The sequence below is a fragment of the Caballeronia sp. LZ033 genome, assembly GCF_031451265.1.
Classification (GTDB): Bacteria; Pseudomonadota; Gammaproteobacteria; order Burkholderiales; family Burkholderiaceae; genus Caballeronia.
In genome coordinates, this window is sequence record NZ_JARUXQ010000001.1 from 3,295,118 (window position 1) to 3,340,753 (window position 45,636).

Consider the following 45,636-nt stretch of genomic DNA (forward strand, 5'->3'; position numbering starts at 1 on the left):
GTCTCTGAAAGCTGGAGCCGTCATCGGCTGATGACGCTTTCGCTGCTGGCGTCGTCGGTGTTGACCGTGCTCGCGGCCGTGCTGCCGGACTGGCACGCGCTGCTCATCGTGCGCGCATTGGCCGGTTTTGCGCTCGGCGGCGTGCCCGCCGTCGCAATGGCCTATCTCGCCGAGGAAGTGCATCCGAAGGGTCTCGGCCTCGCGATGGGACTTTATGTTGGCGGAACGGCCATTGGCGGCATGGCCGGGCGCGTGATCAGCGGCGTGCTGGCGGACCTGTTCGGCTGGCGCGTGGCGATCGGCGGAATCGGGGTGCTAGGACTGCTCGCCATGCTGATCTTTCGCGCGCTGCTGCCGCCGTCGCAACGCTTTCAGCCCCGGCGCGGCGTCGGTTTCACGCAGCATCGACGCTCGCTGGCCGGACACGTGCGCCATCGCGGCCTGCCGTTCCTGTTCCTGCTGGGCTTCGTCATGATGGGCAGCTTCGTCACGCTGTATAACTACGTCGGCTATCGCCTGCTCGGCGCGCCGTTCCGCCTGAATCAGACCCAGATCGGCGCGATCTTCACCGTCTATCTGACAGGAGTCATCGCTTCGCCCAGTTCCGGCAAGCTGGCCGATGCCTTCGGGCGCGGCCGTGTGCTGATCGCCAGTCTTCTGCTGATGATGCTCGGCATCGCGCTGACCCTGTCGATGTCGCTGCCGGTGATCATCGCGGGCATCGCCTGCCTGACGTTCGGTTTCTTCGCCGGCCATTCGGTGGCGAGCGGCTGGGTCGGACGGCTCGCCGCGCAGGCGAAAGGTCAGGCGGCGGCGCTCTATCTGCTCGCGTATTACATCGGCTCGAGCGTGATCGGCTCATATGGCGGCCACTTCTGGACCGCGTTCGGCTGGCCGGGCGTGGCCGGACTCATCGGCGCGCTGCTGCTGGTTGGGCTGGCGGCTGCGGTGTATCTCGATCGCAGGGAGCGGAAGATCGGAACTGCACCCGCGATAGGCCACGCGTCAATCAGAAAGCCAGTTGAAATACGAAGAAAGTAAGGGTTTTTACGCGGGCGCTTAAAAAAGTTGACTGCAAGCCCTTGTCGCGCAAGGGTTTTACGATTGCGCTTGTCTCCCGCCGAACGAAGAAGGCCCGACGCCCTTCGAGGCGCCGCCTATACTCGAAATGTCGACGCACAGAACAGAACTTCAGCGCGCGACAACCCAGGTACAAGCTGGACGAAGGGAGACGCACCATGACGTATTTCACGATCGGCGACTTCATCTTGATCATTCCGATGGCGCTCGCCGGCGCCCTGTTCCTCGGGGCCATTCCCTGCGCAACGCATTTCAAGAACAACACCTTGCGCGTGTGCGGTGCGCTGCTCGGCGTGCTCGCCGCGTTCCTGCTGGTCGAAGGACTGCCCGCGCTGATCTAGCGCCGGCCCGGCAGTCCCGCAGGCTGTTCCACGCCTGACCGGCGCGCGCTTTCGTGCGCGCGCCGTCGAGTGCTTACAGGTGTTCGCCGAGGAAGGTCAGCGTGCGTCCGTGCGCGAGCGCCGATGCCTTCGCGTTGTACGAAGCGCGATCGCCGCAGTTGAAGCCGTGATCGGCTTGCGGATACACATACAGTTCCGAATCCTTGCGTGCGGCAAACTTCTGCCGCACGGCATCCACCGCGTCCGCCGGGATGTGAGCGTCGAGTTCACCGTAGTGGAACTGCATCGGCACCTTGACCTGGTCGGCCTGATCGAGCGCGTTCTGAATGCCGCCGCCGTAATACGCCACTGCCAGATCCAACGATCCCTGCGCCGCCGCCAGATAGGCTAGCCGGCCGCCGAAGCAGTAACCGATCGCCGCCACCTTGCCCGTCACTTCCGGCAATGCGCGCAGCGCCTTGGCCGCTGCGCCGACGTCGGCGACCGCGGCTTCCACCTTGGTCTTCTGCAGCAGTTCCATCGCCTTCTCGCGATCCGCGCCTTCGTAGCCCAGCTCGACGCGCGGCTGCGTGCGCCAGAAGACGTCCGGTGCGAGTGCGACATAGCCATCGGCCGCATATTGATCCGCAACGCTGCGGATGTGGCCATTCACCCCGAAGATCTCTTGCAGGATGATGACGGCCGGTCCGCTACCCGTCTTGGGCAGGGCGAGATAGCCTTGGAAGCTGCCGCCATCGGCGGGAATGTCGATCCAGCGGGATGTCACGGGTACGGTCACGTCGAAGCTCCTTGTGTGTGAGATGCCGAGGCGGGTGAGTGTGCCAGCTTTCCCTTTCAGCCGCCCTGTGCCGGTTCGGCGCTGCCTGGCACGATGCTTGACCACGTGAAGCATTTTTAGAGCGGCGAGCCTAATCGCCGGCTAAAAGCGAGGCTTTAAAACGGGCTAATGATCTGACGGCCGGAGATTATCGGCGTCGTGTGATGAAACTTGAATGACGCTCAAAAGACTGTAAGCCGATGTCGCGGAAACCCGCATGAACAGGGCGTCTTCGCGCAAACGCCAGCACAAACCGACGGCGCTCACAACTGGCCGTTAATCGGTAGTGACACCAGTATCCTAAAAAACTTCCCTAAATTAATTTGACAACCCTACACTTGCGCGCAGTGCGGATGGCGGCCGCCACGAACGGCCCGCCGGAAGGACTTGCCAAGTGCATGACGATGCATCCGGCGTGGTCGTCCACGGGACTGAGCGATCGAGATGAAAGACGGGGCACAGGGCGATTACGTTGTTTTTGGGACCGAAACTGGAGACTTACATGAACACCAAGCTTCACAAACTGTTGCCGATCAGCGCCGCGGCTGTTTTGTTCGCCACGCTGGCAACGACCGCAGCAGCCGACCAGGTCGTCAAGATCGGTCACGTCGCTCCGCTGACCGGCGGCATTGCTCACCTGGGCAAGGACAACGAAAACGGCGCGCGGCTGGCAGTCGAAGAGATCAACGCAAAGGGTCTCACGATCGGCGGTGAAAAGATCACGTTGCAACTGGACCCGCAAGACGACGCCGCTGACCCGCGTACCGCTACGCAGGTTGCGCAGAAGCTCGTCGATGACAAGGTCGTGGCCGTCGTCGGCCACCTGAACTCCGGCACCTCGATCCCGGCGTCGAAGATCTACAGCGATGCGGGCATCGTGCAGATTTCCCCGTCGGCAACGAACCCGGCCTACACGCAGCAAGGCTTCAAGACGACGTACCGCGTCGTCGCGACCGATGCGCAACAGGGCCCGGCGCTCGCCAACTACGCGGCGAAGAACCTGAAGGTGAAGACGGTTGCCGTCGTCGACGACTCGACCGCTTACGGCCAGGGTCTCGCGAACGAGTTCGAGAAGACGGCCAAGTCGCTTGGCCTGAAGGTGATCTCGCATGACGCGACGAACGACAAGGCTGTCGACTTCCGCGCGATTCTGACGAAGATCAAGGGCGAAAACCCCGACGCCGTGATGTACGGCGGCATGGACGCAACCGGCGGCCCGTTCGCGAAGCAAGCCAAGCAGCTCGGCCTGCGCGCGAAGGTTCTGGCCGGCGACGGCGTCTGCACCGAGAAGCTGGCTGACCTCGCCGGCGACGCGACCGACAACGTCGTGTGCTCGGAAGCCGGCATGGCGCTGGAAAAGATGGACGGCGGCGCGGCATTCGCGGCCAAGTTCCAGAAGCGTTTCGGCCAGCCGATCCAGATCTACGCGCCGTTCACGTATGACGCGGTGTACATCATCGTCGACGCGATGAAGCGCGCGAACTCGACCGATCCGGCGAAGATCCTCGCTGCGATGCCGAACACGGACTACAAGGGCGTGATCGGTCAGACGAGCTTCGATTCGAAGGGCGACCTGAAGCACGGCGTGATCTCGCTGTACGACTACAAGAAGGGCAAGAAGACCCTGCTCGACGTCGTCAAGATGTAAGTCACACGGGACTTCGGTCCTGAGAAACGCGCGGCGCCGCAAGGGCCGCGCGTTTTTTATATCTTCAGCCGTCTGAGGATCTTCGGTCCGATCAGCGTGATGATCGCGCAGCAGGCGGCGACCACGCACAGGCCGATGGGCAGACTGGTGACCTGTGCAACGCCGCCGATCAGCACCGGCCCGAGCAACAGCCCGAAATACGCGAGACCCGCGACCTGCGCGAGTCCTTCGGCGGGCGTCACGCCTTCGACGCGCGCCGCCGCCGCGAACAGCACCGGCATCATGTTCGCGAGACCGAGTCCCATCAGCGTGAAGCCGGTCATCGTGAAGACGGTGTTCGGTAGCACGAGCGCCATCACCATGCCGACGAACGCGAGCCCCGCGCTGCCGAAGATCAGTTGCGGCGCACCGAAGCGCGCGCGCACCGCGTCGCCGCCGAAGCGGCCCGCCGCCATGCCGCCCGAGAAGGCGGCGTAGGCGGCGCTCGATACCGAGGGCGTCGCCTGCACCACGTCGCGCATGTAGACGGTGGCCCAGTCGTACATCGCGCCCTCGGCGATCAGCGCGATCAGCGCCAGGCCGCCGAGCGCCCACAGCGCGCCCGAGCGCCAGCGTTTCGACGACGACGCCTTCGCGTGTTCATCGTGATGCGGCACGTGCGGCAGCGTGGCGGGGATCGAGACGAGCAGCACCAGCAGGCTCACGCCCGAGGCCAGCGCGAAATGCGCCGCCGGCGCGAGTCCGTGGGCGAGCAGCGCGCCGCCCGCCGCCGCGCCCGCCATCCCGCCGATGCTGAACATGCCGTGCAGCGACGACATGATCGGCCGGTCCAGAGCCTCTTCGACCGCGCTGGCCTCGGCGTTCATCGCGACGTCGAGCGTGGCCATGCCGAAGCCGAACAGGGCGAGCACGAGCAGCAGCAGCCAAAACCACGGCGTCACGAGCACCAGCGCGCCGCAGACCATCATCAGGACGCCGCCCGTCATGCACGCGGTCCGCGTGCCGGCGCGCGCGATCCACGAGCCGGCGGTGAGCATCGCGAAAATCGAGCCGCCTGCCACCGCGAACAGCGCGAGGGACAGCATGCCGGGACTGAGCGAGAACTTGTCGCGCACCGTCGGCACGTGGACGCCCCACGTTGCGTACATCATGCCGGCGATGAAGAAGATGGCCATCGTCGCGTAGCGGGCGCGCACGCGCGTGGCGTAGGGAAGGCTGCGATGCAGCGCGAGCGCCGGACTGGTTTCGCGGACGGCGGAAGAGGCGGTGGTCGAATCTGACACGGGAGGGCTTCTGGAGTGGGGCGCAACGCAGGGCAACCTGACAGCTTGCCTGCTTGCGCGAAGGCTTTCGATTCTATCGAACGGCCAGGAGACACGCTTGAGGGCGCTGCATTACCATCGCGTGGACATATCGCAGCCGTACGAGGATTCAATGCATATTCCGTCGCAAGCCCCGCTTCATTTGCTGCATCACGTCGCGGAAGGCACGCTCGCCACGCATTCGCGCGAACCCGAGGGCTTTCCGTATCCGACCGCCCTGCCGTTTGCACTGACCGCGAAGCACCTGCCGATGCTGCTGATCAGCCGTCTCGCCGAACACACGCGCAACCTGCAAGCCAATGCACAGGCGGGCTTTCTGGTCACTCACGCGGGACACGGCGACGTGCTGGAGGGACAGCGTCTGACGATGCTCGGCGCTTTCTCGCCCGCGGCGCCGGAAGAGAGCGACCGGCTCGCCCGACGCTATCTGCGCTATCACCCGCAAGCGGCGCGTTATCTGGAATTGGGCGACTTCTCTTTCTGGGTGATGAAACTGGCGCGGATGCGTTATATCGGCGGCTTTGGCGCGATGGGCTGGCTCGGCGAAGACCAGCTGGATCCGCTCGAGCCGCTTTCATACGATGACGAATCATCGTTGTGTGAATATTTCGACGCTTATCCCGGCCGGCCTGCCGGAACCCGATTAATGGGGATTGACCGTTACGGATGCGATTTGCAGCATGAAGACTGTCGCAATCGTTTTACATTCGATAAGCCCAAGGAAACAAGAGATGAACTGAAGCTTGCGCTTATCGATTGTTTCGAGCGAAACGTCTGAATTCCCACTGAATGGTAAAAGAGCCGGAGGCTTCTCATGGACATTACAAAATCCAGCGAGAAGCTCACCAAGCTGTCATTCCATGAAACGTTCGAGGTGTGACAGGCGGATTGTTATCATGCGATGGCAGCACGACGCGGGTATTTTGTTTGCGCTGCATCTTTTTAAGCTTAATGGACAGTGCTTCGGCGCTCGGAATTATCGGCAAATCTTACGAAGAAAGTCGCAAAAGTTTATTAAGCGGCAAACCGCACGTGCCGCGTTAATCGGAACTGTGTTAATCTGCGTGCCAGTCCGAGGCTATACCGAAAACTGCAAGCGAGCGAGTCGATTCGTAAATCAGCAAACCACTTAGGGAATTGCCATGCCTTCATACAAGGAACTGCTCGCACAGCGCGAGTCTCTTGAACGCCAGATTGAAGAAGCAAAGTCGCGCGAATACGCCGAAGTACTTAATGAGATCAAGCAGAAAATGGCGGATTACGGCATCACGCTTCAGGAACTCGCTGGCGGCCGGGGTGCAAAGGTGTCAAAGGCATCGCGCAGCCGTTCGGGCGTCGCACCGAAGTATCGCGACCCGGAAAGCGGCAGCACGTGGTCTGGCCGCGGCAAGCCGCCGAAATGGATTGCCGGACAGGACCGCGACAGCTTCCTGATCAGCAAGTAACTTTTTGCGTCAAGATTGTCGGTAAAGGCCGCGTCCGCAGGGACACGGCCTTTCTGTTTTTGTGGCGCAGGTTTTGTTGCGGCGACGAATGCCGCAGTAGACTTGTCCGAAATTCTTGCAGGCCAGCTTCAAACATACGATGCGAACCCGGCATTATTTGCGCGCGGCGCGTTAAAGTGACCGTCTGAACAAGCAGGACGCAATCACATGTCACTTTCGAGTTCGAGTGTTGCTGAAAAGCAGGCAGTTGCCCGCAGGACGACCTGGGCGAGCATTGGGCTGAATAGCGGACTCGTGATTGCGCAACTCGTCGTCGGTTTTCTTGCTCACTCCCAGGCCTTGATTGCGGACGGCATTCACTCTCTGGCCGATATTGTGTCTGATTTCATTGTTCTGGTCGCCAATCGGCATGCGGCCGCCGCGCCAGACCTCGATCATAACTACGGGCATAGCCGTTATGAGACGGTTGCGTCATTATTCCTCGGCGGATTGTTGATCGCGGTCGGAGTCGGCATGTTATGGCGCGCGGGAACCCGACTCGTGAACCTTCAGGATATTCCGCCGGTTCACGCCATCGCCTTGCCGGTGGCAATCGTTGTATTGATTTCGAAAGAAGCATTGTTTCGATTCATGCTCCGTGCTGCGGAAAGAGTTCGTTCGGCCATGTTGGTCGCAAATGCATGGCATGCGCGCTCTGATGCGGCTTCTTCGCTGGTGGTTGCGTTGGGAATTGTCGGCAGTCTGGCGGGATTTCGTATTCTCGACCCGATTGCCGCAGCGCTTGTGGGGTTTCTGATTGCGAAAATGGGATGGACGTTCGCGTGGGACGCGTTGCAGGATTTGTCCGATCGCGCGCTCGATCAAACCACCACGAATGATTTGCGTGTGATTTTGCTGAACACGCCCGGCGTGCGGGAAGTGCATGAACTACGCACGAGAAAAATGGGCGATCTCGCCATGGTCGATGCTCATATTCTCGTGGATCCGCTGATATCGGTTTCGGAAGGTCATTTCATCGCGGAATCGGCGCGCGCCCATGTCCGCGCCGACCCGCGCGTGCTCGATGCGCTCATTCACGTCGATCCGGAAAGCGATGAGCTCAATCCGTTGCCGGGCAACTTCCCCTTGCGGTCGGTGGTCAGCGAAGCCGTGCGCAGTGCGTTTGCTCAGCATGGCTTAACGGTTCAGTCGCTGGGCCTGCATTATTTGAGCGGCGGCTTTGCCGTCGAGATCGTCTTGCCGGCGCCGGCCGCGCATGACACCGAAGCAAGGCTCGGTGCGATTAACTTCGAGGCACTCGCCCGACGGATCGGCGCGCGTGAAATTCGCCTGACACAGGCGCTCGACGTTTCCCGCGCTCCGCATCCCGACCGCGCAACCTGAAGCGTCAGGCCAGAGCGCCGGTGTTTCGACTCAAAGCGGCAACTGCGTATCGAACTTGATCTCGCGCAGCACGACGCTGGTGCGAACCTGCGCGACAGCCGGAATCTTGAAAATGCGGTCGTGCAGGAATGCGTCGTAGGCCTTGATGTCCGGCGCGACGATCTTGAGGATGTAGTCCGATTCGCCGGTGGTGCTGTAGCACTCGGTCACTTCGGGGCAGGTGGCGATCTCGCGCTCGAATTGCTCGACGCCGCCTTCCGTGTGCCGTGTGAGATGGATATGGGCAAGTGCGCAGACGTGCAGGCCGAGCTTTTCGCGGTCGAGCAGCGCGGTGTAGCGCTGGATCACACCAGATTGCTCCATGTCCTTGATGCGACGCCAGCATGGCGTACTCGACAGCCCGACCTGATCCGAAATTTCCTGAACGGAGCGTCGTGCATCCAGTTGCAGAAGACGCAGGATTTTTTGTGAGAATGTATCGAGAGTCAACTGCGCCTCCGTTCGGTCGCGATCTGACTCTTATGGTAGAGGCCTCGGAAAAGAAACGCAATGCAATGCGGCTGCACTGAGGGAGTTTCCCTAACTCGCTGGCCTCACTGCGCGGTTTTACCTTCCGTGTCGCCGGGTGCCCCGGCCGTGACGCCAGCCGCCTTTTGCGTGGCGCGCAACTCCGCCAGCATGTTGCAGAAGAGGGCGCCTTGCTCGATGGCGTCGTCGAGCGCGACGTGGGTATGCGGCAATTCGTCGAACCAGTGTTTGGGCAGACGCGGCTTGATGGCCTTGCGGTACGGCAGGCCCGTCATCGCGAAGGCGAGCGTCTTGATGTCGAGCGCCGACCACGAGAACGGGCAGCGCTCGGCGAAGCGCATCATGTACCAGAACATATAGGTAAAGTCGAAGCCCGCCGGATAAGCGACGAACACCGGCTTGCCCGGCAGGGCTTCCACCCATTCGACATAGGCCCGCAGTGCCGGCTCGGGTTTCTGCAGGTCCTTGCGGCAGGCGGCCCACGCGTCGGGCTGCGTCTTCCACCAGGCGGCCTGCACCGGATGCGGCGCTGCGCCTTCGAGCGTTTCGAGATTCGCGGAGAACGTGGCGATGAGTTGCTTATCGGCAGTGAAGGCGGCCGACGCGAAACTTAGCATCGAATGCGGACCGGGAATGGGGCCGTCGGCTTCGACGTCGGTGCTGACGTAGATTTCGGGAATGGCATTCACGCGGGGACTCCATCGCCGACGTAGGGATTGCTGCGGCGTTCTTCGCCGAACGTCGAGGCTGGGCCGTGGCCTGGCACGAAGGTGACGTCGTCGCCGAGCGGCCAGAGCTTTTCGCGGATCGAGCGCACGAGATCGGCGTGATTGCCGCGCGGGAAGTCGGTGCGGCCAATGGACCCCGCGAACAGCACGTCGCCGACGAACGCCACCTCGTGAGCCCGGCTGAAGAAGATCACATGACCCGGCGTATGGCCGGGACAGAAATAGACCTCCATGGTTTCGTCGCCGAACTGCACGGTGTCGCCGTTGTCGAGCCAGCGGGCGGGGGTGAAGGCTTCGGCATTCGAAAACCCGAAGCGCTGCGTCTGCTCTGGCAACTGGTCGATCCAGAACGCGTCTTCCCGATGCGGGCCCTCTATCTGTACACCGTAGTGGTCCGCGAGCGCTTTCGCTCCGCCGCAATGGTCGAGATGGCCGTGCGTCAGCAGGATCTTCTCGACCGTTACGCCTTGCTGCTCGACTGCCGCGATGATGCGTTCGATGTCGCCGCCTGGATCGACGACCGCCGCGCGCCGCGTCGTCTCACAGATGACGATGGAGCAGTTCTGCTGGAACGGCGTCACGGGAACGAGAATGACTTTCATATGACTGTCGTGGGTACCAGTGAGGCTGTAAAAACGTCCATTGTACCGAGCCGCATTGGGGAGCGATGGGCCTCGGTTAATGACGGAAAACGAGGCGGGAACCGGCAATTCTTACGGTCATAGTGAAAATCAATGACGGTTTGCACAGTCCGGTGAGCTCAACCCCGGTTTTTTTGTATAATGGCACTACTTGTGCATGGGAGTCACCATGCTGTCATCAGGTGAATGTTCAGACGCTAGCGCGTTTTTACAATTGCCTTCAGTACGCTGTTGGGGGCCAAAAGCCTCGCAATCGCAATTCAAGCACCTTCCGTAGGTGCACACGTCTTGTCCGGCCAGACGCCGCGCGTCTGTCAGATGGCCTTGCTGCCGTCACGCCGGATGGGGCCTACGCCGCCGTTCCTGCGCCTTACTGGTTTGTCCAGCGCACGAGCGTGATGCCATGTTCGATGGCGGCATGTGGGGTCTGGTCAGGCTGCCGGGGACAGGTTGCGCCAGACGTGAACAATAACCGGGCTTTGCGGCACGAGTACGCCGCATCCGTGCAGGGCCAGCCGTTCGCTTGACCGAGCGGCTTTGTGCTTTGGCGCGGCCATGCCTCGTGCAGCCTTGCGCGCGCCGACCAGCGCAGCGCGGCTGCGCTTTTATCGTTGGTACACGTCTATGAATGCTCGATTTATTCGACATGTCGGGAGCCTGCTAGCCGTTGGTGTGCTGGCTGGTTGCGCCGCGCCGGGTTCGGGCGATGTCGCATCCAATCCTCAGACTACAAAGTCTCTCAGCACGAGCAGTGCCCGCCCGGTCGGGCCGCTCGCCTTCGATTCGCACCTGTCCGCGCTTCCGGCGGACAAGCCGGCGCAACCGACGCAGTCGCTGTCTGACGCCGAGCCGATCACCACTGGTCCGGACGTCGGCAGCTTCGAACAGAAGGGCAAGGCGTCGTGGTACGGCCGCATGTTCCATGGCCGCAAGACTGCCAGTGGCGAGAAGTTCAACATGAACGCCATGACCGCCGCGCACCGTACGTTGCCGCTGGCTTCGTGGGTTCGCGTGACGAACGAGGCGAATCACAAGACGGTCGTCGTGAAGATCAACGACCGTGGCCCGTACGTGCGCGGACGCGTGATCGACCTGTCCTATGCCGCCGCGGCCGTGCTCGGCATGCGCGGCACGGGTACGCAGAAGGTGAAGATCGAAGGGCTCACGCAGCAGGAAGCGCGCGAGGCTCGTGAAGAACAGGCGCAGTCGCTGGCTGACGACAGCGTGAACTGATCGCGCGGGTTTCAGTGATTGCCTGAACGCGTTGCTTCGTTCCGGAACCATGACGGGCCGTCTTGCGACGGCCCGTTTTTTTATTTGTCGTTGGCTTCATGGCTCTCGTGCCCTGCGCGCTTCGCGAGCATGAGCGCGCGCTCGTAGAGCACATTGCGCGACGCGCCGGTCAAGGTCGCGGCGATGCGCGCCGCGCTCTTCACCGATAACTCCTCCAGCAAGGTTCCAAGCAGGCCGTCGTGGGCGTCATCGGCGTCCTCGGTATCGGGCGCGCCTTCCACCACCAGCACGAACTCGCCGCGTTGACGGTTTGCATCGGCTTCGAGCCATGCTGGCCCTTCGGCCAGGGTGCAGCGATGCAGACTCTCATGTAACTTCGTCAACTCACGGGCAATCAACAACTGCCGGTCGCCGCCGAAGGCCTCGGCGAGCGCGCGCACGGTCTCGACAATGCGGTGCGGCGCTTCGTAGAAGACCAGTGCCATCGGATGATGAGTGAGCGTCCGCAGATGCGTGGCGCGCTGCTTTGCCTTGGTCGGCAGGAAGCCGATGAACGTGAAGCTCTTCACCCAGGCGCCGGCCGCGCTCAAGGCTGTCGTGAGCGCGCTGGCGCCCGGCATTGGGATCACCGGAAGTCCGGCTTCACGCACGGCATCGACGAGACGCGCGCCAGGATCGGAGATGCCCGGCGTGCCGGCGTCGGAGACACAGGCGATGCGCTCGCCGTTGCGCAAATGCGCGATCACGCGTTCGGCGGCGCTGTTCTCGTTGTGCTCGTGTACGGCGATCGACGGTTTCGAGATGCCGTAGCGCGCGAGCAATTGCGAGGTGTTGCGCGTGTCTTCGGCGGCGATGCGATCCGCCAGTCCAAGCACATGCAGCGCGCGCAGCGTGATGTCCGCGACATTGCCGATCGGGGTGGCGACCACGTAGAGCGCGCCCGTCGGATAGGTCTGTCCATCGGCGAGGCCGGAGAGTGACGCGGGAAGTGACGACATGTGACGGGCATCGGGGGAAAGGACGTCATTTTGCCACGCCCGATGTAGCCGTCCCGTCGACAACTTTCGTGGAGAAGCCATGTCCAAGACGCTCGGCGATGCGTTCGAAGCTCACGCGCTCGACTATCTGCAGCGGCGGCGCATGCGGCTGGTCGCGCGCAACGTGACGTGCCGCGGCGGCGAACTGGATCTCGTGATGCTCGATGCGCACGGCGCGCTGGTGTTCGTCGAAGTGCGGGCGAGGCGGAGCAGACGCTTCGCGCAGGCGGCGGCGAGTATCGATGCCAGGAAACGTGCGCGGCTCGTGCGTGCCGCGGAGCATTTCCTGGCGACATGGCGCGGCGCGTTGCCGGCCTGCCGTTTTGATGTCGTCACCTTCGATGCCGGCCGCATCCACTGGCTGCCCGACGCCTTTCGCGCGGACGAAGCCTGAAGCAGCGTCGTGCTGCGTGATGCATGCGGTAAACTGCGCAACAACCTTCGTCCGGGCAGCGCTTCGGGCGCTACCCTCACATGCCGCACGGCGCCGCAGGTTGCGGCCGATGATCGAGAGCGATGTCAGTCGAACGTATCCAGCAGCATTTTCGCGACAGCGCGTCGCTCACACTCGAAGCACTCGATGCGCTGGCGGTCCCGATCGCGGCGGCCGTCGACACGCTCTTTGGCGCACTCGCCAATGGCAACAAGATTCTCGTGTGCGGCAATGGCGGCTCGGCTGCCGATGCGCAGCGTTTCGCGGCGCATCTCATTGGCCGCTTCGAGCGGGAGCGTCCGGGCTTGCCGGCGATTGCACTGACCACCGATACCTCGATCCTGACGGCCATCGGCAACGACTTCGCCTTCGAGCAGATCTTCTCGAACCAGGTGCGCGCGCTGGGGCAGGCGGAAGACGTGTTGCTGGCGCTCGGTACGTCGGGGAATGATGTGAACGTGCTCGCGGCCATCCAGGAGGCGCATGGGCGCGAGATGCTCGTGATCGCGCTGTCCGGCGACGGCGGCGGCGCAATGAACGACGTGCTGGCCGAAACCGACATCCATATCTGCGTGCCGTCGGAGCGGACGGCGCGGATCCAGGAAGTCCAGCTGCTGACCATTCACTGTCTGTGCGACGGCATCGATGCGATGCTGCTCGGCGACGATTGAAACTCAAAGGGGGAACGGAGTTGATGAACAAGACACGCGTCAAGGCGACTTTGGCCAATGCCACGCTGGTGCTGAGCATGTTGTCGGGGGTTGCGTTGACGTTGCAGGGCTGCGCGCTTGCGGTGGTCGGCGCGGCGGCCGGGGGAACCTTGATCGCGACCGACCGGCGCACGCTCGGTGCCCAGACGGAGGATCGCGAGATTCAGGTGAAGGCGCTTTCGCGCATCAACGAGAACCTGCCGGATACCGCGCATGTGAACGTGACGGTGTTCAATCGGCGTGTGCTGCTGACCGGCGAAGTTCCGGATGATGCCGCGAAGCAGAAGGCCGAGGCCGTGGTGCGCGATATCAACAATGTGGGCAGCATTGTCAATGAGCTGTCGGTGCAGGGGGCGAGCTCGCTTTCGTCGCGGGCCAATGACTCATATCTCGAGACGCGCGTGAAGACGGCGATGGTCGGCGAGAAGGATCTGCGCGCGAACTACTACAAGGTGGTGTGCGAGCGCAGCATCGTTTATCTGATGGGGCTTGTGACGCAGGATGAAGGTGCGCATGGCGCGGATGTCGCGGCGCGGGTGCCGGGCGTGGAGCAGGTGGTGAAGGTGTATCAGTACATCAAGCCGGAAGAGGCACAGGCGCTGGAGGCGGCGGCGGCATCGGATGCGAGCGCGGTGTCGGCGGCGAGCGCGCCGGCTCCAGCGGAGGCTACGGTGGGGACGGTGCCTGATTCCGGGGTGACGTCGCGTCCGCTCGATCAGCAAGCGCCTGCGCCAGTGAAGAACTCGGATGTGCATCCGGGGGCTTCTTCTTCAGGCTCTGCTCCGGCGGTGAAATGAGAATGCGCGGATTGGTGGTTGTTGTTGCGATGGTTGTGGTGGCGATCGATGCTAAGGCGGCGGAGCAGGCTGTTTCTGCCGCTGATGCGATGGCCATCGCTCGCAGCAATGCGTGCATGGGGTGTCATGCGGTTGATCGGAAGCTGGTTGGGCCTTCGTTTCAGCAAGTTGCGGAGAAGTACAAGGGGCAACCGCAGGCTAGCGTGCAGCTTGAGAAGAAGGTGAAGAACGGTGGGGCGGGAGTCTGGGGATCGATTCCGATGCCTTCCCACCCGCGGATGAATGATGCGGATATCAAGACGGTCGTGGCTTGGGTGCTGGCTGGGGCGCCTGGCAAGTAAGCCGGTGAGCCGCTATCGTCCGATGGCTTGCACCTCAGCCAATCCGCTGTGATATTATTTTGCTTCGTTGGGGGGGTAGCTCAGCTGGGAGAGCGTCGCGTTCGCAATGCGAAGGTCGGGAGTTCGATCCTCCTCCTCTCCACCAGGAAAATCAATGGGTTACAGGCAGATCGCCTGTAACCCATTTGTGTTTCTGCGGTCCGTGTAACCCTTGTGTAACCGGATTCGGTCCACCCGGATCCATGTCATTCCTAGTGCGAGCAGTGACGGTCGGTACACTGGCCGAGCGCGACGATATTGTCTCGACGTTGCTTACAGCGCCTTGACTTGTAGGCCACGATCCCGGCTTCCAGACGCTGTACTAGGCTAAATCAACGTCATCCGAGAATGCGGGTCAGATCATAGCAGCGAGCGAAAAGAGTGAGCAACTTTCGCAGGATCAACCTTCCATGGCTGTCGGGCTATCAGAAGCGATCGACGGGATTGCAAAACGTATCGATCTACCCTCGCATTGGGAGAGAAGCATTGAGCGCTGCGCATTTTCCACTTTGCCCTATTGTGGATTTGATCCGGAGCATAACCGCATCCACCGTAGCCAAGCCGCGTTATTGGCCGCTAGCCTTGCCCGCTCCTACAGGCGCTGGAACGCCGCCGCCGACTTGCATTTCTGTCTGAGCGAGGCAGGCGACGAAAGACCCGTGTGGCGCAACTGGGTGAGTACGGGAAGGCCTGTTCGGCTTGATCCAGAGGAATCGAAGCGCGCCATGTCTTTTCTTGAGCTTATGTCTCGGGATTCTGAGGAGCGCCTGATGGCTTATCTGAATGGCAAATTCGATGCAGGTCTGAAACAGCCTCGTGGTCTACCACCATTGTTTCATCGCGTCGATCGCCATTGGGTCGAGTGTTTAGGTTTTGAGCGCGGTGCACTGATCGATTTTCTGGATTGCCAAAACGTTTCGCATGAGCTAGTTCGATCTCGCATTCGCCGCTGCGCCGGTGCCGAGAATCTAGCTACCGGGAGTGGCGCGGCAACGTCAATCGATGAATCGACCTCTCACCTGAGATTCATATATCCGGAACTTTGCGATCGCGAACGCAGCCTTGCGGCACGTCACAGCAAAACCGACGCCCAAAAAAAACTCCCAGTACTACGCGGAGAGATGGCGGACATCATCATGCAGGCCTGGGAGCGTAGCGGCAGAAGCGACAACGCCCAAACGATTTTTCGCCAACTTTTAGCCATAGCTCGCATGGACCCACATCCTCATCCCGTCGTCAAGGTGTCGGAGGACGGACATGTCCTTACCTATAAGGACAAAACTGCGACAGAACGGGACTTCACCGTGAACGACGTGACCTCTCGGCTAAGAACCCTGAAAAGGGTAACTAACCAATAACCCGTGCTGCTCTCTGAATCCGCTCAGAGAGGGCCCAACGTAATTCGGTCGCGTACTCGTCGGCAGTCGTGTCGAGTACCGTTATGGCTCAACCCCTGGGCTGTAGGTCTCGACGAGCGAACACGGATTGGTGCTAGCCGAAGGACCGGCAACCATATCGACAAACAGCCGTATTGAGCTCCCGCTCCGGCGTTGTTCGAGATTGGCCAGTGTCGCTCTGGTTAGACCGGGGAAAGCAGCTGGGGCCACGGCCCGCGTATGTATCTCAGCGCACTCCCAGGCGCGCTCAACCGTGCGACGATGCGCTCGATGATGAAGAGTATGGGCGGTGAATCGAACTGCCAGCGGACTCTCCGATTCCACTGTGCTCGACGCGGATCGGCAACAAACAGCGATCCGATCAACGCGATGACGTATGGCGCAACCGACCTGGCGAGCGGCCCGCTTTGGGCACAGAATCTTCACGTTTGATAACGCCACCAAGTGGCTGTGCCCAGTATCCGAGATACACGAGCTAGTGATTGTGGGAGAAGCCGTCGAGGAGCCAGTTGGTTGACGATACCCCTGCGAACAATACCCACGCATAAATCCGCGTATATCGCATAAGTCTACGGAACGATCAAATACGTCATAACTACGCTTAACCTTGCTTCTCCGCGATCTGTCGTGATCCGGGATCTTTGAAATGGACACGTCCGTCAGGCTCCAGGCGCTCCGCGGCGCGGTCCCCGATTATTTTCACCCAGAAAGGAGAGCAAGCGATGAGCAAAAATTCGGTAACTTCCTCGATCGACCCCCATCGCGAAAACGCTTCGGCGATGTTGGCTCAAGTGACGGCGAGCCACCCGGTTGCATTGTCCGGGAGATCGATGCCCGTCGATTCCAACCATGGCGATTTGCATCTGGCTTGTGCGAAGGCCTGCTATCTGATTCATCGACACACACACATTGACACCGAGGCCGCGGCGTCGAGGCTGCTTGTTTTGCCCGAAACGCTGCTGAAGTCCCATAGTGTAAACGGCCACTATATCGGTATTCGCCCCGTGCGCTTACCGAATCGCAAGCTTGCATGGCCTTTGGCTGAAATCACGAAGCTGTTCGACTCGTCAAACCTTGCGAATATCGCGGAGGCGGAATGAATTGTTATCGCTACTGCTCGCATCTGCCGCGCGATTAACCGTTTCTGCAGGTAAGCCGGATCGAGTCGCGTTAGACCGAGTATCCATCTCGTTATATGGCTGGGTCAGCAGCCAATCAACGCCCTCGATGACCTCAAACCATCCGCATGCTAACGCGGGGACGTTTCTGTATATCCCATAGCGGCGGAAAGGCTGCGATCACGCCGGTAATGGAATGCCATTTTTGTCGCTGGAGTGGGCGCATCACACATAGGGAATTCTGGTTATTACTGAGATATATAGTAAATGAACATATAGGGAATGAAAATATAGTAGATGAAAAAAAAGTAACAGAAATGATGGCGAACATCGACAACGATACCGGCTACATCGACGTGAACAAGGACCTGGCGTCTTGAACGTGTTAGGCAAGGATGAACCACTGACCATTTCACGATCGTCAGTGGAAGAGATATGAAAGAAAAAAAAACATGGAAGCAGCTCGTAGGCGAGCGTCTAGGAAATCTGGCAGCAGAATCAATCGATCTAGGTTCTCGAATCGATGGCGCTCGAGATAAGAAAGGGAGTCGTGTCTTGCTAGGTGAGAGTACCAAGAGCCTGCATACACTTGTGAACTTAATGTACAGAGTGATAGAGAAGAAGCAAGTCGCCTTCAAGTTCGATAAACGGATGGGTAAGTCGGCTGCTGTCGAAGCCTCTGCGTTGGCTAACTACTACCGTCAGATGCCGAATATGACCGATCTCTATCGGCATCATGAGAATTTTGCACCGCTGTTGAGGCATTTCTTCGAGTGCTTTATGAATCACGACATCGTGGAATGCCGCTTTACGAATCCGAACGATAAGACGGCTGACGGTAGCAGCGAAGCCGAGGTATTCAATAATTTCCTGGCGTTCATGTATGAACAGGGCGTGCGCGTCAACATAAAGAAACAGATTGAGGATTGGCAGAATGGCATTGATGATAATGCTGCGCGTCTGAAAGTTTACATAGATGCGTTGTTCGAGCGATACGCACGCCTGGTAGTGGTCCGTATCGATCTTGAGTACAAGGTGGCATGCCCGAATGCGAAGCAGGTTGATGCCGCGAAGCGTGCGCTAGCAAAGGAGTCGATGCTCCGTATAGAACGCTTGTATGGCCGCCAGCCGGAAACCGGTGAAGTGCTGGAAACGCAAGCGCGTTTCGACGTTTCCGAGGTGATGGCGGACCGTGATCACCTGTTCGAAAACATGCGCTCCAAGCCGTCAATCTTTCGGCACTGCGTCGGTAAGGTCTGGCGCATCGAGTGGTCTCGCGCGAGTGGTTACCACCTGCACGCCGCGTTCATCTTCGATGGCTCGAAGGTGAAGAAGCATGAATGGCTCGGTGAGCAGATTGGTCAGTACTGGGTGAACACCATTACCCAGGGCCGTGGGCTGTACCACAACTGCAACCGCGACAAGCACAAGCACGGCGAGCGGTGGGGTATCGGTGAGATTGGTCACAGCGACACGATCAAGCGCGGAAAGCTGATGTGCGCGCTGAGCTATCTGGCGAAGCGTAGCCAGTACGTGTACGTGAAGCCCTCGGTGAAATGCAAATGCTTCGGTACTGGTCGTATGCCGAGTGCGAGATCGGCCGCCGGTCGTCCGCGCAAGGCGGGTGGCGGAGGCCTAATAGGCGCGTCTGAAGGATGCCGACATGGGGACAACGGGGATATGCAAAGTAGCTCTTGGCATATCGCAAATAGCTCTTCGCTGCGCCAGACGGGCCAACGCATGGATCTTGGCTGACAGGCTTCATACCCCGCTCATGCGGTGCCTCGGCTAGCCGCGACGGGAATCTGAAGGCTTGGGGGCCCGTTGAATCGGCCTGCCTCCACGAGTTATCACCGCTGGGTAGCGCAGCCTGCTCGCGGCAGCTACACCGCGTGTAAAAATTTTCACGGGAAGGATGAATATGGGACAGGAGAATACGTCGATGGGGGCTGCATTTGCTTCGGCTCGGGTTAACTGTCAGGAAACTCGTATAGATGATGCGAAAAGATCGAGTAAGAATGTGCTGGAGATGTTGCGCGCAAAGATGCAGGAATATCAACCAAAGCGGGCAATGTCGAATCTGGACATCATCCGTGAGATTTTCGATCTGCTCGATGAGAAACTGAAGGCTGGTGGCAAGTACGAAGAACTCGTCGAGCTAATGAAGAGTCCCGACTTTGACATCAAAGCAGGGACCCTCAAGACTATGATGTCGAAGATCCGTGCCGAACGGAGAATTGAGCGTGCCCAGTGCCCGTGCTGTCATACGGACGTACCAAGTTCGCAGATTACCGTGCAATATCGAGATGGTGTGACGCGGCAGTCCGATAGACTGACCGAAGCGTAAATTTCGGGTGAACGTTGACGGGCAACTCGCGGTTCTCGTGCGTTGCCCGTATCTACGATCGAATTGATCAAGGCGCAACTATCGCTCAGTGCGGACACTATGCGTTGAAAGCGCTCACCTCATGTTGCAGAGCGCGTCGCTCAACTCTCAACCGTCTATACGCACTGAGCCCGAGGGCAGCGTTGCGGCATACACGCGGCTCAAGGATCCGATGGATCAGTTCGTGAGGCACATCGATTCCCGCTTTCACACGCATGTCGACCTCCCTGATGGAGGTCTAATGCGCGCTGCGACTCAGTGAAAAGATTGAAGACATCAAATCCCGGAGCCCAGTCAGTCGACGGCCGGCGAGCCGTTTCGTACGAGGACGGCAGCTACTCCTGCAGCGGCGTCAATTAAAGTAAAGGATAGCAAGAGCACGTGGTGTGATGGACGTCGCGCCCGAAATGTCATGCGGCTCGAATTCCGTTCCGAGACGGTTGCCGAGGCAGTGCAGGACGCTTATCAACGAACGCTCGAATCGTTCGTGGCGGAACAAAAAACTTAACCCTTTGATTCCATTGATAATTGCATTGCAAACCACAAGGCCACAAGCTGACGCGGAAAGAGAAACGCCCAGCGGGAAACTGAGGGCCTTCGCAGAAATGGGCGTGGCCGGAGATCCTCGCTACGCAACTCTCGGGCTGGAAACTGGAAGGCACGTATGGCGGGCGGTTCGCCGGTCATCTCGTGCTGGATGAACCGAGTCGCCCGATCTGCACAACCACTAATACATTCTGCTTTCCAAGCACGGACGGCCTAACGATCTGATTGCCTAGTTCGTGCCCACCCCGAAAGGCCTTCTGTGAAAATTCCATGACATTGCCGGCACGCGTCTGACAGCGATGTTGCACCTTGAATAGTGCAAAGGGGTCGGTGGAATGACTTCGAGCTCGACGAACTCTCAGCTGACCAAGACATCCTCGCCAGCAAACGGGCAGTACCATAGGAACTGCGCCTTGAGCAGTGCAGGGGCCGCACCTCCCTTGAGCAGTGGGCCATTTCGCGTGTGGCTTTTACGCGACTTTCGCGGGGGAGAACAAGGGAGCTTGAGGCAATGGTGGCCGATGCTTCGATCCGACTGTTCATGTCGCGAGCAGCGGCCGAGTTGACTTCTGCGATGTAGGGAACGATTCAGCGCAAATTAGCGGGCTCGGGCGCGACCAACGAACTTTACGCGTCATCCCTTGGTTGCCTTCTGCCTCCCCTCAGCTTCCTGGATGATCCGGTCCGTCTCGTCCATCACCGCTTCGTGCGGAATGTCCGGGCCTTGATCATCGAGTTCTTCCGGCACCTTCTTTCTGAACCACACGTCGTAGGCTTCCGCGTCTTCCTTCGTGTCGTATTCGAAAATGAGCGGGTCAAGCTTCGTCGTCGTTCTGGTTCTCCGTTTTAACGGGGTACTCTCTTCCTGCCAATTCGCGTCGCTTACGCCAGCGCGCAATGCTGGATTTCGTGTCAGCCAGCAATTCGAGACGGGAGCGCTCCGCCGGACTAAGGTCCTTGTTTTCCTCGAGCAATCTACGCGCCTCCTTAATCTCCGCAACCTGATCCTCCATATCGCGGATCAGTTGCTTAGACCATGCCTTGTGCTCCTCTTCAGAGTGGAGGGGCGCATCGCGCATACTCTCGAGCGCCTTAATGACCTCGTCCACGGTAAATGCACTTGGTCGCGGATCTCGCATCTCGCGGTACTTGATCGAAATTATCTCATCATCGATCCACTCAGATGGCACCACGTAATCGGGATCGTCCATCCGTATGAGGATGTCGTTCCGGATCGCGTTGAGTTCGTCCTCTGTCATTTTCCAGTTAAGAAACAAAGGATTGAAATTTCAACATTACGCGAAGGAGGAGGAATGGTCAACGCCCTATCCCCGTTTACAGCCGGCCACGGGCAGATTAACGAGACCTGTTAGAAGCTCTGGTACTGGGTCAAGTAACAGGTTCGGAAGAGGCAACTATGGAAGCGATTCTTGCGGGTCAGTGGTCGGGATTTCAGAGCTCCAAGCGAACCCGAACTGGTTATCGAGCACGCCGAGGATGGTGTCGTGGCGGTGCTCAACCGCAACAGGCCAGTCGCTTACTGCTGATGGCTGTGATACCGGTCACGACGCCGAGTCCTTTTGTTACAGGACCGGGACGCGGAAGATGCACAAAGTTCGTTTCATGAATGAGTTGCTCCGCAGGTACGCGACCACGGGCCTCCGGAAGAACCGGACGACGTGATCGCGTGAAATAACAAACGGACCGGGCGCAGGACGCGCCCGGCTTATGCCGTAAGGTCGGCGAACTGGCGGCGCAAAGCGGAAGTTCTAGCCTGAGAACAGCCGAGGTGCTGACGGACGCCGGCGACGGTCGGTTTGACGGCCCCAGAGCGCTCGAAGTTTCACGCGGGTTGGATGCGAGTTATCCTGTTGTCTGGCCGAAAATCGGCGGTTCTTTATGGGAGTGGGTGGCGTCAGGCGCCCGGACCGCTGTGTCGATATCGAGAGCGCAAGGACATGAATTTGACAACGACTCGGGAAATTCATCCGACTCATCCTGAGACTCATATCGGAAAGGTCGTTTCACGGGATATATATTTCCACGTGTCGCTTCTAGAATTCCTTCCGGATACGATGCGGCACACTGTGGACGAAGGCATATCGCTGACGACGCTCACTGCCGGCAGGGATTTCAACGTCATTCGGCTGCGGCACTCTATGTCGGATATGTCGTTGCTCGACTATCCGAAGTTTTTTGACGAAGCATTCCCAGCGCTGTTCCGCAGCTGGTCTATTGATCTCGATCAGAAGAAGTATCGATATCGGAGCTATGAATCGTCAATCAACCCCCCGATCCTGCATCGTAAAGAGCTTCTCCTAGCGAGCGATCATCCACGCCGGGAAGCTTTCACAAAGTTGACGCAGGCGGCAGAGCAGGTTGGTTTATTCGATGACCCGGCGCGTATCGGCTTTCGGCTGACTTTCGATGCTCTTATAAAGCAGCATGGCTATCTCTTGGTGGAACACAATCTTGTCCCGATTGCCAACAACGAGCCAGAGGACTCGCAGGACAAGAGCAGTTTCGGCGTAATAGAACGTCATCGCACTGCGTTGTGCCGCTACAGCTTTTCGGCACCGATACAAATGCTTTCACGCTTTGGATTTCTCGACGGAACGCGTTCGATATTCGATTACGGTTGCGGCCGGGGAGACGACATAAGAGGACTCAAGGGGCTTGGAATTGACGCCGCAGGCTGGGATCCTCACTACGCGAATGAGCAGCCGATTGTATCTGCTTCCATCGTTAATCTTGGATTTGTCGTAAATGTGATCGAGAACGTGGCCGAGCGTGAATTCGCTATTAAGACGTCGTACTCTCTATCGGACGAAATCCTTGTCGTTTCAGCCATGCTTTCAAATCAGGATTCTGTCCGCGGTGTCCCCTATGGTGACGGCGTCTTAACTTCGAGAAATACCTTCCAGAAATACTACTCGCAAGCGGAATTGAAGGCTTTCATAGAACGCGTCACGGGGAACGATGCCATAGCGGTCGGCCCGGGTGTATTTTTCGTCTTCAAGGATAAGGATCACGAGCAGCGCTTTCGTTTTGCTCGAGTTAAAAGTAAGCGCCGAATCGTCCCGCCCACGTCCTCGGCGCGTCCGGCGCCTCGAAGCACAGCAGAAAATCCTGTTGCTAAGCGCCGGACAAATCGCCTCGAGCTGTTGTATGACCGTCATCGGGAGTCTCTCGATGAACTCTGGCGACTTTGCCTGACGCTCGGTCGCGATCCGGTCAGAAACGAATTGCAGGGGCTGCAGCAAGAGGTTGGCGCGTTCGGATCGCTAGCTGCCGCTATCAGGTTTCTCAAAGAGACAAAGGACGATGCCACGCTGCTCCTTGAGCGAGCGGCGTCCTCGCGCACGGATGATCTCCGTGTCTACTTCGCGTTACTGGAATTCGACAAGCGTTCCCCATACAGCAGGCTCGAGCGCCAACTCCAGACTGACGTGAAAGCATTCTTCGGCAGCTATCCTAATGCACTCTTCGCCGGCAAACAGCTACTGTTCAGCTTGGCGGATGTGGCGCAGATATCTAGTGCGTGCATTCAGGCGGCGGAGCAAGGTCTAGGATGGCTGGAGGACGGTGTATCTCTTCAGCTCCATACGGGCCTCGTCGAGCGACTGCCTCCAATTCTTCGTGCCTATATTGGTTGCGGTACGGTTCTTTATGGCGATGTCACGAGCGCCGATCTCTTGAAGATTCATATTTCGTCTGGGAAGCTGACGATGATGAAATTTGACGATTTTTTTGGATCGCCATTGCCTCGAATGATTCAGCGGGTAAAGATTAATTTGCGTAAGCAGGAGTTGACAATTTTCGACTACGGGGATGCTTATCCTGAACCGTATCTATATAGAAAATCTCGCTTCCTTAACGAGGAGTCGCCTTTTTTTGCTGAGCAAGTGTTGTTTGAGTCCGCGCTGGATGAGTTAGGGGTGTTCGATTTTGATGGTTACGGACCGAATGCTGAGGCGTTTAACAAGAAAATCGATGAAATGCGATTGGTTGTAGATGGCTATAGGTTGATTCGATCTAAATCGATTCCGTCATTGGATCAGAATTGTGGGCGTTATTTAACGTTTCGCGATTTAATTGAATGCGGTGAAACGCAGGCAGCATTAGGTGTCGAAAATATTCCACTTGAGCCGGAAAGCTTTAACGCGATCTTTGATCTGGCTTCCCTTGTGATTGATCCAGTCATCGAGTACTTTGGCATGATCAAACTGACGTTCGGCTTTTGTTCGCCAGTATTGGCATCAAAGATAAATGGGCGGATTGCGCCAAAGCTAGATCAACACGCTGCGCACGAGCGAGCGCGTCGTGGCGGACATATCTGCGACCGTCTCGGCGCGGCATGTGATTTCCTTATCGAGGACGAGGATATGGCTGACGTTGTCGAGTGGATCATAGGTAACGTGAAGTTCGACCGTCTGTATTTTTACGGTAGCAAGCGGCCCATCCACATTAGTTATAGTCCGACGCCAGTTCGACAGGTGATCGATATGATCGAGACGTCGGAGGGCAGGTTGGTCCCGAGGCGCCGCCGCGTCGGCATTTGATGGGGCCCGTCGAGGACGAGTAGGACTGAATCGGAACGATGACGGTGTCGTGCCGTTGCGTCTCCCTAGATCATCATGCCTCGTCGCCAAAAAAAAGGCCTCTGAGCCAGTAGCATTTGCGCGTCGGATGCTGTGCAAGGCTGGCAACCTATGAAAGAATTGCCATTTTCTGCCGATAATAAGATACGACTTCGGGGGGCAAAATGTATAAGAAGATCTTGTTTGCACCGCCGTCTTTTCGGCGCCGGCAGGATGCTTCGGGGGCTCCTGAGGTCCTTTTAGTGGATGTCCATTGGCAGCCCTTTTCACATCTACCGGTCGAAATTTACAACGTATACCCCGTCGCGCTCATGGGTCCGCGGCCGCACAGGCGCGTCTGTATCCGGCGTTGCGTCGGGTAACCCGAGGGAGACCAACATGACTGATTCTGAACAGCAGGGGGATGGTAGCTCGTACGCACTGCCTTCAGCAGCCTGGGTTCGATTTCTTCGAAGCTATGGCCCGACACCGAACAACTTAACGATGTTCGATGAGTATGTGACAGGTGCGCTTGCAAGGGCCAAAGTACAACCCATCGGTTTGTCGACACCGTTGCTGGAAGCGATGGTGGAGCATGTGGCTTCCAGGACTCCGGGCTCTATCTTGATCGCTGGTACTGCAGGCGACGGCAAAACCTATCACTGTCGCGCGTTGTGGACGCGATTGGGAGGCGATCCGAAAGAGTGGTCGAGCAAGGGCAACATCAAGGAGCTCAGAATTGCGGACGGTCGCTTAGCTGTTTTTATAAAGGACCTCTCCGAATTTAACGGCGAGGAGAGCGATCTGCCGCTGCAGCGGCTTGAAAAGTCTGTATTGGGAAGCGACGACTCCGAGGTGGTTATCCTGGCTGCAAACCACGGCCAATTGCTCGACCGCTTGCGTGATTTGGGAAAGCGGCAAGACCGGATACACCCGCTTCGCAAGCCCCTGCAAGAGCGATTCTTGCAAGCGGGTCCGTCACCCCTTCGGCTCGCTGTATTCGACCTTAGCCGCACAACGAGTCGAAAGACGCTCGAAGAAGTCGCCAAGGCGGTAGCGGGTCACACCGAGTGGGAAAACTGCAAGCGTTGCTCGCTCAAGGCAGCAGGTAAGGTCTGCCCCATCGATGAAAACCGCCGCAGGCTTCTCGGTGAGGCCGATGATGGGCAGCTCGCTCGCCGTTTAGGTGATTTGATCGAGATCGCGCGGCTCAACGGACTTCATCTTCCCGTTCGCGACCTCCTTGCTCTGTGCTCGAATATGGTCTTGGGCTACTCCGATGCTAAAGATGCCAAGGAGAACCTGATGACTTGCGCGGATGTGGCCAAAATTGTGGATTGCGGCGACATCGGCAAAGCGAGCATCTATGCCAATGCATTCGGGGCAAACCTGCCGAAGCGGAGAGCTTTTGATCGTCCCGTCTTCAAGGCAATGGCCAGCTTCGGCGTAGGCGAGGAAACCACCAACGCCGCTGACGGCCTCTTAGTCTACGGAAAGGACGATTCTCGGCTTCAAGCCGACTTTGATCGGTTAGTTGGTGGCGACCAGGTCTACGGAGCAACTCCAAGCTTTCGTGCTGCCCAGAACGCGTATTTGGAGGGGTACGAGGGTGCTCGTCTTGAAGGCGGCTCATCCGAGTTCTTGGAAATGCTCGAGGCCCAGCGCCGCCGGCTCTATTTCACCGTGCCGGACACGGAGGCCGGCTATCCCCGCTGGTCCATGACCGCTTTCCACTTCGCTGGCGACTACTTGGACATGATCGAATCGTTGAAGTCTAAGAAACCAGTCAGCGAAACGGTCCGTGGGCGCATCGCCAAAGGGCTTAATCGCGTCATGACCGGCTTGTTGTTGGAAAATGTCGACCGTATCTTCATTGCCAGCTCCGGAGGCTTCACGCAAAGCCGCGTTAGCGTGCTCTGCGACCATGAGACGCCGTCCCGCCGGCAGGGCGGGGTTGGCATGGCAATCAAGCTCGACGAAGTGACTGGCCGCCCGCAGCTCGATGTTTCGCTCTCGCCCGGTCCCGGCAATTCCGTTGCGTTTGACCTCACTCCTATCCGTCACGAGTTCCTGTCGCTTGTAGCGGCCGGCGCGTTGCCAGCGAGCTTCTCCAATGAGTGCCTCGAAGATCTGTTGGCCTTTAAGGCCAAATTGCTGCGAAAGGCGGAGATTGTTCGCATCGCAAGGCTCGCCGGCGACGACGACGAAGTCGGTGGGGAAGCGTCCGCGCTTACGCTGAATTTCATTGACATCGAACCGGGAGGCCGTGGCTTCGCTCGTCCCGTAACTGTGAGAGCCCCAGCATGAGCGAGATCATCAAGCGCCCAGAGATCAAAAGCGTCGATTTTTGCGTCGACGAGAACATCTGGGGCCACCGCCTGTACGACGAGCAGCTTCCGCACTTGACTGTGCTTGAGTTTTTGGGCGTGCTCGGTTCGAACCTGGGCAAGCCTCTACGCCCTCAAGAAGATTTGGGTGGCGCGGTCAAGTTTCAACCGCAACGTCAAATCCGGCTGCGCGGCCTGCTCTTCAACAACCCTTACGTCGAATCCATTGCCGAAAGCGCCCTGCCAGACGCGGAGAAATGGAAGCAGTGGTTTGAGAAGTTTGATCAGGGCAAGACGGGTAACGGCGACGACGACATGGTCTACCTGCGTCACTCGTTCTCAAACTTCGACGATTTTGCCAAGGCCATCGAGCTGTTGCGCTCCTCCTCCTTCGAGTCCCGTAGCAACAAGCGTTGGAGTTCGAAGTTCGTCTTCCCCTTCGGTCCCGATGCCCTCTACGAGGACTTGGAAATTGACTCGCGCGGCAAGATGAGTAACGACCGCCGCTTTTTCGCGCGCACTGGCGAGTTGCTCTATCTAATGCTCACGCGAGCGAAACGGGGCGCAGAGCTCGGCGACACCTTGGCGAGGCGCCTATTCGACCGCGAAGCTCCAATGAATCGACTCGCGCGTGCACTGCAAGGTGCACCTCAGCTAGCCGACGACCCGCGGTCTTCCGGCTATTTGCCCGAGGTTGCTAACGCACGGTTTGACCGAATTTGTGAAGACTGGCTATCCATTCTCGGCAGGGACATGCCGATCTACGATGCCTTGGAGCACCTAATTGCCATCTCTGGCCTCAATATGCTTCTTTACTTCCTGGAGCGGGCCAAGCGGATCGCGCGCGACGATGATCCCGTTGAGATCGTCTGCGAGATCGTTTCCAAGGAGCGCACGAAGGTTAGAGCACTCTCGGGCGATAGCTACCAATTCAACCAGGGGTTGCCCGCTAAGGCAGTGCGCGCATATGTCGAGTCTATTCGGCAGGACACACTCTGGAACGACGCTGGCTCGAATGAGTTCCCGGACGCTGAGCGAGTGAAGCTTATGCGCGAACGCTTCCAGTGGCCGTCATTAGATGGGGGCGACGACGAGGACTACACCGGAAAGAGTCCAGACGCCCTCGTCGGGGATCTCGTTGAACTCTCACTTGCACGCCACGAGCAGCACGTCGGAAAGATTCACGCGTCTTGGTCGCGCGCGATCGGACTCAGTTCGCGACGGCTATCTCGCCGAACACGGTACGCGCCCAATGACAGGTTGCTGAAGTCGATTGTGGTTGCCATTGTCGAAGATCGCATGCAATTTGATGAGTTTCTCGCCGAAGCCAAGCGGCGCTATGGTCTAGTATTGGGTGACGCAGAAGGTGCGCGCTTGGTCGATGCCAAGTTGGTTGACCAAGAGGAGCTCAGCGAGAACCGAGACAACCTCGAAGCCAGACTGGTTGGATTGGGTTTGGTCCGCAGGCTTTCTGATTCCTGCTCGTTTGTTGAAAATCCGTTCGCGTTCAAGGGAGAGGCGGAATGCTGACCGATCGCATCATTGGGCGCGTCGGCGCATACATTCTCGCCAAGCGCATTTCGAATCCGGACCAGCCGGGAGATTCGGCAGCGCTCTTTCGGCTTGACAAGCTCTCTGCTGGCCAAATCGCCGCAGTGGCGCGGGCAGTGTTGGCCAATCCCGATCTGGTCGCGCGCGTGGAGCTTATGATCCCGGAGGCATTGGTCGAAAGCCAAGGCCTCCCAGCAGAGATCCTGATCTCTCACAACGCAGGGTATGTGCGCAACAACGCTGTAACTTCCAAGGCGGCGATTCTTACCGCCAATGGGAATGAACACAACCTCGCAGACACATTGGGCCATGTAATGGCCATTGGCGCCAAAGAGATGCGCGCCGATCCCGAGCCGTGGGTGGAGGCTGCGTTGTATGCGGGCGGCCTTTCGCCGGTCCCGGACGACCGCGCAGTATTTCACGCTGCGATTGGCGGACTGCTTTCCTCCTCCGAACTTTCGCTTATTCAGCTTGGCGAGTTTTGTTCTGACATTGTCGAAGCTTTGTCTAGTCGCGGCTTGGCCATTCGCGACGCAGTCGGTTTCGCCCTGCCTCGAGCGGGGCTTCCTAGGGATAGCTCTTTTTTTTCGAACGCCAAGACGTTTGGGATGACACGCAAGCCGTGGCAGAAGGCCTTCATCAAACTTTTCGCGCAGCGTGCGCCACTGCTCAAGAAGCTTCGGCAGAACGGCCAGTTGCTCGATGCTGAAGAGCTTTTAGAGCGTATCAAAGCTAACGAGTCGGATATTACCGATGGCGCGCGGCAAGCCTTGGAGGAATTCGCTGCCGCTCCCGCTGGCGATCAAGAGGCGGCCACGACACTGGCGCAATTCGAATGGGAAAGTGACGGCGTTTACTTGGCCTTCGACAAGCCTAAGGAAAAGCAGCTTGGTTTGGCAGATTCTACGATCCGGTTTTTCGATCACGACTGCGATCAGGAACATTCCCTCGATGCCGAGAGTCGCACACTCTTGGATGATCTGAAATCGCGCGAACGCCGTTCTGACTTTAATGAGGAAGACGAGGAGTTCTTCGTCAAGCATCGCCGATTGCTCGAGCAAGACGCGAAGCTCTGTGCTCGTTGGGAAAAGGCCTTGTATGGCAAACCCATCGAGTGCAATGACTTCTTTGACGGCTTTGCACGTGTGGTCAATAGCCTACATGCGGGCCTTCGTGATCCAGAGGGTGAGCGCATCTTGCGCTTTACTGTCACCAAGGGACGTAAGGAGTGGCGCGAGCGTTTCAACTACGACGCTGGAACGTACTTCTCAGCGATGTACCGCGGTTTGAAGGAGCTGATGGGTTCCAGGGCGGATTGGAAGGTCGAGCGGCTTGGCAACGCGAATTTGCCCGACCCGCTCTTTGACTACGAAGCCTTTTTCTCCAAGGAAAAGGAACTGCGCGGCGACAAGAAGAACAAGATTCGACCGAACGCCTCGCTTTCACGGGCAGCGTTGCAGATCAAGTTCGATGTCGCGTTGGTGCAGACCGCGAGCGGCAAAGAAACGATGTTGGCCAAGACCCAACTCTTGTGGAGCTACAAACCAACTTCGATAGGCTTATCGATGGTTGCCGACATGCGCCGCCTCCTTGAGAAGGGGGGCGTCGGATGCACTGAGGTTTCTCGCAGGCTCGTGAGCAAGAAAGGCGGCGTCCAGAACGTCTCGCTGCTCGACACAGGGACCCTGGAGGCTACTTATTCAACGGATGCCGGTTCGCTAGTCCCCGCGGCCAACAAGTTGCGCAGCCTTCGTTTGGATATAAAGGGGCGAATCAAGGAGCTTTCGGAGGATGGCCGGATCACGCCACAGCAACGAGACGAGATTCGAGGCGCGTGGGACGAGTTCGAAGGCCAGTACATCAAGGCGATGGAGGACTTCGTGTCCACTGGCGTCCATGGTGAGGCCGTTATGCGTCAGGCGGAGTCCTTTGGCGCACTGCTGACGTCCTTGATGGCTCATGCTCGCGGTGACGTTTGCCGTTCGCGCTTGGTCTCCGAGGTCCTCTCGGTTGGTACAGTCCGCGTGGCTGGTGACAATCCGGCGTTGATCATCCCTCCGTGGCATCCTGAGCGCATGAAGGCGCTAGCGGTGAAGTCCCGGCGCGTGGCGGGCTTTGCCACTCACTTGCTGTCAAGCAACAGCATCCTCTATGGCGACCGCGAAATCTTCATGCGGGAGCTCTCCGACGAGATTGCACACCCGTTTTATCCCGAGATCGCTATCCTCAAGCGCACGAGTACCTCAGCGCTCGTCTCGGAAAGCAGCACGGTCAACGGCTATAGTCTTTTGGAGTCGCCCACACGCGGTACTGAAGACGCGATGACCGATGTCGAACCAGCCGCCGCCGCAAAGCAAGCACGTGAGCTTTTGGAGCGCTACGTCGGATTGCAGCCGCATGAGGCTTCCAATCTGAGCGTAGTGCTCTACAACGCCGATGCCGCGGAGTTGCCCCTTGCGACTGTACGGGAGCTGTCGTCGATTCAAGCCGATGGAAAGCTCCGATGCAGCGTGTCGGTGCGCCACTCGGATCCGGCAAAGCTTCGAACGGTTTATGGCGAACTGGTGAACAAGGCTGGCGATGATCCTGATCTGCCAGTGGTTAGCGAGACGAGCGATAATTTCCTCTCGAAGTTGCGCATTTCCGTAACTCCGATCTCGGCTACACCCGGCGAAAGTGAGCAGGGATTTAAAGCCTTCGACGTGGCTTTCTTGCATGACGTGGTCGCCCGTGCGGCACAATCGGAATGGCTTCCGGTTCCTTGGACCAATGACCGACCCAATTTGGATCATGCCCCATCGCGATGGTCCTATCGTAGTGTCTCGGGCGAGAACGAACTCAAATCGACGACATATTTGACATGCCCTTGGCAGACCGCGTCGGGCTGGGCTTATGTCTCCGCCGTTGCGGCTGTCGACCGCGAAACTGATGCTTCGCCCGACGAGAGATACCTGCCCGCGCGTCGTATCTCGCTTCAAAGCGCCGCCTTGGCTGGCATGATCAAGGACGCGCACGACCTAGCAGAATGGGTGGCGACCTACGATGAGCTGCTCGATAAGCGTCAGCTCCAACACAACGACATTACGGTGGTGCGCTACCGTCGTGGCTCGACTAACGGCCGCAACATGATCGTCAGCTCGACCTCCGAGCTACGGCTACTCGGCGTGCTTGTGCGCCGTCGCTTGGAAGAGCTGAATCTGCAGCTCGATCCCGAACAACTTGAGGCTACCGTCGCCAAGGCGCGGCGCGATGCGCTTTCTGTCTCCGGTGACATTGTGCTTCGCGCGGCTAAGCGCGGTGTCTCTGCAGGCGAAATGATCGGCTTGGTCCTCAGCCGCTACTTGCTTGCGGAGGAGTTCAAGGCTTCCGCTGCTGGTAGTCAGGTGCTGACTGCGTATTTTCTGCTCGACGACTATGCGAGTTGGCTGTCGCAACCTGAAAGTCGCATCGCCGACATCCTCGCGCTTAATGTCGAGGAGCGAGACGATGGAATCCGTGTCGTTATTTCGATCGTCGAATCGAAGTATGTTGGGGCAGACGGATTGGCTAAGGCCCGCCGTGACTCTAAGGACCAGCTCTTGGCAACGCTGGGCATGTTCCGCGAGGCTCTGTTCGGCGACCCGGGTCGCCTGGATCGCGACGTGTGGCTCGCTCGCCTGGCGGATATGCTTATCGACGCCGATATCCCACCAAACATGACGGATCTGATGGAGCGGGCGAGGGCGAAGCTGCGTGAAGGCGACGTGGAGATTTCTCTCCGTGGCTACTCGCAGGTCTATGTTCATACCTCGGATGCAGGCTCCGCATCTGCCTCCGACCAAGAGCTGCTCGACGACACTGAAGGCGTTCAAGCTTGGCAGGAGGTTTTTGACAGACATGATCTTCGAAAGCTTGGCGAGGCCTATGCGAAGGGGGACGGCGGATTCGAGGCTCGTGCTGGACTTGGGCCCCATCAACCATGGGCTGGGCACGATTTCAAGAAGCCTGCTGCTCGGGTACCGTGGCTCGCGGCGATAGGACAGCTGGCCAGCGGCCCCGTGGAGTCTTCCGAAGATGAGGTTTCAATCGTTGTTTCGGATGCCGGCGGCCTGAGCCAATCGAGTGACCCGACGACCGAGCACGAGACGTTCGCGCAAGATCAGGCCGAAGTGTCAAAAATCGTTGAGGCATCGGCGCCAGCCTCAGTCCCTGCGGCGCCAATCGATCTTGGCGCTTCGCTTTCTGCTCTGGTGGCTACCAAATTCGCGGGCGGAGGGCAAGGGGACGCCGAGCGTGAGGCTTGGGCAGAAGAGGTGAAAAAGAAGCTGAAGGCAGCGCTGAATAGCTATGGTCTGCAGGCTGCGATTCTGGGTGTACGCTTGACGCCCAATGGTTGCTTAGTTCGATTGGCGGGTTCAGACAGGATGCGTGTTGAGGACATAGAGAACAAGCGCACGCAGTTACTGACTACTCACGCAATCAACTTGGTGACGGTTCAGCCGAAACCAGGCGAGATAGTGGTGACAGTCGCAGGAGCGAAGAGGCAGGCGGTGTCGTTGTGGGAATTGTGGTCCCGCCGCGAGCTCAATCGCAACGTCGCTGGCATAAACACTTCTTTCCTGCTCGGACTACAGGAGATCAACGGTGCGCTGCTGTATTTGAACCTTGGTTCTGAATTCGGCGGCCTCTCATCGCATGAGCCGCATTCACTGGTGGCCGGCGCGACGGGCAGCGGCAAGTCAGTGCTCATCCAGGCGCTGCTGTTGGACATTGCAGCGACAAACCCAAAAGAGCTGGCTCAGATCATCTTGATCGACCCCAAGATGGGCGTGGACTATGCCCCGTTGGCTGACTTGCCACACATGCGCGAAGAGATCGTCACGACCAAAGAGAGAGCATCCGAAGTTCTCGGGGCCTTGGTTGAAGAGATGGAGGACCGCTATCGGGCCTTCGCCAAGGCTAGGGCTCGCGATTTGCCGACCTATAACTCGAAGGTTTCGGCTGAGGAGCGGCTTCCAATGGTCTTCCTGGTTCACGACGAGTTCGCCGACTGGATGCTGGACGACGCCTATAAGTCCGCGGTGGGGGCCGCAGTTCAGCGCTTAGGAGTGAAGGCCCGCGCGGCCGGAATCCATTTGATTTTCGCGGCGCAGCGCCCTGATAAGGACGTGATGCCCATGCAACTGCGTGAGAACCTCGGCAACCGTTTGATTTTGAAGGTGTCCAGCGAAGCAACGTCCAAGATCGCGCTCGACAGGCCTGGAGCCGAATTGCTGTTGGGTCGCGGACACCTAGCCGCCAAGCTTAACGGCGAGCAAGGTCTGGTCTTCGCTCAAGCTCCGTTCCTATCGGATCAAGACATCGAAGCGGCGGTCGCCGCTATCCGGGCTGATAACACTAACTAAAAAAAGAGGAAGAGAAAAATATGGATGCACATGCGATCCCGGTGCTCAAGCTTTACGAGACCGTAAACAAGGCATACGTCATTCCGATTTATCAGCGGCCGTTCGCGTGGGATTCGAGAAAGGCCGAAGAGCTGATGGAAGCTGTTCTTCAAGACGCTACCGATAATGCCAAGATCACCTCGCTCGGCACGCTGCTGTTTTGCGACATTCGCGACGCGAATCCCTTCGGCAATAACTCCCCGACCACGATTGCTCCATCGACTATGTGGGAGATCGTTGATGGGCAACAGCGCCTAACCGTCTTCGCGATCATCGGGTATGCGTTGAATGAGCGTCACAAGACGTTGGTCAAAGAAGGCCTGGTCTATTCGCCGCCGCTTGAGTTCGATATGCTTTTTTCGACGTCACGTACGCGGACTGGAAAGACGGTCCCGGTCCTGATTCGTGACGGCGACAATTACGATACGGGGTTTCAATCGGACTTGGCCGGGATGCTTAATGCATTCGCCGGCCATGGTAAGTGGCTAGAGGGTGCCGGGCACCGGCTCGTTGATACTCGCAACGCCATCGTCAAATGGGTGAACGAGGAGCTGGAAGCAGAGAATTTCGCGAGGTTTAGCGATCACTTCCTGTCGAAGTGTACTGTTGTTCAAGTCGTCGCCGACGATCAGGACACAGCTTTCACGATGTTCGAACCCTTGAACTCCACCAGTGAGCCTCTGACTGCCTTCGAGGTGTATCGTTCGAAGGCGGTGCGGCAGTTCAGCGCTCAGTTCCCTAAGACGGAGCTGCTGCTGGATTATGATGCGAGTAAGCGCGACGAGGTGATCTCGCGTTCCAACACGCTGATCTTCTCGATGGCTCAAGTTTACTCGGGAGATCGTCCGCGTATCCATTTCGTGCCGCTCAAGCACTACCTCGACGGCAATGTCACTCCGCAGTTCATCGCCCATTTCGAGGACGCTGCCGATTTCTTCCGAACGGTTTGGCTTGATCAGACCGCGACGGATGCTTGGTTCGACGATGAAGCCAAGAATTGTGTGCGCTTCTTGAAGGCGATGTCTCATGACATCGCCATTCCGCTGCTGCTACGCTATTACCTCACCCAGCGTGCTGATGTTGGAAAGGTGCTCAAGATCGTGGTCGCGTTTTACAGCTTGTGGCGAGCTGCATACCCGACCAACGCTCTTCCGAAGACCTATCGGGCTCTACTGAATAAAGGTTCGGTGGATGACCTATCCATCGCTGGAGGGCAGCCGTTGAAATCGCCGCCCGATCTGGCCGCGTATTTTAAGGGAAAACTATCGGAGAAGGTTGGCGCCCTCGCCGCCAAGCAGACGATCGAGCAGAAATGGCTCATCGAAACGAATCTGACTTACGACGAGCTTAAGACGCTCTGCCGCCTGTTCATCTTCATCGACATCGGCGCAACCATCAAATCGAACCTCGTGCCAAATGACCCATGGACATCGGTGGACGACGTGGAGCACATTCACGCGGTCGCATTGGCTCCCGTGCCCGCAAGCGTTCACCGTATCGGCAACCTGACCTTTTTGCCGAGCAAAGTGAACAAGTCGTTGCAAGACGCACCTTGGGAAGAGAAGATGGAGGTCTACGGATGGCTAGCGGATCCGCACAAGGCTCCAGCGGCGTCTACTCACTACGCGAGTACTGGACGTGCCGTGCACAAGGCAGCGAAGGATTTCATCAATGATGCAACGTCGTCGGCGTTGCCTCATCTTGTCGATATTGCTGCGCACGCGTCGTGGGGTCAGGCAGAGATTGAGGCGCGGTCTTCAGCTATGCTTGGCCGAGTATGGAACGTGCTTTATGGCTCTTGGTTAAATCCCTGAGGAATCGCCGCCGACTGGCGGCGATTTACTGTCATTTGTGGCAGACGTTGCAGGCACCGTTGCCCTCATCCTCCCCGTAGACATCGTCGATGTCCTCCGGCGAGGTTCTCACCGGCCGCAGGGGGTTAATGGGAATACTCTTGCGGGCACGGGCGCGGCGGATTTCATATTCCGCCGCGATCTCGGCGACGCGCTCCGGCTGCTCCATGTCCACTAGCGACTCTCCTTTCGACCAGGTGAAGGGCGCTCCGTGCTCCAAGGCGTCTTTCTCAAGCGCCTTCGCTGCCTCATAAGCGTCAGGATGCCTTTCTCTCAGGCGGACCCACTCGATCTTCTGCTGAAAAAAGCAGAACGTACAGCCGCTTCTAGAGCGCCACTCGTAGTACTTGGGGTACCCGACGCCGGAGTTTTCCAAAATGTCGATTACTTTCGCCTTGTCAATGCCGGCTTCGCGAAACGGCAGCTTCACAAACAGATTGTCGGCTTTAGCTGCGTATCCCTCGCGATAGTCTTCATCCGCGCGGATAGCCACGTATGAAGTGACCTCGTCGCCGGCTGCCAGCCAAGGCCTAACCCAGTCTTCAAATGGCGCAAGCTTTAACTTACGCGTACACCAACGGCTCTGTGGGTTGGGTAGGAAATGGTTGTACTGGCGCAACCAGAATCGGAAGTCTCGACCAGGGTTGAGTCGTGCGATGGGCTTTCCCAAGTACCCCTCGAGCTTGCCGAGAAATTCATGAACTTCGGGCAGTTCCTCGCCGGTATCGGTGAAGAAATAGTCAATATCGAGCTCGGGATGACGGTCGCGCATGTAGACCGCCAGTGCCGCACTATCCTTGCCACCGGAAATCCCCAGAACATGACGCTCAGCCATTGGCGGCCTCCTTATCGACAGACGCTAGCTTCATTCCAGCCTTGGCCAGAATTGCCAGCAATACATCGGTTCCTAAACCTTGGCGCTCAAGCATTGAGGCGACTTCGTCAGCCTTGGACTCCACGATCTGACGATGGCGGTCGGAGATCGCGAACGAGCGCGAAATTGTCTCAGTATTTGACCCTGCGCCGATGACGACAGCGATCGCTTCGCTGTGTGCCTCGCGACCTTGCACTGCCACGAAAGCCTCCGCTTCACGGAAACGTCTGGCGAACTTTGTCAGCTCCAAGATGGCCGCGTCGATGTGCCGATCCACCCAATCACGGGGGGGCTTCTCGGCAGCAAGGCTGAGGATACCCTCAAGCGAGGCTCTGCCTCCATCGAAGTTGGCTAGGCGCGTCGCAAACGCATCCAGCCTCAAGTCGCCAGAAATGCCAGAGACGGACCGAGCGCGTTGGCGCAACGCTTCGAGATCGCCCATCCGCGCGTCGAGTGCGTCGAGCATCTTGCCCTCGACTTCAGCGAGCATTTTTCCATAGGCGTTCGCTAGCTCTTGCAAAGGTGTGCGAAGAGCGTTTACATAGGACTTGCCGTCGACGGCGTTCAGCAACGACGCCAGATCGACAAACAGAACCTTGTGTGGGTCGCTGGCCTTCAAGAGCATGTCGCGCATGGCCTTAGCTGTTTCGCCCAAGCGTTGCGTCCGTCGAGCCCATTCTGGCAGGTTGAACACCATGGCTACCAAGCCGCGAGCGGCTTCGAGCGGATCGGCCGCCTCCGCATTCTCACCGATCTCTGCTAGTAGCTTCGCGATGCCATTGAGGATTCGATTCTTGTCCTCGTCGATTGCCACCCAACGCAACGAGAAGCGATCGGGGTCTTGCAAGCATTCGTCGATATCGAAATCTGTGAGTCGGGGCACAAACATCCCGTCCTTGTAGACGGCGATATTTGCCTTATGAGCAAGCATGAACGCTGTGAGGATCACCGGTTGGATGCCCTGCTTCATTCCGAAAGGGGGCGCATTCCAGAGTGCGTAGATCTCGTGGGCACCCACTCGAGTGTCGCCGTCCGAGAAGAGCGCACGGGCTTCCCACCAAAGGCGCTCGAAGCTGCTTCCCGATCCATCGCACGGAGCAATGAAACGCCACGCGCCGGAGGCATCTTGGCGATGCAACTCGGTGCTCTTAAGCAGTGTCTCGTAGAGGCCGCGTTCGGCAGCGAAGCCCTCGAAGCCGAGTGCCTCTCGGTCTTCGGAGTCGATCATCGCATGCAGCAGATCGCGGCGTGCTTTCACGCTGTTACTAGAAACGCTATCGCGGTTGATTAGCTCGCTCCATACCTGCGGCGATGCGCGGAAAAGCTCGTCGGCAAGCTCAGACGCCACAGGCGATAATTTCGACCCGGGTTCGACGATGCGGTCTGTGCCGTCGTGCCATTTCGCCAACGACACCGCGGCTTGGAGCTGGTCTTCCAGATTCGCACGAGTTGCGGCCAACCGCGCATAGACCTCGCGGCGAGCTACAGCGTCTCCGGACAGTTCATGGCGATCTTTCACCTGTTCTAATGCCACCAGTTCGGCAGAGAGCTCGCCGATACGGGCATGGTTGTCCGGAATACCGACCAGCACTGGCCAAGGGCGAAGCTTCGAGCACGCTTGCGCACGAAGGCGCGCGGCCCTCGGACTCATGCCCTTGTCGGGCAGAGCTAGGATAAAGGTTCCGAACTCGCCCTTGCGTGGGCGGAAGTCAGCGGAGATCTTTTCTGCCTGCTCGATACTGCACAAAGACAGCTCCATCCAACGCATGGAACCCGTCTCGTGGTAATGACGCTTGGCGACCACCGGATGTAATCCCATGAGCTGCGCGAGGCGCGCGTAGTCAACGCCAGGCGAGGCTGCGAGAGTTTGTGCGATGGCTAAGTCAATGTCGAAATCGCTGCCTTCGAACACCGACCAAGCGCCCGTGTAGCTCTTGTAAAGGGCGATTTTGAGAGCAGAAAGCTTTTGCAGCGCGGCGTCGAGTTCCTCTTGTGTCTTGTCGTAAAAGAGGACCTTGATGACGGCGGCGTCGGCCGCCAAGCCAGAACCGTTACGGAAGAGATCGATGATCGCGATGTTCTTGATCAGACACACTAGCAGTGGATCACCGGTCTTAGCCTCGGCTCGCTCGACCGCTTCGACTGCTTGCGACCAACGATGCCCGTCAGGGGAGGCGAGGATGGCTGGCTCAAGATTTGAGCGAAGGTAGTCCCAATAGTCGCTGGGGCGATACCAAGTTGCCTCACTGACGGCGGTCGAGTTCAGATAGGAGCGAAAGCCATTCGGCTCAACTGATGACAGGAAACCAAATGTACTGCGCTCGTTCTGCCCGAATTGACGTTTGGAGATTGGTCCAAGAAGTGCAGCCATGGCCGGATGGAGCGGCCAACAGCCGGCCAACGCGCTTGCGAGGCGCTGCCCTGCAGCGGGGCGGCGCGAGCGGATAGCGTCGGCGATCGCTTTTGACGCGTCGGGAATCCAGTCCGGCTGTCGATCAGTTTCGATCGCGCGGCCGATAAGTTCTACAATTTCGTCGCTGGCTGCCACGAAAGGTAAGTCGACATACCGGCCCTGTACCTTAACCCAATCTTCACGAGTGTCGATGCCAAGCCGAGCGGAATACTGCGCGAAGGATTGATGCAGTACGCCGACTACCACCAAGCGACCGTCTGAGCGTGCGGCGGCTTCGGCGAGTTCTTGGAAAAAATAGACATCATCCCCGGAACCTAGCGCTGAGGCTTCCAGGAACTTTCCCATCTCGTCGATGATGACCAGCACACCGTCATGTGGACGGGCCTGCGCTTCCTCGAGCAATTCCGCGATAACGGTTTGGCCGTTAGGCTTGCTGCGGCCGTCAACCGTCTTGCCCTGCGCTTGCCGAAGGGCTGCATTAAGCGCTGCGACGACGCTCCCGCGCCGTCCCACGGCCGGCACGATCAACCATCCTTTTCGGACCGGGAAGGCCTTGTCGAAGGCGGGCTTGGAATTCAAGTGCAAGGCTTCGCGCGCTTTCACCCGTAGGTTCTTGTCGGGATGTAGCGCACTCGCCAGCGCGACGGCCAGTGAGCTCTTGCCTCCGCCAAAGGGACCGGTCCAAGTAAAGCTGCGTTGGTTGGTCCCCGAGAGTTGCACGCACATGCTATCGACCACGGCGCCGGCAGTGGTGTGGCAGATGTAGCCGGAGAGGGCGTCTACGCGTCCAATATCGGCGTCGACGCGGATAGAGCGTTGATATTGGCGCGAAATTTGGACGATGTCCGACAGAGCCACTTGCTTGTTGTCAGTCATAGGCGCGTCTGATCATGTTTTTGTGGTCGTCCTTCGTCAGGTCCTTTCGGTGGACTTGTCGAAGGCCGGCAGAGTCGGTCCACTCGAGTTTGCGATCGGTGAAGTCCGAGAGCGCGATCAGCCGTTGGGCGATCGACTCCTCGTCAAGTTTGAAAACGCGACCGGGGGAGCCATCAGCGTAAGCAATGGTCTCAAAAGCTAGCGAACTTTGCCCACCCGCTTCGCGGTTCCAGAAATCGACTAAGGCGTAGGCAAAGATGCCGTCATGCAAAGAAGCTTTAGGGCCGCGTCGAAATGCATATTGGCCTTTGTGAACCTCTTGCAGCAGACCTAGCTCGCCTAGCAACGGTTCGGCGAAATCCTCGGGCGATCCCCCAGCCGCACGCGGCGCATAACTACGTAGACATGTCTCCAAGTCTCTAGAGAGCGTCGACGCGGAAAGACGATGTTTGGGATCGAGTTGACGCGCATAGCGCGCCAACGGCTCTTCAAGCTCCTGACGCGTAAACGACGGAGCCGTTACGTGATTGAACAACCAATACCAAGTCGTCGAGCGATAGCATCGACCAGCAAGTTGCCAATGTGCAAGCCATGCCGATGACGGGTTCTCGGCGTATGGATCAAGCCCACCGTCCTTAAGAATTTCGTAGGCAAGACTGCTCATTTTGAAATGATCGCCTGCTTCGGAAGTGACACCGCAAGCTAACGCCCAATGCCGAATCGAGGCCACCATGTTTTTGCCAACCCCAAAGGTCGCAATAGCGTCGACATCGGTGAAGACAGTTTTGCTAATTTGGCCGTTGACCGCTTCATGGCAAACCTTCTTGAGCCACATCTGACGCAAAGGAAACGTCTCGTGGCCGGAGAAGTGGGCGGGCGTGGTTTTGGGAGCGCTGTGGTCGGGCATCATGCTCGTCATTTTAGCCGAACTGGTGGAATCCACCAGTTCGGTAAGGTTGCAGAGGGGATAGGTCTTTTAAATTGTCGCTGAAATTCAGTAGTTAATCTCTTCGGGATACGCGTCGATTCGTTCAAACGGCAATGCTGACAAAAAAATTGGGGTGCGTGAAGTGCCGCAACTGGAGACTTTTGTCAGTTGTCAGGCGCTCCGTGCGCGCGTTCCGTGTTCCGCTGGCAGTGCTATGCGCAACTAACGGATGTGAGCGTGGCGCAGGTGAGATCGAGAGCGGGCGTCATGTAGTTCGGTTGCGGGCGCGAGCTGATGTAAAAAACGGCGAGGCGATCTCGTGGAAATCTTGGCGGTTTGCGTTCGGGCCACAGACTGCGTTAACGCGCCGTGGCTTTATGGTTGAGTCTATCGGCATAGTGCGCGATGGCAAATGCGTGCGCGAAATAGCGGAGAAGCTTCGCGACAGCCAAGTAGGAGAGTGGATGGGCGCTATTATCGGAACCATCGCTACCGAGATCAGCGCCGGATAGAAACGCCTTAAGCAAATTTGGGCTGTGGACACCTTCGGTTACATGGAGCGTCGGGGCCTCCATGTCTCCGACTTCCTCACTCTTCCTTTCATGTCCCGTTTTCAGTAGATCGAGATAGTTAGCCCAAGCCTGCATCATTTTGACTCGGTCATCAAGGAACCTCGTTCGGTTGTAAGCAGTGCCGAGAATACCCGGAACTCGATGCGCAAGTTGATGCTCTATGACTTCCGCCGGAAAGCGAAGTCGCTCGTGAAGAATCGTTCTCGCCATAGCGCGAAAGCCATGCCCAGTGATCTCGGTTTTTGTGTCAAATCCTAGTCGCTGCAATGCGGCGTTTCTTGCTGCTGCGCTCATTGGCTTCCTGCGATCTCGGCCAGGAAATACGAATCGCCCGTTTCCAGTGAGGCCATGCAGCTTTCTCAGGATGTCCACAGCCTGAGTCGCAAGTGGGACAAGATGTTCAGTTTTCGTTTTCGATACGATGTAGCGCCACTCGCGACGATCCAGATCAAACTGTGACCATTCCGCCTGACGCAGCTCCCCGGGGCGGACGAACAACAGAGGCGCTAGTCGCAATGCAGCGCCAACAACGAAGGTGCCGGCGAATCCGTCTAGCGCCCGTAACATTTCACCCACTTTGTTCGGGTCGGTAAGAGCCGCGAAGTGTGTGTGCTTATTGGGCCGCAAAGCGCCACGGAGATCAACGCTCACGTCGCGCATCGCCCGTCCAGTTGCAACCGCGTAACGGAAGATCTGCCCGCAAGTCTGGTGGAGCCGATGTGCGGTGTCGTTTGCGCCACGCAATTCGGCGCGGCGCAACACTTCGAGAACTTCAGGCGCAGTTATCTCTGCCATCGGGCGCGGCCCCAACAAGGGAAACGCATCCTTCATGAGGCGCCCCATAATTTTTTCCGAGTGGCTGTCGGTCCATCCTGGCGCCTGTCTCTCAAACCATTCCAGCGCAACGACCTTGAATGTATTTGCTGGGCCCAATTTGGCGAGACGCTTTTTTTCCTTCTTGGCTTGGCTTGGGTCGATTCCATCGGCCAGCATGGCCCGTGCTTCGTCCCGCTTCCTGCGTGCGTGAGCTAGCGTTACGTCAGGATAAACACCCAACGCAAGTCGCTTTTCGCGGCCATTAATTCGGTACTTTAGCCGCCAGTATTTTCCACCCGTGGCCGCAACTTCAAGATACAGACCGCGACCATCATAGATCCGGTATGTCCTTTCGCGTGGCGCTGCACGTCTAACTTCCAGATCGGTAAGAGGCATGATGGACCTCGATTTATGGCTGAGGCTGAACACCAACCCTTTGATTGGTGTTCAGTCGATGCACTCGTGCGTAGACCATCACTTTGACGGTCCGAACTCAATCTGTGCCTGCTCGAGCATCCAGGCTTCAATCTTGTCGTGCCATACACGTAGCAGGTCGAGAGGGCGGCGGCGATAGTGCTTCTCAGCAAGCGCGGACGGCTTATGCCCTTGGATTTGCGCGACGACGCCGACCGGAACCTCGACCCACTCTGAAAGCGTGCCAAAGGAGCGGCGGAGGCCATGGAGGGAAAGGTGAGGCAAACCCGTCGGAGTCAGCGCTCGATTGTGCGCATGACGCGGCTCGGCAATCCTCCCGTCCGCCGCCGTTTTACTGGCGAACACCCACTCGGAAGGCTCCCACCGTTCCCCCCTTTCTAAGAGACGAGCAGCTTGGCGTCTATTTGGGGGCATCTCGTTGAGACGCTGAAGGTAGCGCAGTAGGCTCGCTAAGTATGGGGTGAGCGGAATCGTCCGGCCGCCGGTACCCTCCACTTTGTCGTTCATCGTCAAGCTCCTCCATCGGAAGTCCACATCATTCCAGCGCAGGGCGGCTAGCTCCTCCCGGCGGGCTCCTGTGATCAGGAGGCCCTGCAGGTACGCACTGATGACAGGATTCGCGATGCCACGCACGGCATTAAACCAAACAGAAAGCTGCTCTCTCTGTAGACAGTCGTCCTTCGCTGAGCTGCGGGGGAGAATGCCCTTGACCTTCGGTGACGAATATGCGTCGTGGGGAATGATGCCCGCGTATGCCTCATCACTGTCACACCATCGAATGAACGCTTTGAACAGACCGAACGCGTGGCCGGCATTTGTCGGTCCTCGCGGTATCTCAGCCTCCAGCCACTCCGAAATGGACCTCGCCGTGATCGCCGTCAACCGGAGCGGCATGAGCGGGGCCAATGGCCCGCGCACCTTTTCTTTGCCGCCGCGCTTCGCAATACCGCCGCCGGGCGAGGAGAGGTTGATGTGATCGAGGATGTATCTCTCTGACCGCGGCTTTTTCGTTTTGGGGGAAATCTTCGTTCGCAGATGCTCCAAGTAATGCTGCCACGCTTCGCCAACAGTCACGTCCTGACGGTGCTTCGCTGCTTGGCGGGCTTCGTGTTCGGCCCTCTGCTCGGCCTCTCGCTCGCGCGGATCAACTCCGCCGTCGATAAGCGTCTGGAGAGCGCGAGCGCGCTCTTGAGCCTTGTCGATCGTCCAGCTCCTCGGATCTCCGATCGTCATCCGAACCGTCGAGCCATGGATCTTCCCTTGATAGATATAAGCCTTGGCGCCGCTAGGAGTTGCTCGCAAGCCGAGCCCGGGCGTCTTGCTGTCCCAAAGAAAAGACTGCGACTTACCCTCTTCGCAGCGATGCGCCTCTACACGAGCCGCAGTGAAGTTGACCTTCGCCACCGAACCCCCTTGCCCATAAGTCAGCGATTCCGTGTAACCGCCATGTAACCAGATTATGCGTTAGCGAGGGAATCTCGATCAACAGAAAAGAATGATGATTTCAGTAAAACCGTTTGAATTCATTGGAATATGTGGTTTGATAAGCGTGAATCCACTCCGATCAATTTGGACTTGTTCGCATTCGCAATGCGAAGGTCGGGAGTTCGATCCTCCTCCTCTCCACCAACCAACATTCCTAGTACGTCCGATGAAGTCCCGAAACCCCGCAGCCAGCAAGGCTCGCGGGGTTTTTTGTTTCCAGTGTCATCCGATTACATCGCGAGTCATCGGGGACCAATTTGGGACTTTTGCGGGGGTAGCTTGTATCCGTCGCTAATGCTTGCCGGTTCTGTAGATACGTCGAGCAAAGACCTAGTGCGTTTCCTTATGAATCCCGTAGCCACCGTGGGGCTGTCTTTCGCGTTGCTCTTTGGCGAAAGGAACCGCTCGCAGCTGCGAACCAAGGTATCGCAAGCGCGATTAAAGGGTGCTGCGCTTGAGTTTCGGAGGGCAATGAATGCTGCGCCTGGGCAGGTTGCGAACAGATGAACGGACAGCGCCCAACTTGAATGTGAGAATGTTCAGTACAGCGCCAGAAGCGAACGTCTGGCGAAGCGGCGCGCTTGGCCGATGTGCGTTTCAGCGTGGAAGAAACGGCAGTGATGCCTTGCCAGAAAGCCGGCGGTCTCTGCGAGATGCGCAGGAAACGCTTGCGCTGAATCACTTACTTTGCATCAGGAACCCCGCAGCGCTCTCGATGGCGATCGGAGGTGGCGATGACAATCGGCTCTGATGGCGCCAAAGATATCGGAGAGGGAGCAGTTAGACGCATGATGGGTCGCTTGGGTAAATGATGAGCGCTGAGAGCCTGAACGGCACGCTTCAACAACCCGCGTCGCGGTCATCTGCGCTGCAGTAGATGAGGGAACTGCAAAGCATAGCGGGAAATTGCAGTGTGTCCTTTGGGCGAGCGTCTCGATATTTGTCCCCGGCACGGTCATTGCGCCAGAACCCAGGCTTAAGGAGATTCCTCATGACACAAAGTGCTAACGACTCGCAAGAAAACCCCAAATCGCATCCGACCTCAAACGCGGAAAAGGACCCGGGAGACTGGACAACGGGCAACGAGCCTATGACCGGTGCTCAGGCGTCGTATCTGAAAACGCTTTGTGAAGAAGCAAAGGAACAGTTCGACGACACATTGAACAAAGCCGACGCCTCGCGGCGTATTGATGAACTTCAAAAGATAACCGGACGAGGCAGCCAGTAGTTCGAACCGACGCAGGATTCTTCAGCCGCTTAACCCGCCGCCGATGGCAGAGGGAGGAGTTGTTGCTGGAAAAAAGCTTGAGCCATCGTGCGAACTTCTGCACAACGCCATGGTGGCTCTCTTTTTTCCCACCAAATTGGCCTCGTTACCGGGCGATACCGATCGAACTCGGGTTCAGCTCTTTTCAGTGAAGTGACGAGAGCAATGTAAGCGGCTCGTCTCGACCGTTGTAGGGGGTGACCTCAGTACGCAGCACAATGATGTCCATCACTTTCGATTGATGGACACCACTTTGTCAGAGTTCT

At 58.2% G+C, this 45,636-nt stretch carries 33 protein-coding genes, 2 tRNA genes and 1 pseudogene (1 of these 36 running past the window's edge); 23 read left to right on the forward strand and 13 right to left on the reverse strand.

Annotation, left to right across the window (positions count from 1 at the left end; translation table 11 throughout):
* Together QCE62_RS15390 and QCE62_RS15395 are read left to right on the forward strand one after the other, a co-directional pair.
* Positions 1-1,041, forward strand: a pseudogene (locus QCE62_RS15390) (MFS transporter) (it extends 250 nt beyond the left edge of the window).
* A 197-nt stretch (positions 1,042-1,238) separates the two neighbouring features.
* A complete protein-coding gene (locus QCE62_RS15395; protein ID WP_309811135.1) occupies positions 1,239-1,421 on the forward strand; it encodes a hypothetical protein in 183 nt (60 codons plus the stop codon).
* A 73-nt stretch (positions 1,422-1,494) separates the two neighbouring features.
* Here the strand turns inward: QCE62_RS15395 and QCE62_RS15400 are convergent, their stop codons facing one another.
* Positions 1,495-2,199, reverse strand: coding sequence for a dienelactone hydrolase family protein (locus QCE62_RS15400; RefSeq protein ID WP_309919397.1), 705 nt, complete (start codon positions 2,197-2,199; stop codon positions 1,495-1,497).
* 541 nt (positions 2,200-2,740) lie between these two features.
* On the opposite strand from QCE62_RS15400, the gene QCE62_RS15405 reads away from it, so the two are divergent.
* Entirely contained in the window at positions 2,741-3,886 is a 1,146-nt protein-coding gene (locus QCE62_RS15405; protein WP_309919399.1) for a branched-chain amino acid ABC transporter substrate-binding protein, read from the forward strand.
* Positions 3,887-3,942: 56 nt separating this feature from the next.
* Here QCE62_RS15405 and QCE62_RS15410 read toward each other — a convergent pair whose 3' ends face one another.
* Entirely contained in the window at positions 3,943-5,169 is a 1,227-nt protein-coding gene (locus QCE62_RS15410) for an MFS transporter (protein ID WP_309919402.1), read from the reverse strand.
* Positions 5,170-5,320: 151 nt separating this feature from the next.
* Here QCE62_RS15410 and QCE62_RS15415 point away from each other — a divergent pair, with 151 nt between their 5' ends.
* The 3 genes from QCE62_RS15415 to QCE62_RS15425 all read left to right on the forward strand — a co-directional run bounded on the left by QCE62_RS15415 (position 5,321) and on the right by QCE62_RS15425 (position 8,036).
* Positions 5,321-5,986 (forward strand): pyridoxamine 5'-phosphate oxidase family protein, encoded by a 666-nt coding sequence (locus QCE62_RS15415; RefSeq protein WP_309919405.1) that lies wholly within the window; start codon positions 5,321-5,323, stop codon positions 5,984-5,986.
* 364 nt (positions 5,987-6,350) lie between these two features.
* Complete coding sequence (locus tag QCE62_RS15420; RefSeq protein ID WP_309811155.1) at positions 6,351-6,653, forward strand: H-NS histone family protein; 303 nt, start codon at positions 6,351-6,353, stop codon at positions 6,651-6,653.
* Positions 6,654-6,860: 207 nt separating this feature from the next.
* Positions 6,861-8,036, forward strand: coding sequence for a cation diffusion facilitator family transporter (locus QCE62_RS15425; protein WP_309919408.1), 1,176 nt, complete (start codon positions 6,861-6,863; stop codon positions 8,034-8,036).
* A gap of 30 nt (positions 8,037-8,066) precedes the next feature.
* Here QCE62_RS15425 and QCE62_RS15430 read toward each other — a convergent pair whose 3' ends face one another.
* The 3 genes from QCE62_RS15430 to QCE62_RS15440 form a co-directional block, all read right to left on the reverse strand.
* Positions 8,067-8,525, reverse strand: a complete 459-nt coding sequence (locus tag QCE62_RS15430) for an Lrp/AsnC family transcriptional regulator (RefSeq protein ID WP_008352298.1) — start codon at positions 8,523-8,525, stop codon at positions 8,067-8,069.
* 104 nt (positions 8,526-8,629) lie between these two features.
* Positions 8,630-9,253 (reverse strand): exonuclease, encoded by a 624-nt coding sequence (locus QCE62_RS15435; RefSeq protein WP_309919411.1) that lies wholly within the window; start codon positions 9,251-9,253, stop codon positions 8,630-8,632.
* Positions 9,250-9,894 (reverse strand): MBL fold metallo-hydrolase, encoded by a 645-nt coding sequence (locus QCE62_RS15440; RefSeq protein ID WP_309919414.1) that lies wholly within the window; start codon positions 9,892-9,894, stop codon positions 9,250-9,252. The genes QCE62_RS15435 and QCE62_RS15440 overlap by 4 nt, the downstream gene beginning before the upstream one ends.
* A 663-nt stretch (positions 9,895-10,557) precedes the next feature.
* Here QCE62_RS15440 and QCE62_RS15445 point away from each other — a divergent pair.
* Positions 10,558-11,166 (forward strand): septal ring lytic transglycosylase RlpA family protein, encoded by a 609-nt coding sequence (locus QCE62_RS15445; protein WP_309919417.1) that lies wholly within the window; start codon positions 10,558-10,560, stop codon positions 11,164-11,166.
* A gap of 80 nt (positions 11,167-11,246) precedes the next feature.
* Here QCE62_RS15445 and rsmI read toward each other — a convergent pair whose 3' ends face one another.
* A complete protein-coding gene (rsmI, locus tag QCE62_RS15450; protein ID WP_309919420.1) occupies positions 11,247-12,164 on the reverse strand; it encodes a 16S rRNA (cytidine(1402)-2'-O)-methyltransferase in 918 nt (305 codons plus the stop codon).
* Positions 12,165-12,243: 79 nt separating this feature from the next.
* On the opposite strand from rsmI, the gene QCE62_RS15455 reads away from it, so the two are divergent.
* The 9 genes from QCE62_RS15455 (at position 12,244) to QCE62_RS15495 (ending at position 19,385) form a co-directional block, all read left to right on the forward strand.
* On the forward strand, positions 12,244-12,597 hold the full coding sequence (locus QCE62_RS15455; protein WP_309919423.1) for a YraN family protein: 354 nt from the start codon (positions 12,244-12,246) through the stop codon (positions 12,595-12,597).
* Between the two features lie 122 nt (positions 12,598-12,719).
* Complete coding sequence (locus QCE62_RS15460) at positions 12,720-13,307, forward strand: phosphoheptose isomerase (RefSeq protein ID WP_309919426.1); 588 nt, start codon at positions 12,720-12,722, stop codon at positions 13,305-13,307.
* A gap of 23 nt (positions 13,308-13,330) precedes the next feature.
* Positions 13,331-14,143, forward strand: a complete 813-nt coding sequence (locus QCE62_RS15465) for a BON domain-containing protein (RefSeq protein ID WP_309919429.1) — start codon at positions 13,331-13,333, stop codon at positions 14,141-14,143.
* On the forward strand, positions 14,140-14,484 hold the full coding sequence (locus tag QCE62_RS15470) for a c-type cytochrome (protein ID WP_309919432.1): 345 nt from the start codon (positions 14,140-14,142) through the stop codon (positions 14,482-14,484). Before QCE62_RS15465 ends, QCE62_RS15470 begins: the two co-directional genes overlap by 4 nt.
* 69 nt (positions 14,485-14,553) lie before the next feature.
* Positions 14,554-14,629: transfer RNA gene (locus QCE62_RS15475), tRNA-Ala, on the forward strand.
* 304 nt (positions 14,630-14,933) lie between these two features.
* A complete protein-coding gene (locus QCE62_RS15480) occupies positions 14,934-15,881 on the forward strand; it encodes a hypothetical protein (protein WP_309919435.1) in 948 nt (315 codons plus the stop codon).
* A gap of 761 nt (positions 15,882-16,642) precedes the next feature.
* On the forward strand, positions 16,643-17,020 hold the full coding sequence (locus tag QCE62_RS15485; RefSeq protein ID WP_309919437.1) for a hypothetical protein: 378 nt from the start codon (positions 16,643-16,645) through the stop codon (positions 17,018-17,020).
* Between the two features lie 453 nt (positions 17,021-17,473).
* Positions 17,474-18,793 (forward strand): inovirus-type Gp2 protein, encoded by a 1,320-nt coding sequence (locus tag QCE62_RS15490; protein ID WP_309919439.1) that lies wholly within the window; start codon positions 17,474-17,476, stop codon positions 18,791-18,793.
* Positions 18,794-18,959: 166 nt separating this feature from the next.
* Positions 18,960-19,385, forward strand: a complete 426-nt coding sequence (locus QCE62_RS15495; RefSeq protein WP_309919441.1) for a hypothetical protein — start codon at positions 18,960-18,962, stop codon at positions 19,383-19,385.
* A 1,219-nt stretch (positions 19,386-20,604) separates the two neighbouring features.
* Here the strand turns inward: QCE62_RS15495 and QCE62_RS35280 are convergent.
* Together QCE62_RS35280 and QCE62_RS15505 are read right to left on the reverse strand one after the other, a co-directional pair.
* The gene (locus tag QCE62_RS35280) at positions 20,605-20,868 is read right to left on the reverse strand and encodes a stability determinant (protein WP_409017844.1); all 264 of its coding nucleotides are present in this window, start codon (positions 20,866-20,868) and stop codon (positions 20,605-20,607) included.
* On the reverse strand, positions 20,786-21,229 hold the full coding sequence (locus tag QCE62_RS15505) for a hypothetical protein (protein ID WP_309919448.1): 444 nt from the start codon (positions 21,227-21,229) through the stop codon (positions 20,786-20,788). Before QCE62_RS15505 ends, QCE62_RS35280 begins: the two co-directional genes overlap by 83 nt.
* Before the next feature lie 699 nt (positions 21,230-21,928).
* Here QCE62_RS15505 and QCE62_RS15510 point away from each other — a divergent pair.
* From QCE62_RS15510 to QCE62_RS15530, 5 genes are all read left to right on the forward strand, one after another.
* Positions 21,929-24,532 carry a DNA phosphorothioation-associated putative methyltransferase gene (locus QCE62_RS15510; RefSeq protein ID WP_309919451.1) on the forward strand — a complete coding sequence of 868 codons (2,604 nt, stop codon included), beginning with the start codon at positions 21,929-21,931 and terminating at the stop codon, positions 24,530-24,532.
* 417 nt (positions 24,533-24,949) lie between these two features.
* Positions 24,950-26,857 (forward strand): hypothetical protein, encoded by a 1,908-nt coding sequence (locus QCE62_RS15515; protein WP_309919454.1) that lies wholly within the window; start codon positions 24,950-24,952, stop codon positions 26,855-26,857.
* Positions 26,854-28,407, forward strand: a complete 1,554-nt coding sequence (locus QCE62_RS15520; protein ID WP_309919456.1) for a hypothetical protein — start codon at positions 26,854-26,856, stop codon at positions 28,405-28,407. The genes QCE62_RS15515 and QCE62_RS15520 overlap by 4 nt, the downstream gene beginning before the upstream one ends.
* Positions 28,401-33,812 (forward strand): FtsK/SpoIIIE domain-containing protein, encoded by a 5,412-nt coding sequence (locus QCE62_RS15525; RefSeq protein WP_309919460.1) that lies wholly within the window; start codon positions 28,401-28,403, stop codon positions 33,810-33,812. The genes QCE62_RS15520 and QCE62_RS15525 overlap by 7 nt, the downstream gene beginning before the upstream one ends.
* A gap of 20 nt (positions 33,813-33,832) precedes the next feature.
* Positions 33,833-35,665, forward strand: coding sequence for a DUF262 domain-containing protein (locus QCE62_RS15530; RefSeq protein WP_309919463.1), 1,833 nt, complete (start codon positions 33,833-33,835; stop codon positions 35,663-35,665).
* A gap of 31 nt (positions 35,666-35,696) precedes the next feature.
* Here QCE62_RS15530 and QCE62_RS15535 read toward each other — a convergent pair whose 3' ends face one another.
* The 5 genes from QCE62_RS15535 to QCE62_RS15555 form a co-directional block, all read right to left on the reverse strand.
* Entirely contained in the window at positions 35,697-36,539 is an 843-nt protein-coding gene (locus tag QCE62_RS15535) for a phosphoadenosine phosphosulfate reductase family protein (RefSeq protein ID WP_309919465.1), read from the reverse strand.
* Complete coding sequence (locus QCE62_RS15540) at positions 36,532-39,867, reverse strand: ATP-binding protein (protein WP_309919468.1); 3,336 nt, start codon at positions 39,865-39,867, stop codon at positions 36,532-36,534. The genes QCE62_RS15535 and QCE62_RS15540 overlap by 8 nt, the downstream gene beginning before the upstream one ends.
* Positions 39,860-40,777, reverse strand: coding sequence for a DUF4007 family protein (locus QCE62_RS15545; protein WP_309919470.1), 918 nt, complete (start codon positions 40,775-40,777; stop codon positions 39,860-39,862). Before QCE62_RS15545 ends, QCE62_RS15540 begins: the two co-directional genes overlap by 8 nt.
* A gap of 377 nt (positions 40,778-41,154) precedes the next feature.
* The gene (locus QCE62_RS15550; RefSeq protein ID WP_309919472.1) at positions 41,155-42,579 is read right to left on the reverse strand and encodes a phage integrase central domain-containing protein; all 1,425 of its coding nucleotides are present in this window, start codon (positions 42,577-42,579) and stop codon (positions 41,155-41,157) included.
* Between the two features lie 78 nt (positions 42,580-42,657).
* The gene (locus QCE62_RS15555) at positions 42,658-44,022 is read right to left on the reverse strand and encodes an integrase family protein (protein ID WP_309919475.1); all 1,365 of its coding nucleotides are present in this window, start codon (positions 44,020-44,022) and stop codon (positions 42,658-42,660) included.
* 124 nt (positions 44,023-44,146) lie between these two features.
* On the opposite strand from QCE62_RS15555, the gene QCE62_RS15560 reads away from it, so the two are divergent.
* Both QCE62_RS15560 and QCE62_RS15565 read left to right on the forward strand, forming a co-directional pair.
* A tRNA-Ser gene (locus QCE62_RS15560) sits at positions 44,147-44,247 on the forward strand.
* Positions 44,248-45,094: 847 nt separating this feature from the next.
* A complete protein-coding gene (locus tag QCE62_RS15565; protein WP_309919477.1) occupies positions 45,095-45,331 on the forward strand; it encodes a DUF3072 domain-containing protein in 237 nt (78 codons plus the stop codon).
* The last annotated feature ends 305 nt before the right edge of the window (positions 45,332-45,636 follow it).

Coding starts and splice junctions, on each gene's coding strand:
- QCE62_RS15395 (WP_309811135.1), top strand. CDS start 1,239: ATGACGTATTTCACGATCGGCGACTTCATCTTGATCATTCCGATGGCG.
- QCE62_RS15405 (WP_309919399.1), top strand. CDS start 2,741: ATGAACACCAAGCTTCACAAACTGTTGCCGATCAGCGCCGCGGCTGTT.
- QCE62_RS15415 (WP_309919405.1), top strand. CDS start 5,321: ATGCATATTCCGTCGCAAGCCCCGCTTCATTTGCTGCATCACGTCGCG.
- QCE62_RS15420 (WP_309811155.1), top strand. CDS start 6,351: ATGCCTTCATACAAGGAACTGCTCGCACAGCGCGAGTCTCTTGAACGC.
- QCE62_RS15425 (WP_309919408.1), top strand. CDS start 6,861: ATGTCACTTTCGAGTTCGAGTGTTGCTGAAAAGCAGGCAGTTGCCCGC.
- QCE62_RS15440 (WP_309919414.1), bottom strand. CDS start 9,894: ATGAAAGTCATTCTCGTTCCCGTGACGCCGTTCCAGCAGAACTGCTCC.
- QCE62_RS15445 (WP_309919417.1), top strand. CDS start 10,558: ATGAATGCTCGATTTATTCGACATGTCGGGAGCCTGCTAGCCGTTGGT.
- rsmI (WP_309919420.1), bottom strand. CDS start 12,164: ATGTCGTCACTTCCCGCGTCACTCTCCGGCCTCGCCGATGGACAGACC.
- QCE62_RS15455 (WP_309919423.1), top strand. CDS start 12,244: ATGTCCAAGACGCTCGGCGATGCGTTCGAAGCTCACGCGCTCGACTAT.
- QCE62_RS15460 (WP_309919426.1), top strand. CDS start 12,720: ATGTCAGTCGAACGTATCCAGCAGCATTTTCGCGACAGCGCGTCGCTC.
- QCE62_RS15465 (WP_309919429.1), top strand. CDS start 13,331: ATGAACAAGACACGCGTCAAGGCGACTTTGGCCAATGCCACGCTGGTG.
- QCE62_RS15470 (WP_309919432.1), top strand. CDS start 14,140: ATGAGAATGCGCGGATTGGTGGTTGTTGTTGCGATGGTTGTGGTGGCG.
- QCE62_RS15480 (WP_309919435.1), top strand. CDS start 14,934: ATGGCTGTCGGGCTATCAGAAGCGATCGACGGGATTGCAAAACGTATC.
- QCE62_RS15485 (WP_309919437.1), top strand. CDS start 16,643: ATGAGCAAAAATTCGGTAACTTCCTCGATCGACCCCCATCGCGAAAAC.
- QCE62_RS15490 (WP_309919439.1), top strand. CDS start 17,474: ATGAAAGAAAAAAAAACATGGAAGCAGCTCGTAGGCGAGCGTCTAGGA.
- QCE62_RS15495 (WP_309919441.1), top strand. CDS start 18,960: ATGGGACAGGAGAATACGTCGATGGGGGCTGCATTTGCTTCGGCTCGG.
- QCE62_RS15505 (WP_309919448.1), bottom strand. CDS start 21,229: ATGACAGAGGACGAACTCAACGCGATCCGGAACGACATCCTCATACGG.
- QCE62_RS15510 (WP_309919451.1), top strand. CDS start 21,929: ATGAATTTGACAACGACTCGGGAAATTCATCCGACTCATCCTGAGACT.
- QCE62_RS15515 (WP_309919454.1), top strand. CDS start 24,950: ATGACTGATTCTGAACAGCAGGGGGATGGTAGCTCGTACGCACTGCCT.
- QCE62_RS15520 (WP_309919456.1), top strand. CDS start 26,854: ATGAGCGAGATCATCAAGCGCCCAGAGATCAAAAGCGTCGATTTTTGC.
- QCE62_RS15525 (WP_309919460.1), top strand. CDS start 28,401: ATGCTGACCGATCGCATCATTGGGCGCGTCGGCGCATACATTCTCGCC.
- QCE62_RS15530 (WP_309919463.1), top strand. CDS start 33,833: ATGGATGCACATGCGATCCCGGTGCTCAAGCTTTACGAGACCGTAAAC.
- QCE62_RS15535 (WP_309919465.1), bottom strand. CDS start 36,539: ATGGCTGAGCGTCATGTTCTGGGGATTTCCGGTGGCAAGGATAGTGCG.
- QCE62_RS15540 (WP_309919468.1), bottom strand. CDS start 39,867: ATGACTGACAACAAGCAAGTGGCTCTGTCGGACATCGTCCAAATTTCG.
- QCE62_RS15545 (WP_309919470.1), bottom strand. CDS start 40,777: ATGATGCCCGACCACAGCGCTCCCAAAACCACGCCCGCCCACTTCTCC.
- QCE62_RS15550 (WP_309919472.1), bottom strand. CDS start 42,579: ATGCCTCTTACCGATCTGGAAGTTAGACGTGCAGCGCCACGCGAAAGG.
- QCE62_RS15565 (WP_309919477.1), top strand. CDS start 45,095: ATGACACAAAGTGCTAACGACTCGCAAGAAAACCCCAAATCGCATCCG.